The following is a 53,534-nucleotide window of genomic DNA, read 5'->3' as shown; positions in this document are numbered from 1 at the left end:
CCCGCAGGGGGGCGCGCTGGCACGTTTGCGATGGAATTCTCAGTCGACGTGTGCCCCCAGAATGAGGCGACGGAAACATCATGACTCTCGCGTTCAGCGAAACGAAGCCGTGGATTCGACGCTTTCGGCCGGCATCCGAAGCACGTACCCAGTTGGTGTGCCTGCCGCACGCGGGAGGGTCCGCGCCCTTCTTCCTTCCGATGACCAAGTCCCTCTCCCCCGAGACCGATGTGCTGGCCGTGCAGTATCCGGGCCGCCAGGACCGCCGGGACGAGAAAGGCATACCCAGCATTCCGCGGCTGGCGGACGCGGTGGCGCGTGAGCTCCTGGAGTGGGCCGACCGCCCGATGACCCTCTTCGGTCACAGCATGGGCGCCTCCGTGGCGTTCGAGGTCGCGCGGCGGCTGCGGGACGCGGACGTGGAGGTGCTCGGGCTGATCGTCTCCGGCCGGTGCGCGCCGCCGTGCCGGTGCATCGCCAGGCGCCGGCTCTTCACCGACGAGGACATTCTCCGCAACGTCCGCAAGCTGAGCGGCACGGACTCCGAGGTCCTCGGTGACGAGGACGTCGTACGGATGATCCTGCCGGCCCTGCGCAACGACTACTCGGCCGTGCTCTCGTACCGCAGCGAGCCCGGGGCGACGGTCCCGTACCCGATCGTGTCGCTGATGGGCGACTCCGACCCGCAGGTGCCGGTCATCGACGCGCGGCCGTGGGCGGACCACACGGAGTCGACGTTCGACATGCACGTGTTCCCGGGCGGCCACTTCTACCTCAACGACCAGCACGCCGACGTCGCCAGGACGGTCAGGCACCACATCAACCGGTGGTCCACCGCCGACGCGCTGCGGGACCGCGTCGCCTGAGTCGACGACACGGCCCCGGGGGGCCGGTTCAGCCGCCGGCGCGGATCCACTCGTCCAGGTGCGGCGCCTCGGCGCCGACGGTGGTCGAGTCACCGTGTCCGGTACGGACCACGGTCCCGGGCGGCAGCGTCAGCAGCCGCTCGCGGATCGACTCGATGATCGTCGGGAAGTGCGAGAAGGACCGGCCGGTGGCGCCGGGCCCGCCCCGGAAGAGCGTGTCGCCGGTGAAGACCGTGGACAGCTCGGGGGCGTGGAGGCAGACCGCGCCCGGCGCGTGGCCGGGTGTGTGGAGCACGGTGAGGGTGATGCCGGCGACGGACAGGCTCCGGCCGTCGGTCAGTTCGCCGTCCGGCAGCCGCTCCGGGTGGGTCTGCTTCCAGAGCGGCAGGTCGTCCGGGTGCAGCAGGATCGGCGCGCCGGTGGCGGCGGCGAGCGCCGGGGCCGCGTCGATGTGGTCGTTGTGGGCGTGGGTGCAGACGATCGCGCGCAACGTCCGGCCGCCGAGGGCGGTTTCGATGGCCCTGGCGTCGTGGGCCGCGTCGATGACGACGGCCTCGCTGTCGTCCCCGACGATCCAGACGTTGTTGTCGACGTCCCAGGTGCCGCCGTCGAGCGAGAAGGTGCCGGAGGTGACGAGGTTCTCGACGCGGACGCCGGACGCGGCCGTGTCGGCGGCGGGGTCGGCGGCGGCCATCAGAGGACCACGACCGAGCGCAGGACGTCGCCCTCGTGCATACGGGCGAAGGCCTTCTCGACGTCGTCGAGTCCGATGGTCTCGGTGACGAAGGCGGACAGGTCGATACGGCCCTGCTGGTGCAGGTCGATCAGCAGGGGGAAGTCGCGGGAGGGCAGACAGTCCCCGTACCAGGACGACTTGAGCGAGCCGCCGCGTCCGAAGACGTCGAGCAGCGGCAGTTCGAGCTCCATCTCCGGGGTGGGGACGCCGACCAGGACGACGGTGCCGGCCAGGTCACGTGCGTAGAAGGCCTGCTTGTACGTCTCCGGGCGGCCGACGGCCTCGATGACGACATCCGCCCCGAAGCCCCCGGTCAACTCCCGGATCGCCTCAACGGGGTCGGTGGAGCGGGAGTTGACGGTATGGGTCGCGCCCATCGACTTCGCCGTGGTCAGCTTCCGGTCGTCGATGTCGACGGCGATGATCCGGGCCGCGCCGGCGAGGCGGGAGCCGACGATCGCCGCGTCGCCGACACCGCCGCAGCCGATGACGGCGACGGAGTCGCCCCGGCCGACGTTGCCGGTGTTGATCGCGGCGCCGATGCCGGCCATGACACCGCAGCCGAGGAGTCCGGCGACGGCCGGTGCGACGGCCGGGTCGACCTTGGTGCACTGTCCCGCGGCTATCAGGGTCTTCTCCGCGAAGGCGCCGATGCCGAGCGCCGGGGAGAGCTCCGTGCCTCGCCCTGAGCCTCCGCCCGGGGAGGTACCCCCGAGGAGGGTCATCTTCTGAGTGGCGTTGTGGGTGTTGAAGCAGTACCAGGGCCTGCCGCGCAGACAGGCGCGGCAACTGCCGCAGACGGCGCGCCAGTTGAGAATGACGAAATCACCGGGGGCGACATCGGTGACACCGTCGCCGACCGACTCCACCACGCCCGCCGCCTCGTGGCCGAGGAGGAAGGGGAAGTCGTCGTTGATCCCGCCCTGCTTGTAGTGCAGATCGGTGTGGCAGACACCGCACGCCTGGATCTTCACCACGGCCTCGCCGGGGCCGGGATCGGGGATCACGATCGTCTCGATCCGCACCGGCTCGTTCTTGCCGGGTGCCACGACGCCTCGCACCTGCTGCGACATGTAAGGACCTGCCTCTCCATCGAGCCTGAAGAGCCAAGTCTGACATCGCGCCGCGCGGGCGGGGGCCCCGGTCAGGGAGCCAGGACGTCGAGTTCCTGGAGGGCTCCGACGGCGATCTGCCGGGTCAACTCCTCGGCGCGGGCGGCGTTCCGCTCCCGTACGGCCTCGGCGACCTGTACGTGCAGGGTCACGGCCGCCGGGTCCGGGTCGTGGAACATCACCTCGTGCCGGGTACGGCCCGTGAGGACCTCGGCGACCACGTCCCCGAGCCGCGCGAACATCTCGTTGCCGGACGCGTCGAGCACCACCCGGTGGAAGGCGATGTCGTGCCGCAGATAGCCCTCCAGTTGATGTCCGCGCGAGGTGGCGACCATGCCGAGGGCCTGCTCGGTGAGGGCGGCGCACTGTTCGGGGGTGGCGTGCGTGGCGGCGAGGCCTGCGGCGACCGGTTCGATCGCGGAGCGCAGCACGGTCAGTGAACGCAGTTGGCGCGGCCGGTCGTTGCCCGCGAGGCGCCAGCGGATGACGCGCGGGTCGTAGACGTTCCACTCGGCGGCGGGCCGCACGGTCACGCCGACGCGGCGCCGGGAGTGGACGAGGTGCATCGATTCGAGGACGCGGACCACTTCCCGTACCACGGTGCGCGAGACGTCGAAGCGCTGCGCGACCTCGTCGGTGCGCACGATGCCGCCCTCGGGGTACTCGCCCCCCGTGATGGCCAGACCGAGGGAGTCGAGCACATGGGTATGCAGGCCCCGGCCTTCTGTGGTCATGGCGGAAGCCTACGGGGCGGGCTCGGCGAATAAAAAATATGACAAGTGAGTGACGACGTCTTGAATACGTCGTACATATGAGTTTCAGTATCGCGGAGGCAGCGGAGCACGCGTAGACAGCGAGGCATCAGATGAACACCCCCCACGTCGTCGTGGTGATGGGCGTGGCAGGTACCGGCAAGACCACCGTCGGTCCCCTGCTTGCCGCCGCCCTGGGCGTCCCGTACGCCGAGGGCGACGACTTCCACCCGCCCGCGAACATCGCCAAGATGTCCGCGGGCACCCCGCTCGACGACGCCGACCGCCATCCCTGGCTCGACGCGATCGGGCGCTGGGCGCACGGCCGCGCCGGGCTCGGCGGGGTCGTCAGCAGTTCGGCGCTCAAGCGCGCGTACCGCGACCGGCTGCGGGCGGCGGCGCCCGGCGTCGTCTTCCTCCACCTCACCGGTGACCGAAGCCTGATCGAACGGCGGATGGCGGACCGCAAGGGGCACTTCATGCCCACCGCCCTGCTGGATTCACAGTTCGCCACGTTGCAGCCGCTGGGCGGCGACGAGGCGGGCGTCACCGTCGATGTGGCGGGCACCCCCGACGAGATCGCCGAGCGCGGCATCGCCGCGCTGGCCGGACTCGACCGTCCCCAGGGCCCCTAGGGGCCCGAACTCCCGAGACAGACAAGCCAGTCCACTCCCCGATACCTAAGGATCCCCCCGTGACCAGTCTCAGCGTCGAGACGCTGGCAGCGGACGCCGTAGAACCGATCACCTCGGCCGGCAACACGCAGCTGGGCATCGCCGTTCTCGCCGGCATTGCCGTCATCGTCCTGCTCATCACCCAGTTCAAGCTGCATGCCTTCCTCGCCCTGACCATCGGCACCCTGGCGCTCGGCGCGTTCGCCGGCGCGTCGCTGGGCGACACCATCACCAGCTTCTCCACCGGTCTCGGCTCGACCGTCGCGGGAGTCGGGGTGCTGATCGCGCTCGGCGCGATACTCGGCAAGCTGCTCGCGGACTCGGGCGGCGCCGACCAGATAGTCGACACGATCCTGCGCCGGGCGAGCGGACGTGCCATGCCCTGGGCGATGGTCCTCATCGCCTCCGTGATCGGGCTGCCGCTCTTCTTCGAGGTCGGCATCGTGCTGCTGATCCCGGTCGTGCTGCTGGTCGCCAAGCGGGGCAACTTCTCCCTGATGCGGATCGGTATCCCGGCGCTGGCCGGCCTCTCCGTGATGCACGGACTGATCCCGCCGCACCCCGGCCCGCTCGTCGCGATCGACGCCATCGGCGCCGACCTCGGTGTGACGCTCGCGCTGGGTCTGGTCGTCTCGGTCCCGACGGTGATCATCGCCGGTCCGCTGTTCTCCCGTTACGCCGCGCGGTGGGTGGACGTCCAGCCGCCCGAGCGGATGCTCCAGACGCTGGAGAAGCGCCCGTCCGAGGAGAGCGACAGGCGTCCGAGCTTCGGCGCCACCGTCGCGACCGTTCTGCTGCCGGTCGTGCTGATGCTGATCAAGGCACTGGTCGACATCGTCGTGGACGATCCGGAGAACCAGGTCCAGAAGGTCGCCGATGTCATCGGCTCCCCGCTGATCGCGCTGCTCGCGGCGGTGATCGTCGGCATCTTCACGCTGGGGCGGGCCGCCGGGTTCACCAAGGACCGGATCTCCTCGACCATCGAGAAGTCCTTCGGGCCGATCGCGGGTGTGCTGCTGATCGTCGCCGCGGGCGGCGGGTTCAAGCAGACCCTGATCGACGCGGGCGTCGGCCAGATGATCCTCGACTTCTCCGAGGACTGGTCGATCCCGGCGCTGCTGCTGGGCTGGCTGATCGCGGTCGCGATCCGGCTGGCGACGGGCTCGGCGACCGTCGCGACGATCTCGGCCTCCGGTCTCGCGGCGCCGCTCGCCGCCGACATGTCCACGTCCCACGCGGCGCTGCTGGTGCTGGCGATCGGGGCGGGCTCGCTCTTCTTCAGCCATGTCAACGACGCGGGATTCTGGCTGGTGAAGGAGTACTTCGGGATGGACGTCGGGCAGACGATCAAGACCTGGTCGGTGATGGAGACGATCATCTCCGTCGTCGGTCTCGGCGCCGTGATGCTGCTCTCGCTGATCCTTTAGCGGACGGCTCTCGTGGGCCGGTAGGGGCGGAGCGGGTAACGGAGGGCCGGGGTCACTCCTCCTCCTTCCACAGAGGGTGCTCCCGCTCCGCCCACGGCCGTTCCACCGATCCGGTCCGCATCCCGCGCCGCGCCTCCGGGTCGGCGAACGCCATCCCGATGTGCCCGAGGAGCACGAGCCCCACGGCCAGCGACAGCCAGTCGTGCACGAACGTGGCGCTCGTCCGCCAGACCAGCGGCGTCAGCCAGGTGAACCACATCATCAGGCCCGTCGCGAGCATGACCAGTACGGCTCCGGCGATCCAGCCCCCGTACACCTTCTGCCCCGCGTTGAACTTGCCCGCGGGCCGCGACTCCGGCCGGAAGTCGCGCCGTCGCACCGCCCGCAGCCACTCCTTGTCGTACGGCGCGAAGCGGTTGAGCCGGCGCAGGTCGGCGCGGAAGGCGGGGGAGGCGAGCCCCAGGAGGAACGGCGCGGGCAGCAGCAGCCCCGACCACTGGTGCAGGGTGACCACCAGATAGCGGCGCCCGACGAGTTCGGCGAGCTGTGGTACGTACAGACAGGCCGCCGTCACCACGCAGACCAGCATCAGGACGGCGGTCGCGCGGTGGACCATCCGCTCGGCGCGGCTGAACCGCCGCCGCAGGGGCGGACGGGCCGGGCCGACGGGGCGTTCAGACGGTCGGGGTGTCGGTACGGCCGTTGGACCGCCCGACCCAGGCGTCGACGTCATAGCCGCGCTCCTCCCAGTAACCCGGGCGGACGTCGGAGGTGACGGAGATCCCGGAGAGCCATTTCGCCGACTTGTAGAAGTACATGGGGGCCACGTAGAGCCGTACCGGACCGCCGTGCGCGTGCTCGACCGGCTCGTCCCGCATCCGCAGCGCCACCAGGACGTCGGGCCGCCTCGCCTGCTCCATGGTCAGGCTCTCGCTGTACGTACCGTCGAAGCAGGTGAAGCGGACCGCCCCGGCGTCCGGCCGCACCCCGGCGGCGTCGAGAATCCGCGACAGCCGTACGCCTTCGAACGGTGTCTCCGGCACGCGCCACCCGGTGACGCACTGGACGTCACGGACCACGCGGGTCTGCGGGAGCTTCCGCAGGGCGTCGAGCGTGTACGTGGTGGGACGGTCGACCAGCCCGTCCACCGTGAGCCGGTAGTTCCCGGGGCCCTTGCGCGGTACGGAGCTGGCCACCGAGTAGTAGCGGAACCCGCCGCCGTTGGGCAGCAGCCCGGTCAGCCCGGTCGGATCGGTGTCGGCCACCGAGCCGAGGAAGCTTTCGAGCCCCCGCTGGAGATAGGGCGCCGTGACGACGCCGGCCGCGCCGAGGCCGAGCATGGAGAGCACCAGGCGCCGCCCGACGGGCGTGCCCTCCGGGTCGCTGTGTGGAGTGGTCACCCCTTGATTCGAACACCATGGGGGCGCGGAAGCCAGGGGCGCCGGCTTTCCGTCATGGTTTCGTCAGACTCCGGCAGACTGACGCCATGGAGACACCTCAGGAGCACCGCGAACCACTCCCGCCCTTTCTGCTGGCCTTCCCCGGGCCGCTGCGCGATCAGCTGGTCGCGGCGGTGCTCTCCGGGGAGAAGGTCTCGACGACGGGCCTGCTGGCCGAGTACGAGGCGGAGAAGGAGGAGCTGCCGCCGGTCGGCGAGCGTTCGGCGCTGATCGACTCGGACGGCCGGGAGATCGCGGTGCTCGAACTCACGGAGGTACGGGTGCTGCCGCTGGGGCAGGTCGATCTCCAGCACGCGCTCGACGAGGGCGAGGGGTACGACTCCGTGGAGGCGTGGCGCGCGGGCCACGAGGCGTTCTGGCACGGCGACGAGATGCGGGAGGCGCTCGGCGACCCGTCGTTCACGGTGCACGACGGGACTCTGGTGGTGGCGGAACGTTTCCGGGTCGTCGAGCGCCTCCCCTAGCCCCCTTCGCCGAGGGCCGCTCGCTCAGGCCACGGCCTCCGCCGCCGCCCGCCCGGCCGCGCGTCCGGAGAAGACGCAGCCGCCGAGGAACGTCCCTTCCAGCGAGCGGTACCCGTGCATCCCGCCGCCGCCGAATCCGGCCGCCTCCCCCGCCGCGTACACCCCGGCCAGCGGTGTGCCGTCCTCCCGCAGGACCCGTGACGACAGATCGGTTTCGAGCCCGCCGAGCGACTTGCGGGTCAGGATGTGCAGCCGTACGGCGATCAGCGGGCCCGCCTCGGGGTCGAGAACGCGGTGCGGCGCCACGGTGCGGATCAGCTTGTCGCCGAGATAGGCGCGCGCACCTCGGACTGCGGTCAGCTGGAGGTCCTTGGTGAAGGGGTTCGCGACCTCGCGGTCCCGGGCGGTGATCTCGCGGCGCAGCTCGTCCTCGTCGATCAGCGGTTCCCCGGTGAGCGCGTTCATCCCCCGGACGAGCGAGGCGAGGTCCTTCTCCACGACGAAGTCGGCGCCGTTGTCCATGAACGCCCTGACCGGTCCGGGCACGTCCTGGCGCGCGCGCTTGATCACGTCGCGGACCGACCTGCCGGTCAGGTCGGGGTTCTGTTCGGAGCCGGAGAGCGCGAACTCCTTGCCGATGATGCGCCGGTTGAGGACGAACCAGGTGTAGTCGTGCCCGGTGTGCATGATGTGGTCCAGCGTGCCGAGCGTGTCGAAGCCGGGGAACAGCGGCACCGGCAGCCGCCGGCCGCGCGCGTCGAGCCAGAGCGACGAGGGACCGGGCAGGATCCGGATGCCGTGCGCGGCCCAGATCGGGTTCCAGTTCTCGATGCCCTCGGTGTAGTGCCACATCCGGTCCCGGTTGATGTGGTGGGCGCCTGCCCGCTCGGTGATGCCGAGCATCAGACCGTCGACATGGGCGGGTACGCCGGAGAGCATCGTGCTGGGCGGGGTGCCGAGGCGTTCGGGCCACTGCGCGCGTACGAGGTCGTGGTTGCCGCCGATGCCGCCGGACGTCACGATCACGGCCTGCGCGCGGAGTTCGAAGGTGCCTGTGGTGACGCGGCTGCTGGCCGTGCCGCGTTCCGCGTCGCTCGGCTCCAGCACCTCGCCGGTCACGGTGTCCAGGGTGCCGGCGTTCGCGGCGAGTCCGGTGACCCGGTGGCGGAAGCGGAAGGTCACCAGTCCCTTGGCGACGCCCTCGCGCACCCGCCGTTCGAAGGGCTCGACGACGCCGGGTCCTGTTCCCCAAGTGATGTGGAAGCGCGGCACCGAGTTGCCGTGGCCGCTCGCGCCGTAGCCGCCGCGCTCGGCCCACCCGACGACCGGGAAGAAGCGTATGCCCCGCTCACGGAGCCAGGAGCGTTTCTCACCGGCGGCGAAGTCGACGTACGCCTCGGCCCAGCTGCGCGGCCAGTGGTCCTCGGCCCGGTCGAAGCCGGCCGTGCCGAGCCAGTCCTGGAGCGCGAGGTCCCGGCTGTCCCTGACCCGCAGCCGCCGCTGCTCGGGCGAGTCCACGAGGAACATGCCGCCGAAGGACCAGTGCGCCTGCCCGCCTATGGACCGCTCCGGCTCCTGGTCGAGCAGGATGACCGAGCGCCCGGCGTCGACGAGTTCGGCGGTGGCGACCAGTCCGGCCAGTCCCGCGCCGATCACGATCACATCAGCGTCGTACGCCATGGGTTCCCACCTTCTCGGGGCGACTGAGGTGGTCCGATCTTCCGTACGGGCCGGTAACGAGTCAACCGGTGCGCGGGCCGGGCTCTCCCGTACGACGGCGGACCGGCCGTACCCCCGCCCCGGTCAGCGGCGCCGCCCGGCCGGACGGCGGGTGCTTGGATGGGGAGCATGAGCTCCGCTGACGAGATCATCGACATCGTCGACGAGAAGGACCGCGTCGTCCGCAGGGCCACGCGCGGCGAGGCGTACGCGCGGGGACTGCGGCACCGCTGTGTCTTCGTCCTCGCGCGCGACACCGAGGACCGGGTCTTCGTCCACCGCAGAACCGCGACCAAGCTCGTCCACCCCTCCCACCACGACATGTTCGTGGGCGGTGTGGTGGGCGCGGGCGAGAGCTACGACGACGCGGCGCTGCGCGAGGCCAAGGAGGAGCTGGGGGTCCCCGGACTGCCTCGCCCGCGCCCGCTGTTCTCGTTCCTGTACGAGGCGGACGACGGCCCGATGAGCTGGTGGTCGCGGGTCTACGAGGTCCGGTGCGTGCTGCCGGTCTCGCCGCAGGCGGAGGAGATCGACTGGCACGCGTTCCTCACGGAGGAGGAGTTGGAGCGCCGGCTGGCGGAGCGCGGCGGCCCCGGGGGGTGGGCCTGGGCGCCGGACGGCGTGGCCGCGTACGAACGGCTGCGCGCGGACAGGGCCTAGGGTGCGAGGTGTGAACGACTTCGTGCGGAGCCTGCGCCTGTGGTTCGCGCCCCGCCGGATCAGGGACGAGGGCACGACCCCGGACTACCGCTTCTCACTGGCCAACGAGCGCACCTTCCTCGCCTGGATCCGGACCTCTCTCGCCCTGGTGGGCGGCGGGTTCGCGGTCGATCAGTTCCTGCCGGACCTGCGCTGGGGTGTGCGGGTGGGGCTGGCGGTGGTGCTCTTCGCCATCGGGGCGCTCAGCGCCCTGCGGTCCATCAGCCAGTGGGTGCGCAGCGAGCGGGCGATGCGCCGGGGCGAGGATCTGCCGGTGACGGCGTTCCCGACGCTGCTGGGTCTGTCGGTCGCCGCCGTCGCCCTGGTCATGCTGGTCGTGGTGGCGGCGGACGGGACCCGCTGATGGGGGGCCCGGCCGCCGGGGCGACCCGCGATCCCGGACTCCAGCCGGAGCGGACCCGGCTGGCCTGGCGGCGTACGACGCTGACGTACACGGTCGTGGCGGTGCTCGCGGGCCGGCAGGTCCTCCGGGACGAGGTGACGGCCGCCGGGGTCGCGGCGGCGGTGGTGAGCGCGCTCGTCTGGCTGGTGTTCCTGTGGGTGGCGCACCGGCGGATCACGGTTCTGGACACGCCGGAGCCGCGCCCGCTGCCGACGGGCGCGGGGGCCGCCGCGGTGGTGTGTGTGGTCTGTCTGGCGGCGTTCGGCGTGAGCGTCCTGTAGGGGGCGGACCTCAGCGGTCGCCGGTGCGGTAGCGGGCCCGTGTCCCGGCGCGGGGGCGGGCGCCGGAGCCGGTGCGGGAGGTCGCCCTCGTACGCAGGGCCAGGGCGATCCGGCGCTGTTCGCGCCCGGCGAAGCCCGGCTCACGGGCCATCAGCCGGATCAGCTCCTCCCGTACGTCGGTGCCGCGGCCCGCCTCGGTGAAGTACCGGGCCTCGGCGAGCGCGCGGGCGACCCGGTCGTGCCGGGGCGCCGGCGTCGACGGCTCGTCGAACCAGTTCCGGTGCGGGAAGGACTCGTTGACCTTCGGCTGATGGTCTGCCAGATACGCCCACACCCGGCCGTCGAGGGACACGTCGCTCATATGACCGGCGGGCAGGGTCCGTACCCACGCGTTGCACGGGTCCTGCTGCCAGCGCCAGGTGTGGGGGCCGGGGCGGACACGGCGTGTCACCGCGACATAGCGCAGCTTGCGCCGGACCACCGCCCACGGCTCCCGGCTCTCCTCGATCCAGTCGGCGAGCCCTCGGTGGAGCGTGCCGTAGCTGCGCCCCTCGGCGACGACGTCGACCAGGGCGATGGGGCGCTTGCGGCGGGCCAGCGCGTACGGCTCCAGGCCCACGGAGGCGAGATGTTCACGGAAGCGGCGCCGGGCGGCGGGGCTCCAGGCGGCGTCGCCCATGCAGGAGATCGGCAGCCGCAGGAGTCTCCCGTCCCACGGCGAGTGCTCCAGCGCGCCGGTCAGCAGGTCGTACATCGAGTCGAGCGACCGGCCGAGGAAGCAGAGGTCGGCGCCGTCGGAGCGGGCGAGGACCTTGGCGGTGGCAGCGGTCAGCTCGGGGAGCACGGAGGGCTCGGGCGGGCTCTGGACCCGGTGGGCGCCGAGCGTGCCGAGTCGGTCGGGCCGGCCGCCGCCGAACGCGGACAGCGACCAGCGGTAGGGCTGGGGCGGCGGGGGTGCTTCGGCCTTCATGTCTCCCAGTTCAGCAGCGCGGGTCCCGTCCGGTCATTCGATTTTCGGGACGCGAACCGGACTCACCGGCCGGCGCTGACAGGGCTGATAGCGTCCCGTCCGGGTGGGCAAATCACCACCGAACCCAACAAAGGCGTACATCATGAAGGCTCTTCATCAGGAACACCCGACGCACGAGCACTCCCACGGACCGACCTGCGGCCATACCGAGGTGCGGCACGGCGACCATGTCGACTACGCGCACGACGGCCATCTGCACCGGCGGCACGCGGAGCACTGGGACGAGTGCGAGCCGGCCGCCCATGTCGTCCACGAGGGCCATCCCCACCAGCACGGCGAGGGCTGCGGCCATCCCGCCGTGGCGCACGGCGACCACCGGGACTATGTCCACGACGGCCATCGGCACGCGGCCCACGAGGGGCACTGGGACGACCACTGACAGCCCGGGCACACCGCCGGGGCGCCTCGCCGGGTCCGTGCGCCGGACCCGGCACGCCACTCCCGCCGCTCCGGCCACTCCCACCGATCCCGCCACTCCCTCCGATCCCCGCCGATCCCCGCCGATCCCGTCGGCCCGGGTCACGGACGGGGCGCGGTTCCCGTCGCGCACTGGACGGCATACCGACTGGTCGGCATCATGAACGGCGAGGCATCCGACCGCCCCCCGCCCGCCCATGGAGGTACGACCGATGAGCGCCAGTCCCCCACCAGGACTCGACCCGGGGCGGCTGCGCGGCCGTCTGGACCGCGAGCGCCCCGGTCTGGTGGGCGGGCCGCTGAGCGCCCGGCTGATCGAGGGCGGCCGGTCGAATCTGACGTATCTGGTCACCGACGGCTCCCACGAGTGGGTGGTCCGCAGGCCGCCGCTCGGCCATGTCCTCGCCACGGCGCACGACATGAGGCGCGAGTTCCGGGTGATCAGCGCGCTGTACCCGACGGCCGTACCGGTGCCGGAGCCCCTGCTGCTCTGCGAGGACCCGGAGGTGCTCGGGGCGCCGTTCTACCTGATGGAGTACGTGGAGGGGACCCCGTACCGTACGGCCGAACAGCTCGCCCCGCTCGGCCCCGGACGCACCCGCACCGCCCTCCTGGGTCTGGTCGACACCCTCGTCGAACTGCACGCGGTGGACCCCGGGGAGGTGGGGCTCGCCGACTTCGGCCGGCCCGAGGGCTTCCTCGACCGCCAACTGCGCCGCTGGGCCAAGCAGTTGGACGCCTCGCGCAACCGGGAGCTGCCCGGCATCGACGAGTTGCACGCCGCCCTGGGCCGCGCCCTGCCGGTCTCCCCCGCACCCACCGTCGTCCACGGGGACTACCGGCTCGACAACGTCCTTCTCGGTGACGACGACCGGATCAGGGCGGTGCTGGACTGGGAGATGTCCACCCTCGGCGATCCGCTGACCGACCTCGGTCTGCTGGTGATGTACAGCGCGCCGCTGGAGATCACGGGCTCCCCGATCAGTACGACCGCGGGCGCGCCCGGTCACCCGACGCCCGCCGAGCTGGTCGAGCGCTACGCCGCCGGTTCCGGCCGCGACACCTCGGCGATCGCCTGGTACACGGCCTTCGCCTGGTTCAAGCTCGCCGTGATCCTCGAAGGCATCCACTACCGCTACACGCTGGGCCAGACGCTGGGCGGCGGTTTCGACCGCATCGGGGACCTGGTCCCCGTCTTCATCGAGCACGGCCTCACCACCCTCCAGGAAGGCTGACCCGTCCATGGACTTCGCGTTCGACGCCCGTACCGAGGAACTCCGCGCCAGGTTGCTGACGTTCATGGACGAGCACGTGTACCCCGCCGAGGCGGTCGCCCAGGAACAGCGGGGCCGGCTCACCGACCCCTGGGACACCCCGGCGGTCGTGCCGGAGCTCAAGGCGGAGGCCCGGGCACAGGGTCTGTGGAATCTCTTCCTCCCGGACGCGGAGCACGGCGCGGGGCTGACCAACCTCCAGTACGCGCCGCTCGCCGAGATCACCGGCCGCAGCCCGCAGTTGGCCCCGACGGCGCTCAACTGCGCGGCGCCGGACACCGGGAACATGGAGGTGCTCGCCCAGTTCGGCAGCGACGAGCAGAAGAAGCGGTGGCTGGAGCCGCTGCTCGACGGTGAGATCCGCTCGGCGTTCGCGATGACGGAGCCGGAGGTCGCCTCGTCCGACGCGACGAACATCCGGACCAGGATCGAGCGCGACGGCGACGACTATGTGATCAACGGCCGTAAGTGGTACATCTCCGGGGCGATGAACCCGGACTGCCGGATCTTCATCGTGATGGGCAAGACCGACCCGGACGGCGCCGACACCCGCCGCCAGCAGTCGATGATCCTCGTCCCGCGCGACACCCCCGGTCTGACCGTGGTCCGCGCGATGAGTGTGTACGGCTACGAGGACCACTCCCACGGCGGCCACGCCGAGGTCCTCTTCGACAACGTCCGCGTCCCGGCGGCGAATCTGATCGGTGAGGAGGGCGGCGGCTTCGCCATCGCCCAGGCCCGCCTCGGCCCCGGCCGGATCCACCACTGCATGCGGCTGATCGGCATGGCGGAGCGGGCCATCGAGCTGATGTGCCGGCGGGCTGTCTCCCGTACGGCCTTCGGGAAGGCCATCGCGCAGCAGGGTGTGGTCCAGAACTGGATCGCCGACGCGCGGGTGACCGTGGAGCAGCTGCGGCTGCTGGTGCTGAAGACGGCCTGGCTGATGGACACGGTCGGCAACCGGGGCGCGCACACGGAGATCCAGGCGATCAAGATCGCGACGCCGCGCGCGGTGGTCGGCGTCATCGACAGCGCGGTGCAGCTGCACGGGGCGGGCGGGGTGAGCCAGGACTATCCGCTGGCGGAGCTGTGGGCCGCCGCGCGGACCCTGCGGCTGGCGGACGGGCCCGACGAGGTGCACCAACGGTCGCTGGCGCGGCGGGAGTTGAAGAAGTACCTGTAGCCGGCGGGAGTCAGGGGCGCAGCGCGCGCAGCAGCAGGTCGGCGAGGTGGTCGGCGACCTGCTGCGGGGTGAGCGGACCGTCCGGCCGGTACCAGGTGGAGAGATGGTGGACCGATCCGAAGTGGTAGTCCACCACCAGGTCGGCCGGTGTGGCGGAGGTGAACACCCCGCTGCGCTGGCCCTCCTCCACGAGCGCGCGGAAGCGCTCGTGGTAGCGCCGGCGCTCGGCCCGTACCTGCTTGTTCTTCTCCGGGCTCAGATGGTGCATCGAGCGGAAGAAGATCGCCGCGTCGTCCAGATTGTCGATGGTGGTCACGACCACGTCGGCCGCCGCCGCGCGCAGCCGCCGCTCGACCGGCTCGTCGGCGTCGGCGAAGGCGTCCAGCCGCTCCTGCTGGAGGCGGAGCACCCGGGCGTACACCTCCTGGAGGAGGTCCTCCTTGGAGCCGAAGTAGTGGTACAGCGCGCCCTTGGTGACGCCCGCCGCCTCGACGATCTCCTGGACCGACGTGCTGCCGTAGCCCTGCTCGGCGAAGAGCCGGGTGGCGGCGGCCAACAGCCGCTGGGGAACCGGGACACCGTTCCCGTCCGTCTTCCTGGCCACTGTCGCCACCTGCCTTTCCTCGGTCCCGAGCGGTGTCCGCCGCCATGGTGCCGGCCGCTCTCTCCTGGCGTGAACGCGGCCACCGCCCGAGGATCTTCCCACCCGTGGCCCCGGGCGGCGCGCCCAGGACCTCACTCAGGGCCCGGTTCCTTCCCATTTCTGCTGAATCTGGTTCATGCTGGCCAGCCAGCGGTCGGTGTCGCCGGAGCGGGAGCGGTAGTACTCGGCCACGTCGGCGTGCGGCAGCACCAGGAACCGCTCCTCGTCCATGGCCTCGAAGAGCGCGTCGGCGACCTCGTCGGGCTCGATCGCCGTCGGGGCGAGGACGAGCTCGCCGGCCGATCCGGCGGCGGTCAGCATGTCCGTACGGACTCCCTGCGGGCAGATCGCGTGGACCTTGAGCCCCCGGTGGCTGTAGGTCAGCGAGAGCCATTCCGCGTAGGCGAGGGCGCCGTGCTTGGTGACGCTGTAGGGGGCCGCGCCGATCATGGTGAGCAGTCCCGCGGCGGAGACCGTGGAGATGAACCGGCCCTCGCCGCGCTCCAGCCAGTCGGGCAGGAGGATCCGGGAGGCCCGTACATGCGCCATCACGTTGACGTCCCAGGCCGACGCCCAGACCTCCTCGTCGGCGAACGGGTCACCGGCCGTGCCGTAGCCCGCGTTGGCGCAGTAGATGTCGACGGTGCCGCCGAGCGCGTCGCGCGCCTGCTCGACCACGGCCGAGGCCTCGCCCGGTACGGGGATGCCGCCGATGCTCGCGGCGACGGCGTGGGCCTTGACGGCATCGAGGTCGTTGACGACGACCCGGGCGCCCCCGGCGGCGAATCTACCGGCGAGCGCGGCGCCGATACCACCGCCGGCTCCTGTGACCACCACTCGCGCGCCCCGCACCGTACTCATCGGACCTGCCTCTCGAATCCACTGTGGAACACACCGCTGGACCCAGGCAGACTAACCAGTCGGTATGTCGCAGGGAAGGGAACCTCCGGAACGGGCGTGCGCGCGGCCGAAACGGGCCGTCGGACCCGGCCGCCCCCTAGAGTCCGTGTTCATGACAGATGGTCCGATCACGGAGGTGGCCGAATGAGCCTGTCCAGACGAGGTCTGCTCGCCGCGGGGGGAGCGGTGGGCGCCGTGGGTGCCGCGGGGGTGGCCGGGACTCCGGCCGCGGCGGCCGACCGGGGCCGGGGCGGTGACGGCGGGCGGGTCCGTACGGGCTTCGACCGGCTCGCGGCCGACGGCTACCGGCTGCTCGACGGCCGGCGGGTCGGGGTCGTCACCAACCCGACCGGTGTGACGGGCGACGTCCGGCACATCGTCGATGTGATGCACCCGGACGAACGGGTCGACCTGACCGCCGTCTTCGGCCCCGAGCACGGTTTCCGGGGGACCGCCCAGGCCGGCGGCTCGGAGGGGAGGTACGACGACCCGGCGACCGGACTGCCGGTGTACGACACGTACCAGATCAGCGGGGACCGGCTCGCCGAGGTCTTCACCGAGTCCGGTGTCGACACGGTCGTCTTCGACATCCAGGACGCGGGCGCCCGCTTCTACACCTACATCTGGACGCTGTACGACTGCATGGAGGCGGCGGCTCTCGCGGGCAGGCGCTTCGTCGTGCTCGACCGCCCCAACCCCGTCAGCGGCCGGGCGGCGCTCGGCCCGGTCCTGCGGCCGGAGTTCGCGACGTTCGTCGGCCGCAAACCGATCTCGCAGGCACACGGCATGACCGTCGCCGAACTGGCCCTGCTCTTCAACGGCGAGTTCCTCGAACGTCCGGTGGAGCTGGAGATCGTCAGGATGTCCGGCTGGCGCCGCTCCGACTTCTACGACGGGACCGGGCTGCCCTGGGTGCCCCCGAGCCCCAACATGCCGACCCCGGAGACCGCCCTCGTCTACTCCGGCACCTGTCTCTTCGAGGGCACCAACCTCTCCGAGGGCCGCGGCACGACCCGCCCCTTCGAACTCCTGGGCGCCGAGGGGATCGACCGTACGTGGGCCGAGGCCGCCAACGCCGAGGGCCTTCGCGGGGTCCGCTTCCGGGAGGCCTACTTCGCGCCGACCTTCTCCAAGTTCCAGGGCAGGACGGTCGGCGGGGTCCAACTGCACGTCCACGACCGGGAGTCGTTCGACCCGGTGCGTACGGGCATCGCGCTGCTGGTGACGGCGAAGAGGTCGTGGAGCGGCTTCGCCTGGCGCCCGGACAACTGGATCGACAGGCTGACCGGCTCGACGTCCGTCCGCACGCTGATCGACGCGGGGGCGGACACCGACGAGGTGGTCGGCGCGTGGCGGGAGGAACTCGCGGAGTTCCGGGCGACCCGGAACCGGTACCTCCAGTACCGCTGAGCGGAGGGGCCTGTCCGAAGGGCGGGCCCCTCGCCGTCAATCGGACCACCTCCGGCGGCAGCCCTCAGGGTGAAAACGCGCCTGATGGCTGCCATCGCATTTTCGATGGCACCGGATCGGGCACCCGTACGTCTATTGGATGACGCCGATGCAGCAACCGACGGAGGTGGCAGGCGATGGCCGGATTCCGGAGTCTCGCGAGACAGGTGCGTGATCCGCGATGTGATCTGGCACTACGCCGGTATTCACTGCGTAAGTGCCTTGAACGATTCGCCCCTTACGGGCATCGAGCCACCTGGGACCACCTCTGCGAACGGCACGACATCGAGCCGGAGGACAGAGCTCCCGATCCGGCGCGGCTGGTGGCCGCGCTCGACGAACTCGAAGAGGCGCGGGCCGTCTGGCTGGCCTACGAGGTGCAGTTCGCCAAGCGCCGCAAGCGTGAGAAGCACGACGGGCTGAGAAGACCGGGCACGTTCGACGACTGGCACCGCCGGACCTGGGGCGGCAACGGGGTGGCGCGGTGCGACGACCCGGCCGTGCACCCGACGAAGCCGCTCGCCGAAGTGTTGCGCCGGCTGATCGCCGGACTGGAGTCGGGACCGGGCGGCGCGTGCCCGGTGTGCGCGGAGAAGGGGATCGTCTGGCGGCCGGATCTCTCGCAGGCTCCCTGGTCGGGACCGGTGTGCAAGGGCTGTGGCATTGTCGTGCCGCGGCCCGTTCTCACCTCCGAGGCCATGGAACGGGCCAAGCGCGTACGGCAGCGGGAGCTGGCCTCGGTGGCCTGACCCGCCGGACCGGGGGCGGCGGGTCCCGTCCGCGGCGGAACGAGCCGCGGCGGACGGTGTGCGGCACACGGTGTACGGAACGGATCGGTCAGGGCGCGCCGATCCGCCGGGGCGTACGGACCGCGACCGGGGCACGCGCAAGCGCGCGTAAGAGGGACACGGCGGCTACTCGGGCGCGCGCCTGCGCTCCGCCAGGAGCCGGGAGCCGGACATCCGGTCGCCGAACCGGTCGTCGGGGTTGGACAGGACGCAGGTCTCCAGCGAGAGACAGCCGCAGCCGATGCAGTCGGTCAGATGGTCGCGCAGCCGGCCGAGCTGTCTGATGCGCTCGTCGAGTTCCGAGCGCCACGCCCGCGAGAGCCGTGCCCAGTCCTCGTGGTTGGGCGTACGCCCCTCGGGAAGCTCCGCGAGGGCGTCCCCGATGGTGGCGAGCGGGATGCCCACCCGCTGGGCCGCGCGGACGAAGGCGACCCGGCGGAGCATGTCCCTGCTGTAGCGGCGTTGGTTGCCGCTGGTCCTGCGGCTGCTGATCAGCCCCTTCGCCTCGTAGAAGTGAAGGGCCGACGGAGCCGCGCCGCTGCGCGCCGACAGCTGCCCGACGGTGAGTTCGTGGATCTTCTCCGGAATCTGAGGCACCCGACCGAGCCTACGGGGGCGCCGTGTCACGCGTTGACAGGACCCGACGCCCCAACCATGCTGAGCAAGCGCTTGGACACCCGCGCGGACGGCATTGGAGACGGCGTCTCGGACGGCGCCCGAGAGGCAGGGATCGACAGACATGGCTGAGCCGAGGATCTTCACATCCGCAGCGGAACTGCGCGCCGCGGTCGGCGAGCAGTTGGGCCACAGCGACTGGCTGGAGGTCGACCAGGAGCGGATCGATCTCTTCGCCGCGGCCACCGGCGACCACCAGTGGATCCATGTGGACCCGGAGCAGGCGGCCAAGGGGCCGTTCGGCACGACCATCGCGCACGGCTATCTGACGCTGTCGCTCCTGCCGGTCCTCTTCCCGCAGATCCTGACCGTCGAGAACGTGACGATGGGCGTCAACTACGGCGCCAACAAGGTCCGTTTCCCCTCCCCGCTGCCGGCGGGCTCCCGGGTGCGCGCGACCGCCGTGCTGAAGGAGGTCGCCGAAGCCGGCGGGGGTGTGCAGGTCACCGCCCTCGTCACGGTCGAGCGCGAGGGCGCCGAGAAGCCGGTGTGTGTGGCGGAGTCGGTCTCCCGCTACTACTTCTGACCCTCGGTCCCGGCGGGCAGCGTCCCGGCGGGCGATGGACCCTCCCGTGCCACCACCATGCGCAGCACGAGGTCGGCGTAGAGGGCGCCGACCTCGTCGGGCGTCCGGCGGCCCCGCGCGTTGAACCAGCGCGCCACGTCGATGCAGAGCGACAGCACGGCCAGGGTGGTGCCGGGCACGTCCGGTACGTCGAACTCCCCGTCCCGTACGCCGTCCTGGAGGATCCGGCGCACGGTGGCGTCGCTGCGCCTGCGCAGTTCGACGATCTCGGCGCGGTGCTCCTCGGCCAGCGCGTCGAGTTCGTACTGGACCACGCGCGCCGTGGTGTGCCGGGTCGCGTGCCAGCCGACGAACGAGCGGACGGCGTCGGTGAGGCGCTCGGTCGCGGTGCCCTCGCGGTCGGCGGCGGCGGTCAGGACCTCCAGGGCCTTGTCGTGGCCGATCCGGCTGATCCGGTGGAGCAGCTCTTCCTTGGTCTTGAAGTGGATGTAGAGCGCCGCCGGGCTCATCCCGGCACGGCTCGCGATGTCGCGGGTGGTGGTGGCGTGGTAGCCGCGCTCGGCGAAGGCCTCCACAGCGGCGACCAGCAGCCTTCTGGCCGCCTCGGGGGTGACCTCACCCCACGGCACACCCTCGCCGTCGGCCGTCCGTTCCGCCGTACGCATCGCTCTCGCCCCTTCCGGTCGGCAGAACGCACACCCTACCCCCGAAGGTGAGCAAGCGCTTAGGCCCAGTCCGGCTGATCTTGGCGGGCGCACGCCCGGCACCCGGCCTCAGCCATACGATGTGCGCCATGGCCCGACCCCGCAAGCCGCTGCTCAGCAGAGACCGCATCGTCCGGGCCGCCGGCGCGCTCGTGGACGCCGAGGGGCTCGGGGCCCTCTCCACCCGACGGCTGGCGGCGGAGCTGGGGGTCAGCGGGCCGTCCCTCTACAACCACTTCCGTACCAAGGACGAGATCCTCGACGCGGTCGCGGACTCGGTCAGCGCCCAGGTCGACCTGTCGATGTTCGACAGGGACGACGTACGGGACTGGCGCACCGCGCTGCACGACTACGCCGTCTCCTACCGTGCCGCCCTCACCGCCCACCCGCACATCGTGCCCGTGCTCGCCCAGGGTCCGGGCCGCCGTCCGGCGGGCCTGCGGGTGGCCGACACGGTCTTCGGCGCGATGGTCCGGGCGGGGTGGCCGCCGGTCCAGGCGACGCATATCGGGGCGCTGATGCGGTACTTCATCACGGGATCGGCGCTCGGCTCGTTCGCGCGGGGCTTCGTGGACGACGAGACGGCGTACGACCCCGCCGACTATCCGCATCTCGGCCAGGCCCATCTGCTGGCCGAACGGCAGCAGCGGGTGGACGAGGGCGCCTTCGAGACGGGGCTCAGGGCGCTGATCGACGGGCTGGCCGCCCAGTTCGAGACAGTTCGGGCCACACCGAAGCGTTTCTGAGGCACCCTGGAGGTATGCCGCAGACCACCACCCCCTCGTCCTCCACCCCCACCACGGGCGACTCCTTCGGCCTCCCCGCCCCCTCGGCCTCCCCCGGCTCGCTCCTGGCGGGCTTCGCCGCACTGCTCGCCGACGAGACCCGCGCCGTCTTCTGCCTCTCCCTGCTCGACGGGCGCGCCTGGACGGCCGGGGAGCTGGCCCGCGAGGCCGGTGTCGCCGCGTCCACCGCCAGCGAGCACATCGGGAAGCTGATCGCCGCCCGGCTGGTCACCGAGGAGCGGCAGGGCCGCCATCGGTACGTACGGCTGGCCGACGCCACCACCGCCGAACTGGTCGAGTCCCTCGCCGCGCACGTCATGCCGGGCCGGGACAGCCCGCACATCGTGCGCGCGTCGAGGGCGAGCGGCGCCATGGCACGGGGACGCACGTGCTACGACCACTTCGCCGGCCGGCTCGGGGTGGCCCTCACCGAGGCCATGGCAGGGCGCGGGCTGCTGCTCATGGAGGCGGGCTTCGCCCTCACCGACGAGGGCACCCAGTGGTTCCGCGGGCGGAACATCGCGCTGGAGTCCGCCGGCCGGCGCCCGGTGGTCAGCTCGTGTCTGGACTGGACGGAGCGCCGGCGCCATCTGGCGGGGGTGGCGGGGGCGGGACTGTGCCGTCTCGCCCTCGAATCGAAGTGGTGCGTACGCATCGGTACGGAGCGGGCGGTACGGGTGACCCCGACCGGGGAGCGGGTCTTCGCCGAACTTCTGGGGATCGAGCCAGCAATACTTCGGTGACAGCCGAACTGTTAAGGGCTTAGCATCGCCCGTATGGCGAAATTCTCACCTCCGCGCGCCCAGGCGCGCCCGGCCGCCCCGACGGCCGTTCCCGGCACGGCGACTCCGGCGACCACCCCGGCGACCGGTCGCGCGCAGCCGCTGGCCCTGGCCGCCGCCGGGGTCACGGTCGTGCTCTGGGCCTCGGCGTTCGTCTCCATCCGCAGCGCGGGCGAGGCGTACGCGCCGGGCGCGCTGGCGCTCGGGCGGCTGCTGACCGGAGCGCTGGTGCTGGTCGCGATCCTCTTGATACGCCGGGAAGGGCTGCCCGCGCGGGCCGCCTGGCCCGGCATCGTGGTCTCCGGACTGCTCTGGTTCGGCGGCTACTCGGTCGTCCTCAACTGGGGCGAACAGCTCGTCGACGCGGGCACGGCGTCGCTCGTCGTGAACATCGCGCCGCTGCTCATGGCGCTGCTCGCCTTCCGTCTGCTGGGCGAGAACCTCGCGCCGCGGCTGCTCACCGGCATGGCGGTGTCCTTCGCCGGGGCCGTGGTGGTGGGTCTGTCGATGGCCGGCGGCGGCAGCACCTCCGTACTCGGCGTGCTGCTCTGCCTGGTGGCGGCGGTGGCGTACGCGGGGGGCGTGGTGGCGCAGAAGCCCACGCTGGCGTACGCGACACCGTTGCAGGTCACCACCTACGGCGCGCTGATCGGCGCCGTGGGCTGTCTCCCGTTCGGATGGCAGCTCGTGCAGAACGCCGCGCACGCGCCGCTCTCCGCGACGCTCAACATGGTCTATCTGGGGATCTTCCCGACCGCGCTGGCCTTCACGACCTGGGCGTACGCCCTGTCCCGTACGACCGCGTCACGGATGGGGGCCACGACCTACGCGGTACCGGCGATCGTCGTCCTGATGGCGTGGCTGCTGCTGGACGAGATCCCCGGGCCGCTCACGCTCGCCGGCGGTGTGCTCTGTCTGGCGGGTGTGGCGGTGGCGCGCTCCCGTCCGCGCCGGGTGAAGGGCCGACTGGCCCAGGAGAGCTGAGAGAGGGGGCTCCGGGCTCCGGGGGGCTTCGGGCACGGCGCGCGCCCTGGACGAGGTGCTCAGAAGACGATCAGGGCCCGGCCGCCGCGCCCGGCGAGCATGTTCTCGAACGCGGCGGGGATCCCGTCGAGACCTATCCGCTCGGTCACCAGCGAGCCGAGGTCCAGACGGCCGGCCCGGACGTGTTCGGCGATGGCCGGGAGATCGCGGACGGGGTCGCAGTTGCCGTACACGCACCCGGACAGGGTGCGGCCCCAGTGGAACAGCTCCAGCGCGTTGAACATGACCTGCTGGTCCTTGCCGCCGATGCCGACGACGGTGGTCCGGCCGCCCCTGCGGGTGGACTCCCACGCGGTGCGGATGGTGACCGCGCGGCCGGCGCACTCCACGGCGACGTCCGCGCCCCGCCCTCCGGTGAGCCGGCGGACCTCCTTGGCCGTGGTCGCGGAGGAGACGAGATAGTCGGTGGCTCCGGCCGCCCGTGCCAACTCCTCCTTCTCCGGGGAGACATCGACGGCGACGACGGTGGAGGCGCCGGCGATCCGGGCGGACTGGAGCACCGCAAGACCGACCCCGCCGACGCCGAGGACCACGACGCTCTCGCCCGCGCGCACCCGGGCGCTGTGGTGCACGGCGCCGTAACCGGTGAGGACGGCGCAGCCGAGCAGTGCCGCGTCGGTGAGCGGGATGCCGTCGGGGACGGGCAGGACGCAGTTCGCGGCGACGACCGTCTCCTCGGCGAACGTGGCGACGTTCAGGCCGGGATGGAGTTCGGTCCCGTCGGCCGTACGGGCGTGGACGGCGCCCGCGCCGGTCAGCGCCGAGGAGCAGAGCCAGACTTCGCCGATCCCGCAGTGGTGGCACTCTCCGCAGGACGGCGCCCAGTTGAGTACGGCACCGTCGCCCGGGGCGACATGGGTGACGCCCTCGCCGACGGAGACGACCGTGCCGGCGCCCTCGTGGCCGAGGACGGCGGGGACCGGCAGCCGCATCGTGCCGTCGCTGAGGGACAGGTCGGAGTGGCAGACCCCGGCGGCGGCGAGCCGGATCCTCACCCGGCCGGGGCCGGGTTCGGGCAGTTCGATGTCGGTGATCTCCAGCGGAGCTCCGACGGCGGGCAGGACTGCGGCGCGGACCACGATGGGTTTCTCTCCCGGGTCAGAACTGGAGGGACTTGGTCTGGAGGTACTCGGCGAGTCCGTGTCGGCCCAGTTCGCGGCCGACGCCCGACTGCTTGTACCCCCCGAAGGGGGCGAGGGGGTTGAACCGGCCGCCGTTGATGTCGACCTGGCCGGTGTCCATCCGCCGTGCGAAGGCGACGGCCTCGCTCTCCTCGCCCGCCCACACCGCGCCGGCGAGCCCGTAGACCGTGCCGTTGGCGATCCTCAGGGCGTCGTCCTCGTCCTCGTACCTGAGGATGGACAGGACGGGGCCGAAGATCTCCTCCTGCGCGATGGTCATCCGAGGGGTGACGTCGGCGAAGACGGTCGGGGCGACGAAGTAGCCGGTGTCGTGGGGCGGTTCGGTTCCGCCCGTGACCAGCCGGGCGCCCTCGGCGACACCCGCCTCGATGTAGCCGCGCACCCGGGCGTGCTGTGCCGCGCTGACGACGGGGCCCAGCCGGCACAGCTCGTCCCGGGGATCGCCCGGCCGGTAGGGGGCGACGGCAGCGGCGGCGGCCTCCACCGCCTCGTCGTAGCGGTCGGTGTGGACGAGCATCCGGGTCCAGGCGCTGCATGTCTGGCCGGAGTTGGTCATGACATTGGCGACCCCGGCCTTGACCGCCCTCGCGTGGTCGGCGCTCGGCAGGATGACGTTCGCGGACTTCCCGCCCAGCTCCAGCGCGACCCGTTTGACGGCCGCTCCGGCGGTGGCGCCGATCAGCCGACCGACGGCGGTGGAGCCGGTGAAGGAGACCAAGTCGACGTCCTCGTGCGCGGCGAGCGCCTGCCCGGCGACGGCGCCGACGCCGGTGACCACGTTGACGACACCGGCGGGCAGCCCCGCCTCGTGGACGGCCTCGGCGAAGAGCCGCGCGGTCAGCGGGGTGTCCTCGGCGGGCTTGACGACGATCGTGCAGCCGGCGGCGAGCGCGGGGGCGACCTTGGCGACGATCTGGTGCAGCGGGTAGTTCCAGGGGGTGATCGCGCCGACGACCCCCACCGGCTCCATCAGCACGGTGGAGTTGCCGATCCGCTCCTCGAAGGCGTAGGCGGCGGCGAGTTCGGCGTACGAGCCGGCGACGGCGACCGGCGACGAGGCGTGCACCGCCCTCGACAGGCGCAGCGGCGAGCCCAGTTCGGCGGTGACGGTCGCGGCGATCTCTTCCTTGCGGGTGGCCATCACGTCCCGCAGGGCCGCCAGGCGCGCGGCGCGTTCGGCGGGCGGGGTGGCCGCCCAGCCGGGGAAGGCGGCCCGCGCGGCGCGTACGGCGGCGTCGATGTCCTCGGCGGTGCCGGCCGGGACCTCCGCGATGATCCGCTCGGTCGCCGGGTTGACGACGGCGATGGTGTCGGGCCCGGCGGCGGGCCGCCATTCGCCGCCCGTGTACATGCCGCTCAGTGCCTTCATCGCTGTTCCTCCCGGGGCTCCCGCGTGCCGCTGCGGTTCGGCGTCGCCGCACCCCAAACTAGCGGTGTTAGTTTTCCGGCGCCAGGGACCCCGGGGGTCCCGCACGTCACATGCCGAGGCCGGGCGGGTCCACGGACACGGGGCAGCTCCGTCGGCCGTGATCGCGCGTCAGGACCGGTCCGTACGAGGAGAGCGCTCTTCCGTGATCGCGCGACGGCCCTCGTCGGCCGTGACCACCGCTTCCGGCGCCGGGGGCCGTCGATCTCAGCGGCGGTCGTGGCTCTCCTCGGCCGGTACGGGCGCTTCCTCAGGGGCGTTGGCCGGGGCGCGTGCCGGGGGCGCCGGCACGGGATCGCGCGGCGTGCTCCGTACGCCGAGGCCCGCCGCGCCCATCAGCAGCACTCCGAGCATCATGAACGGCGCGCCCGTACCCGCGACTCCGGCGACGAGCCCGGCGGACGCGGGGGCGGCGACCTGCCCGAGGCGGTTGCCGGTGAGCCTGAGGGCGAGGGCGGTGGAGCGCGCCTCGGCCGGCGCCGCCCGTACGACCGTGGTCATCGACAGCGGCTGCCCCACACCGAGACAGAAACCGAGCGCCACGAGCATCAGGGCCATCCCCCAGACCGGCACGGGCAGCGCGATCCCCGCGCAGAGCAGCCCGCCGAGCAGACAGGAGACAGTGAGCAGGACCGTACGCCCCAGCCGGTGGATCATCGGCGTCATCACCAGCCGGCAGGCGATCGCGGCGGCGGCGCGCAGGCTCAGCAGCACACCGATCGTGGTCGGGGAGATGCCCCGGTCCTCGCCGACGACCGGGAGGTACGCGGTGAGGATGTCCGTCGCCGAGAGCACGGCGAGGCTGACGAGGATTCCGCCGGGGACGCCACGGGTGCGCAGGATGCGCCGTACGGGCACCTTGCCGGAAGGCGACTTCCCGTCCTTGCCGGAGGGGGGCATTCCGTCCCTCCCGGTCCGTTCGGCGGGCGGGCCCGGTGCGACCGCGACCGGTGGCTCGATCCGTCGCAGACAGGTGAGGGAGACGGCCGCGACCCCCGCCGAGACGACGAGCGCGAGGGCACTCGTACGTCCCATCGCGCCGTCGTGGCCGGAGACCAGCAGACCGGCGGCGACCGGCCCGAAGAGCTGGCCGAGCGAGGCGCCGATGGTGAAGTGGCCGAAGTTGCGGTCCTGTTCGTCCGGGGCGCTGCGGCGCGCGACGATGGACTGCGCGCCGATGACGAAGCAGAGGTGGCCGAGGCCCATCACTCCGCTCCAGGCGGCGAGCGCGGCCAGCGAACCCGCCGTACCGCTCAGTCCGCATCCGACGGCGATGAGCGCGGCGCCGAAGGCGAGGAGCGGAACGCAGCGCCCCCGGTCGGTCCTGCGCCCCAGCGGTACGGCGGCGAACAGCGGCAGCAGCGCGAACACCCCCGCGATGACACCGACGGCGCGCTCGTCGGCGCCGAGTGCGAGGGCGCGGTAGGAGACGGCCGGCCGTGCCATCGACACCGCCGCCTGGGAGAAGGCGAAGGCGATGACGAGGCGGAGCAGCCAGCGACGGTCCCCCGCGGGCATCAGACGGTGCCGAGGGGTATCGCGGCCGTGAGCGCGACCGGTGGGGCCGGGACGGCGCGCACGACGCTCAACTTCCCCTGGTCGCCGCGCACCCGCGGACGCGTGCCCGCGGGATCGGCGCCCACCAGCCAGTCAGCCATGCGTTCGACCATACCTCCGCCGGTCCGGGACGCGGCGGCCGGTCAGACGGGGGCCAGCTCGACCGGGAAGCCGTTGAGCACCGACGTCCCCGAGAGCGGGTCGCGCCTGGTGCCGTCGAGCAGCTGGTTGACGTTGACGCCCGGCCGCGCGTGGGCCACCGCCATCCGGGTGCCGGGACGGTCGTGGCCCCAGCCGTGCGGCACGCTCACGACCCCGGCCCGGACCGTGTCGGTGATCTCCACCGGAATCGTGATCTCGCCCGCCTCGGTGGTGACGCGCGCCGGTGAGCCGTCGGTGAGGCCGAGCCGTTCGGCGTCGGTGGGATGAACCTGGACGGTGCAGCGGTTCGAACCGCCGTTGAGCGCGGGCACGTTGTGCATCCAGCTGTTGTTCGAGCGCAGATGGCGGCGCCCGACCAGCACCAGGGACGCCGGTGCCGCGGCGAGCGCGGCGCGCAGCCGGGGCAGGTCGGCGGCGATCGGCCCGGGGAGGAGTTCGACGCGCCCGCTGCGGGTCCTGAGGATGCCGGGGATCCGGGGCTTCAGCGGCCCGAGGTCGATGCCGTGCGGCCGTTCGGCGAGCCTGGCCAGGGTGAGACCCGCCGGGTCGGCGCCGAATCCGTCGCCGTACGGGCCGAGGCGCAGCATCAGGTCGAGCCGGCGCTCGGGGCCCCCGGGTCCGGTGAGTTCGGCGGCGAGTTCTTTCGGGTCGCGTCCGTGGACCGGTGAGAGCGGGTCCTCGACGGCCTTCGTGAGCGTACGGTCGATCACCTGGTCGTCGACGGCCGAGGGGTCGGCCCCGTGCATCCCGGCCACGGCGAGCACCAGCCGCGCGAGGATCTCGCACTCGTCCATGGAACCGGCTGCCAGGGGGACGGCGGGCGGGCTGTAGCGCGCCTGGTTGCGGACGGCGAAGCCGTTGAAGGCGAAGTCGAAGTGGGCGCCTCGCGAGGGCGGCGGCGGGGGCAGTACGACGTCCGCGTGGCGCGAGGTCTCGTTCAGGTACGGGTCGACGCTGACCATGAAGTCCAGGCTCTCCAGCGCCCGTTCGAGCCGGCTGCCGTCGGGCGCGGAGAGCACGGGGTTGGCCGCGAGGGCGATCACCGCGCGGATACGGCCGTCGCCGGGTGTCTCGATCTCCTCCGCGAGGACGGCGATGGGCAGCTCGCCCTTGGCCTCCGGGTGGCCGCCGACCCTGCTGGCCCAGCGGCCGAGCGCGAATCCCTTGCCGGGGGCCGGGGGGCGGGGCGCCCGGTCGGTGGCGGAGAGCGGGAAGAGGGCGCCGCCCGGCCGGTCGAGATTGCCGGTGAGGGCGTTGAGGACGTCGACGAGCCAGCTGGTGAGCGTGCCGTACTCGACGGTGCAGCTTCCGATGCGTCCGTAGACGGCGGCGGTGGGCGCGGCGGCGAGTTCACGGGCGAGGGTACGGATCTCCTCGGCGTCCAGGTCGCACGCGGCGGCGACGGCGTCGGGGGTGAAGTCCCCTACCGCCGCGCGCAGTTCGTCGAGTCCTTCGAGATGGGCGGTGAGTGGGCCGGGGTCGGTGAGCCCCTCGTCGAAGAGGACCTGGACGAGGGCGGCGAGCAGCAGCGCGTCGGTGCCGGGCCGGATCGCCAGGTGCCGGTCGGCGAGACGCGCGGTGCGGGTACGGCGCGGGTCGACCACGGTGAGGGTGCCGCCGCGCTCGCGCAGGGCCTTGAGCCTGCCGGGGAAGTCGGGGGCGGTGCAGAGGCTCCCGTTGGAGTCCAGGGGGTTGGCGCCCAGGAGCAGCAGATGGCCGGTGTTGTCCAGGTCGGGCACGGGGATCGCGAGGGCGTCGCCGAAGAGCAGGCCGGACGACACATGTTTGGGCATCTGGTCGAGGGTGGAGGCGGTGAAGAGGTTACGGGTGCGCAGCAGGGACAGCAGGACGGGCGGATAGAGGGCGCCGGCCATGGTGTGGACGTTGGGGTTGCCGAGAACGACGCCGACGGCCCCCGGGCCATCCGCCTCGATCAGCGGGCGCAGCCGGGCGGCGACCAGGTCGAACGCCTCGTCCCAACTCGCCTCCCTCAGCTCGCCGTTGTCACGGATCAACGGGGTGCTCAGCCGGTCGGGGTCGGTGTCCAGCTCTCCGAAGGCTGCGCCCTTGGGGCAGATGAAGCCCTTGCTGAACACGTCGTCGCGGTCGCCGCGCGCTCCGGTGACCGTGGTGCCCTCGATGGTGAGGGTCAGTCCGCAGGTGGCCTCGCAGAGGGGGCAGACGCGCAGGGCGGTGCGGGCGGGGCCGGTGGGCGGCATGGGTCCTCCAGGGGCGGCGGCGATGACGCGCGGAGCGCTCCCGAGCATACCGACCGGTACGGATGAGGGAAGGGGGCGACCTGATCGGTGCCCGGGCGACCGCGCACCGCGCCGGTCGGCATCCGGCGGCACGCCGCCTCGCGACCCCGGACCCGGGACCCGGGACCGTCAACCCACGGTGCGTGCCAGATACGCGCGGACCAGCTCCCGCGTCTCGGCGATGATGTCCGGATCGCCCGACACCTCCGTACGGAAGGCGAGTTGGAACAGCGCGTCCGCCGCCTCGACGGCGACCAGGACCGTCCGGTGCAGCGCGGCGTCCGGTTCCCGGCGCAGTTGCGCGGCGAGCAGTGCGGTGAGGCGGTCGGCGACGCGGTGGTTGGCGTCGGCGGTCCGCGCGGGCGCCCCGCCGGGCGGACCGGACGGGACCCTGGTGCCGAAGTCCACCAGCCCGAAGCCCGGGACCGTGCGCTTCATGGCGAGGTACTCGTCGAGGACCGCGTCCACCGCGGCCTCCCGGTCGGCGGCCGGGATCTCGGTCAGCCGGCGCTCGACGCGGGCGGCGTAGCTGTCCAGATTGCGTCGGGCGAGCGCGTCCGTCATGGCGCGCTTGTTGCCGAAGAAGCGGTACACCGAGCCGATGGGCACGCCCGCGCGGGTGGCGACGGCGCGGGTGGACAACTCCTCGTAGCCGGTCTCGTCGAGCAGTTCGGCGCAGGCGTCGAGGATCCGGGCGAGCCTCGCCGCGCTGCGCTGCTGGACGGGGACCCGGCGGAGGCCGTCGTGGGTGCCGGCGCTGACTCCGTACACGGGCTGGACCACCCTTCGGCGAGAGGTGCGGTGACAGGTGCGTGATGACAGACATGCAATGACAGGGGTGCGGTGACAGACGTGCGGTGACGCGTGCGGGGTGGCGGTCCACGGCGGCCGGTCCCCGGTGACGAACAGGCCGTGGCTGCGCCCCGTCGAGTCTCCCTCGCGTCGGGCCGCTCTTCGAGACGGCGCGACCGTACCTCTGTTCGCCGTTCCTCATCGCCATCTGCCGTCGGCAGACCGTCTCTTTCGGACAACACGGCCTGCCCCGTTGACGCGACGACGGCCGGAATCCTACGGTGCGGCATAGGATTCGACGACCTGCGGCACAGGGACACGGGAGCGACGATGAGCGGCATCGAGCAGGCCAGGAAAACGGCCGAGAGCCTGGCGTACGCCGGCGGCTTCGGCAACGAGCACAGCTCGGAGGCCGTGGCGGGCGCCCTGCCCGTGGGACGCAACTCGCCGCAGAGAGCCCCGCTCGGCCTGTACGCCGAGCAGTTGAGCGGTACCGCCTTCACCGAGCCCCGCGCGCACAACCGCCGCTCCTGGCTCTACCGGATCCGCCCGTCGGCCGCGCACCCGCCGTTCACCAGGACGGACAACGGCTCGCTGCGCGGGGCGCCCTTCACCGAGTCCGTGCCCGACCCCAACCGGCTGCGCTGGAACCCCCTGCCGCCTCCGGCGTCCGGTACGGACTTCCTCGCCGGTCTCTGGACACTCGGCGGCAACGGCGACGCGGCCCAGCGCACGGGCATGGCGGTTCACCTCTACCACGCCGACTCCCCCATGACGGACCGGGTGTTCAGCGACTCCGACGGCGAGCTGCTGATCGTCCCCGAGCACGGCGGACTGCTGCTCGTCACGGAGTTCGGCCTGCTGGCGGCCCGCCCCGGCGAGGTGGCGCTGATCCCGCGCGGGGTGCGCTTCCGGGTCGAGCTGCTGGACGAGACGGCGCGCGGATACGTGTGCGAGAACTACGGGCGCCCCTTCGTCCTCCCCGATCTCGGCCCGATCGGCGCCAACGGCCTGGCGAACGCGCGGGACTTCCTCGCCCCCGTCGCCGCCTACGAGGACGTCGAGCGGCCGACCGAGGTGGTCAACAAGTTCTGCGGGAACCTGTGGACGGCGACGTACGACCACTCCCCGCTCGATGTCGTGGCCTGGCACGGCAATCATCTGCCGTACGTCTACGACCTGCGCCGTTTCAATGTGATCGGCAGCATCAGCTACGACCACCCCGATCCGTCGATCTTCACGGTGCTGACCTCGCCGTCCGACACACCGGGGCTCGCGGGCGTCGACTTCGTGGTCTTCGCGCCCCGCTGGCTGGTCGGTGAGAACACCTTCCGGCCGCCGTACTTCCACCGCAATGTGATGAGCGAGTACATGGGCCTGATCGAGGGCGCGTACGACGCCAAGAGGGCCGGTGAGGGGGGCTTCGTGCCCGGCGGCGGATCGCTGCACAACATGATGTCCGCGCACGGGCCCGACCGGGAGACGTTCGACCGGGCCAGCGCCGCCGAGCTGAGGCCGCAGCGGATCGACGACGGTCTCGCCTTCATGTTCGAGACGCGCTGGCCGGTGACCGCCACCGCCCAGGCGGCGACGGCCGGACACCTTCAGACCGGTTACGACGACGTGTGGCAGGGTCTGGAACGCCATTTCAGGCCCACGCCCGGATCGGCGCCCGCCGACAGACCCTGACCCGGCCCGGTTCCGTCCCGTCCGCCCCGGACCGGACGGAACCCGGCCGACCCCGCCCGACTCGGAGCCCGCCGTGACCGCCTTCGCCCCCGATTCGCTGGTCCTCAACCGCAAGCTGCCCCTCTGGTACCAGGTCTCGCAGTCGCTGCGCGCCTCCATACTCGGCCGGCGCCCCCACGATCCGCTGCGTCTTCCCACGGAGGAGCAGTTGGCGGGGCACTACGGCGTCAGCGTGCTGACGATGCGTCAGGCCCTGAAGGAGCTGGAGCAGGAGGGCCTGATCAGCAGGCACCGGCGGCGCGGCACGTTCATCGAGCCGGGGGCGCGGCGCGGTGCGCCCCGTCGGCTGCTGGGTTCCGTCGACGCGGTCGTGGCGCAGCAGTCGGGCGAGCGGACGACGGTGATCGGCCACGGCCGGGAGCCGGTGTCGGGCGAGTTGGCCGAGTACTTCCCCGGTGTCGAGGAGGTGGCCCTCTACCGGAGGCTGCGCCGCGACGGCGAGAGCGGTGAGCCGACGAACTGGGCCGAGAACGCGCTCCGTACGGAGATCGCGGAACGGCTCGATCCCGGCGATCTGGAGCGCTGGCCGATGACCAAGGTGCTGCGCGACGTGCTGGGGGTGCGGATCGGCCGGATCACGGACACGGTGGAGGCGACGCTCGCCGACCCGTTCACGGCCGATCTGCTCCATGTGCCGCTGCTCAGCCCGATCCTGCACTACACGGGGGTCACGTACGACGCGGACGGCCGGGTCGTCGACGTGGCCAGGATTCGCTACCGGGGCGATCGGTTCTCCTTCTCGGTGACCATGGAGACGGACTGACACGGCACCGGGCCCGCCGGGGCGCGTCACCCTCCCGCCGGTGGCACGGCCCGCCGTCGGACCCGGTCGGTACGCTTTCGCCGACGGCACGTACCGGACCGGGGAGGGGTGTGCCCGTATGACGGCCCCGCTGCTGAGCGACCTCATGCCGTGGTCGGCGGCGCCGCTGCGGCTCGGCCGTGGCTGGATCCTGGCGCCCGACGCCGCGTCGCTCACCGCACGCTGGGACACCCTGATACGGGCCACGGGCGCCGAGCGGGAGGCACTGTTCCGGCCGACCCGGTCCCGTACGCCCCGGAGCGCGGTGGCCGCGCTGCCGGGACAGGTCACCGGCACGGGGAGGTTCGCGCGGGAGTCCGGGCGGTGCCCGGAGCCGTTGCGGGTGGGACACGGGCCGTTCGACGAGCGTTATCTGATTCCCGACCACCGGTTGATCGACGCGGCCAGACCGGAGCTGTGGCGGGTCGCCGACGAGCACCAGCTCTTCGCCGTGGAGCAGGGGTTCGTGCCCGGCGCCGAGGGCCCGCCCCTGCTGGTGGGCGCCCTGCTGCCGGACGGCCGCTCCCCCGCGGGGCGGCCCGGCCGGATCCGCCCGCTCTACCGGCGGCCGGGCGGCGTCGAACCGAATGTCACGCCCGGACTTCTGGCCGCGCTGTCCGGGCGATGGGGGCACGAGGTTACCGCGCGCGAGTTGCTGGACTGGGCGGTCGCGGCGGCGCGGCCCTCGTCGCGCGGCTGTGTGGTGCCGCTGACCGCCGACCGGGACCTCTGGACCGCCGGTGTGGAGCTCGGCGCCGTGCTGACCGGCGTCCAACTGCGCGGCGCCCGGGGCGGCGAGCGCCACCGGCTGCCCGGCGGCCGGCGGCCGTACGTACGCGCGGCGATCCCCGCCCGGCCGACGACGATCGGTTACGACTCCGAGGACGAGACGCTCCACCTGGGTGACGGCCGGATCTCCCCCGTGCCGGCCGAGGCGTGGGACTTCCAGGTCGGCGGCGTACGGATGATCGAGGTCTGGTTCGAGCGCCGCGCGGAGCGGGCGGAGCCCGGCACGCTGGAGGCGATCGGCCCGCCCGCCTGGCCCAAGGAGTGGACCTCGGAGCTGCTGGAGCTGATCACGGTGCTCGCGCTGCTGGCCGGACTGCGGCCCCGGCAGCGGGAGTTGGGCGAGGCGCTGGACGGGGGTCCGCTGATCGGCACGGAGGAGCTGCGGGCCGCCGGGGTGCTGCCGGTGCCGGAGGCGGCCCGTCGGCCCGCCTCCGTGCTCGACCACCACGAGGAGGGCCCGGACGGCCAGTTCGCGCTGATCTGAGGGGCGCCGACCGGGAGCCGGGGCCCTCACTCGTGCGCGAACGCGTCCAGCACCCGGCTCAGCGCCCGGTCGAAGACGCCCTCCAGGTCGATCGGGCCCGAGTCCTCCATGAAGGCGGCGGCCAGCCGGGGGTACTTCCCGGAGGCGATCCGCCCGCCCAGATAGGCCATGCGGATCTCGTGCTCCCGCTCCGCCGACCACGGCAGTGTCCGGGTGCGCTCGGCGGTCTGGATCTCGTTGGCGACGTACGTGGTGACGATGCCGTTCACCATGGCGATCAGCTCCATCTTCCGGCCGTAGGGCAGGTCGAGCGGGTCCAGGCACCAGAGGCTGAATTCGAGGTACTCGATCGCGTTCGGGCCGAAGCCGTAGGTCGCCGACATGAGGCGTGACATCCACGGATGGCGCCGCATGATCTCGCGCGCCCGGTGGGCCAGGGCCGTCAGATCGGCCCGCCAGTCGCCGGTGGGCCGCTCGGGCAGGTCGTGCTCCTCCGCGACCAGGTCGGCCATCAGCTCGTACAGGTCTTCCTTGCGCGGCACATAGTTGTAGAGCGACATCGTGCCGCAGCCCAGCTCGGCCGCCACGCGGCGCATGGAGACGGCGTCCATGCCGTCGGCGTCCGCGATCCGTACGGCGACGGCGGCGATCTCCGCGCGGGTGTACGCGGGCCTCGGGCCGCGGGCCGCGCGCTCGGGACGCGACCAGATCACTTCGGGTTCAGCAGGTCGCCCCGCCATCGGTCATCACCTCGCCCGCCATTCTCACCCAGGCCCAGTTACGTACAGCGTACGTAGTGGGCTACGCTGAGCCGTATGGATACTACGTACGCTGTACTTAGTGAAGGTCTGGAGAAGCGGTTCGGCGAGGTCCACGCCCTGCGCGGGCTGGATCTCGCCGTCGCCCGGGGCACGGTCTGCGGGGTCCTGGGACCGAACGGCGCGGGCAAGACCACCGCCGTACGCGTCCTCACCACGCTCAGCGCACCCGACGGCGGATCCGCCCGCGTCGCCGGGCACGACATCGTGACGGAGCCGGCCGCGGTACGCCGGGCGATCGGCGTCGCCGGCCAGTACGCCTCCGTCGACAGCGAGTTGACGGGGCGGGAGAATCTCCGGCTCTTCGCGAAGCTGCTCGGGCTGAGGGGAGCGGCCGGCCGGGCCCGCGCCGACGAGCTGCTGGAACGGTTCGGGCTCACGGGGGCGGCCGACCGCGCCGCCCGCACCTACTCCGGCGGTATGCGCCGCCGTCTCGACCTCGCCTCCAGCCTGCTCACCAGGCCCGAGGTGCTCTTCCTCGACGAGCCGACGACCGGTCTCGACCCGGGGAGCCGGGGCCGGATCTGGACGGCGGTACGCGAGCTGGCCGACGAGGGCACGACCGTGCTGCTGACCACGCAGTATCTGGAGGAGGCCGACCGGCTGGCCGACGACATCGTGCTGATCGACCACGGCCGGGCCGCGCACCGGGGCACCCCCGCCGGGCTGAAGTCGCTCATCGGGTCGTACGCGGAGGTGGTCCTCGCCGAGGAGAGCGAGCAGCCGGTGTACTTCACGGCGGCGGGCGTGCTCGACTGGCTGACCGGCGCCGAGCCGACGATCGACCGGGAGCGCCGGACGGTGGGGGCCGTGGCGACCGACGCCGCGCTCACCCTCCCCCGGATCGTCCGCGAACTGGACGCGGCCGGGGTGCCGGTGGTCGACGCGAGCCTGCGCCCGCCGACGCTCGACGAGGTGTTCCTGCGTCTGACCGGCGGCGGGACGACCGCGGCCGGCCGTGCGACCGGACGTCCCGCGAGACCCGTGTCCCCGACGACCGCCGAGGAGAGCGCCGCATGAGCACCGTCGCCCACGACAGCACGGCCGTACTCGGCCGCCATCTCCGGCGGATCAGACACTCCCCCGGCGTCGTGGTCCTCACCCAGACCATGCCCATCACGATGCTGCTCTTCTTCGGCTTCGTCTTCGGCAGCGCGCTCGCGGCACCGGGCCAGGAGTACCGGGCGTTCCTGGTGCCGGGGCTGCTGGCGGCCACGGCCGCGGGCGGGATCATGACCGGGATGTTCCAGTCAGCGCAGGACGTCCAGCGCGGGGTGACCGACCGCTTCCGCACGATGCCGATGAGCCGGATCGCCGTGCCGCTCGGCCAGACCGGGGCGGATCTGCTCACCACGGCCGTCGGGATGGTGCCGCTCGTCCTGGTCGGTCTCGCGGTGGGCTGGCGGGTCGAGGGCGGCGTGCCGGGAGCGCTGGGGGCCTTCGGGCTGCTGCTGCTCTTCCGCTTCGCGACCAACTGGGTCGGCGCGTATCTCGGGCTGCTCATCCGCAACGAGGAGATCGCCGGTCAACTGGGCAGCGTGACCTTCGTCCTGCCGCTGCTCTCGAACGCGTACATCCCCACCGAGGGCCTGCCCGGCTGGCTCCGTGCCGTCGCGGAGTGGAACCCGATCAGCGCGGTGGCGGCGGCCGTACGCGATCTGTGCGGCAACGCGGCTCCGAGCGCCGACGCGGCCTGGCCGTCGGCCAATCCGGTCCTCGGCGCGCTGCTGTGGGGTCTGGTGCTGCTGGCGGTGTTCGTACCGCTGACCGTCCGCGCCTACACGCGGAGCGGCGAGTAGCCCGCCGCTCCCCCGCCGCCGCGCCCGCCGTCCCCCGTCGTCGCTGTCGCCGGTTCACCTTGCCGGGTGGTGACGCGGCGTCTGCGGGAGGGGAGACGGTCCCGGCACTCGGCGAGCACACCGACGCGCCGCCGCGAGCCCTGGGAGTGAGGGGCGAGCGGAGAGCGGCGCCGCGTCGGGACGGTGTGAGCGCCCGAGTGTGGTCCGGAGGCCGACGGACGGGGGACCCTGGGTCAGTGGCGGCTGCCGAAGAGGGACCGTCGCAGCCGCCTGAGCGGAGCGAACAGGGAGACACGTGCGCTCTTGCTCCTACCGGTCCGCGCCTCGTCGCGCGAGGTCAACTCCCGCATGAGGCTGGTCGCCTCGTCCGACTCGCGCTGCGGGACGGCGGGGCCGCCGAGCACCGAGAGATGGCGGTCGAGCCGTGAACTGGTCGCGCTGCTCCCACATGTGATGGCAGGGACTCGCGCCCTGCTGTGCACTATCTGATCCATGTCACTCCCCACCCGTACGAGGGCACCCGGCTCGGGCAGGTTAACCCTATCGCCCTCATGGGACACACGTGTATCCCGCCTCAAGGATTGACAACACCTGTCGGGGGATGGCAGTTCGCCCACTGAATCCATTGTATTCCAGGGCGAGTTGGACAGCCGACCGCCGGATCATTCGATGGGATCGAACGTCGATTCCCGCCCGTCCGCCCAGGTGGGCGGACGGGCGGGCTTCTCACCGGCGGTCAGTTCGTACGATTCGCGATTGGGTCAGACGGCCGAAGAGAAGGCCGGCAGATAACCACCCGACTGGCCCTGGGCGGTGGGGTGGTACGACTCGCCGATCGGGAAGCTGACGCTGTGCAGCCAGGTCGCCGACGAGCAGATCTCGTGACCGGTGAAGGGACCGGTGACATCCGCGAAGCTGTAGCCGTGGTCGGCGGCACGCTTGGCGAGCAGGTCGTTCAGGTGGTCGGCGGCGCCGTTGATCGCGCCGCGCTCGGTCTCCGTCATGCCCACCAGGCAGGAGCCGTTGAGCTTGTAGAAGCGCGGGTAGCCGATCACGACGACCTTGGCGGCGGGGGCCTTGGCGCTGATCGCGTTGTACACCGAGTCGAGCTGGGCGGGCAGCGTGTTCGTGACGTAGCTGCGGGCCTGGTTCACCCGTGCCACACAGCTGGCCTCGGACTGGAGGACGCAGGTGGTCATGACGTCGGCGAAGCCGGCGTCGTTGCCGCCGACCGTGATGCTGACCAGGTCGGTCCCGGAGTTGACGGGGCCGAGCTGACTGCCGGTCACATCACCCGTACGAGCGCCGGAACAGGCGGTGAAGGCGAACGAAGAGGGTGCGTTCGCCGCGGCCCAGAGGCGCGGGTAGGCCTTGCTGCTGCGCTTGCAGTCACCACTGGCGCTGTCGTACGAACCGGACCCGAGGCCGGAGGAGTAGGAGTCACCGAGGGCGACGTAGTCGAGTGCCGCGTTCTCGGCCGCCTGGGCCTGGCCCGCGCCGGTGAAGGCGAGGACCGCGCCGAGCAGAAGCGTGGACGAGAGTGCGGCGAATCTGGACAGCTTCATGGAACCTCCATTGAGCAGGATCTCTGCCTCAACGTTCGTACCAGTAACGGGACTTGACCGTAAGTGCTCATGCCAAGTCGATCTGGTGAGAAATAACTGATGGACGCGCGTATACCGAGCGAACCGACGCGAAGGGGATCAACGGCCGGGCGCCCGAGTAAAGCCGAACAAGGAGGTTCCGGGAACGACAGTCGAAGTATGGCCAAATCGCAAATAGGCACGGTGAAGTCTCAGCCCTTGCCATACAGTCGTAAGTATCAATACCTTCGGACATCCACCCGCATCGGACCGTCATGGAGAGCGACTTCAGGGAGGGGCTCGGACGTCGCGACGGCTCCCGGCGTGGGGCGCGGTAGGGGGGTGCCGCGCGGTGCTCGCTTCTCGACTCACCCGACAGGCAAGGAGATCCACGCTGTCAAGCACAGGGTGAGAACCCCCCTTTCGAACCGGCACATCATCCGGACCGCCCGGGGGCGGGCGGTCCACCGGTGGAGAGGGAAAAGATCTCGTGAGCTCATTCCTGCGCCCGGCGACCCCGGGCGAAGACCCGTTAGGCGTGCCGTTTTCCGGTGACGTCCTTGACAACCAGCGGCTCGACGACCAACTGCTGGGCGAACAACTGCTCGACAGTGACCTGCTGGACGGTGAACTGCTCGACGGTCAGGTGCTCGACGGCCGGTACCGGCCGGTCTCCTCGTATCTCGCGATCACGCCGCCGGTGAGCGTGGTGATCCCCGCGATGAACGAGGCGGCGAATCTCCCGTACGTCTTCAAGACACTGCCCGACTGGATCCACGAGGTCGTCCTCGTGGACGGGAACTCGACCGACGGCACCATCCGCGTCGCACGCGAGCTGTGGCCGGACGTCAAGGTGGTCGAACAGCGCGGCAAGGGCAAGGGTGACGCCCTGATCAGCGGCTTCGCCGCCTGCACGGGCGACATCATCGTGATGATCGACGCGGACGGCTCGGCCGACGGCCAGGAGATCGTCAGCTATGTGTCGGCCCTCGTCTCGGGCGCCGACTTCGCCAAGGGGTCGCGGTTCGCCAACGGCGGCGGCACGGACGACATGACACTGATCCGCAAGCTCGGCAACGCCGCGCTCTGCTCGGTCGTCAACGCCAAGTTCGGCGCCCGCTACACCGACCTCTGCTACGGCTACAACGCCTTCTGGCGGCACTGCCTGGACCGGATCACGCTCGACTGCACCGGTTTCGAGGTCGAGACCCTGATGAACATCCGGGTCGTCAAGGCCGGTCTGAAGGTGCAGGAGATCCCGAGCCACGAGTACGACCGGATCCATGGCGTCAGCAATCTCCGGGCCGTACGCGACGGACTGCGGGTGCTGAAGGTGATCCTCCGGGAGAAGGGCGTCCCGAGGAGCGCGCGGCGCCGGCCGCGTGCCGTACGGCCGGCCCTCCCGCTCACCGTCCGCACGGGCCTCTCGGGGCCCATGGTCAGACAGGGAGAGGTGTCTTGATCGACCGTCAGCTCCACCGCTCCTTCTCCGTGGTCGTCTGCGCGTACACGGAGGAGCGCTGGGAGGACATCCTGGCCGCGGTCGCCTCCGTACGGAGCCAGTCGATGCCGGCGACGGAGACACTGCTCGTGGTCGACCACAACGAGACGCTGCTGGAGCGGCTGCGGGCGCGATACGCCGGACCGCCCGCGGCGGACGGCGGGGAGGTGCGGGTGCTCGCCAACGCGGGTCCGCGCGGGCTCTCCGCCGGACGCAACACCGGGATCGCCGCCGCGCGGGGCGAGTTCGTGGCCTTCCTGGACGACGACGCGGTCGCCGAGCGCGACTGGCTGCGGTACCTCGCGGCGGGTTACGGCGATCCGCGGGTGATGGCGGTCGGCGGCAGGACACTGCCCGCCTGGGCGTCCGGGAGCCGGCCGGTCTGGTTCCCGGAGGAGTTCGACTGGGTCGTCGGCTGCACCTACCGGGGGCTGCCGCCCGGCAAGGTGCGGGTCCGCAACATCCTGGGCGGCAACGCCTCCTTCCGCCGTACCGCGTTCGACTCGGCGGGCGGCTTCGCGACCGGCATCGGGCGGGACGGCGACAAGCGTCCGCTGGGCTGCGAGGAGACGGAGCTGTGCATCAGGCTCAGCAAGGCGCTGCCTGGCGCGGTGCTGCTGATCGACGACCGCGCGGTGATCCACCACAAGGTCCCCGAGGCGCGTTCGAGGTTCGGCTACTTCCGTGACCGCGCCTACGCCGAGGGGCTCTCCAAGGCGCTGGTCGCCCGAAGTGTCGGTGCGGGCAAGGGGCTTGAGTCCGAACGGCGCTATGCCACGCGGGTGCTGCCCGCGGGGGTGGCGCGCGGGCTGCGGGACGCCGTGGGCGGCCGGGAGCGCGGCGGCGCGGGGCGGGCCGGGGCGATCGTGGCCGGGGTGCTGACGACGGCGGCCGGCTATGTGGTGGGCAGCGCCCGCGCGCGCCGGGGCGCGGTCACGTTCTCGTCGGGCCCCATCACACCGGCGGCGCCCGCCTCGGAGCCGGCCTCGTCGACTCCCGCGCCGGCGCGGGAGAGTCCGCGAGGAGCCGTCGTATGAGCATGGGCATGGGGGACGGCGCGCCGCCGTTCCCGGGGCCGGGGCCAGGGCCGGAGGAGCGGGTACCGATCCTGATGTACCACGCGGTCGCGCACCGGCCGGCCCCGTCGGTGCGCGCCCTGTCCGTGTCGCCCGACGCGTTCGCCGAGCAGCTCGCGCTGCTCGGCGAGCGGGGGTTCACCCCGCTGACGACGGCCGCGCTGGCCGCCGTCTGGCGGGGTGAGGGGCGGCTGCCCGCGCGGCCGGTGCTGATCACGTTCGACGACGGGTACGAGGGCGTGCACCGGTACGCGCTGCCCGCCCTGGCCCGGCACGGCTTCGCGGCCACCCTGTTCGTCTCCACGGGGTGGCTGCGCGGCCCGTACGACGAGGGCGACGCCCTCGACACGATGCTCGACTGGGACCAGGTGCGCCAACTGGCCGCCGCCGGGGTGGAGATCGGCGGCCACAGCCACACGCATCCGCAGCTGGACCAGCTCGACGACGCGCGGCTGGGCTACGAGGCGGCGCGCTGTCGGGAGATCGTCGACGCCGAACTGGGCGTGGCGCCCGTCTCGTTCGCGTATCCGTACGGCTACTCGACCCGGCGGGTACGGCGCGCCGTACGGGCGGCGGGGTTCACGCAGTCGCTGGCCGTGGGCAACGGGCTGGCCCGCCGGGGGCAGGGCCCGTACGCCCTGGAACGGGTCACGGTGCGGCGCTCCACGACGATCGGGGAGTTCGAGCGGCTGGTCGGCGGCCGGTCCGTCGGCCGTGCCTTCGCCGGTGACCGGGCGCTGACGAAGGCGTACGCGCTGGTTCGCGGGGCCCGCCGGGCCGCGCGGGCGGTGGGCGGAGGCTGACGGGACGGAGCGGGCGCCGCCGGGCAAAACACCGTGCGTCGGCGGCGCCCGTGCCGGATCATGGGCGGCATGTCTGCCAAGCCTCAGGACGCCCTGCCGATCCGGCTGAACGTCGACGACAGCGACTCACCGTCGGATGTCGTCGACGCGCTCTTTCTCGGCCGTTTCGCGACCGGGGAGCAGCCGCATTCGCACAGTTCGTCGATCGACCGCGTCAAGTCCGGTGTCTCCCTGCTGCCGCCGGGCGCCACCGTGCTGCGCTCGGCCCGCGACGACGACCGCAGCGCGACCCTCGCGGAGGGCGACGGCTGGACACTGCTCGTCTCCCGCTGGAACCGGGGCGCGGACGTCACGGTGACGGCGACCAGCTCCGAACTGGCCGAGAAAGTCCACCGCCAGGCGACGGACGGCGCGCAGGACGAGCCGGAGCCGGTGCCCGAGAACGTGACGATGGGGTTCTGGTACGTGTCGCCGCGCCGGGGCCCGCACCGGACGACCCGGCAGATCGCGGCGGGCACCTGGGACGAGGTCCGGGGGAACTACACGGCGCCGGTGGCCGACGCGATGGACCGGCTGATGAAGGTGACGCCGGACGACATCGCGGGCCGGCTGCTCCTGCTGCACGGGCCGCCCGGCACCGGGAAGACCTCGGCGCTGCGGACGCTGGCCAGGTCCTGGCGCGACTGGTGCCAGGTCGACTGCGTCCTGGACCCCGAGCGGCTCTTCAACGACGTGGGCTATCTGATGGACATCGCGATCGGCGAGGACGAGGGCTCGTCGAAGGGCCGCTGGCGGCTGCTGCTCCTGGAGGACTGCGACGAGCTGATCCGCGGGGAGGCCAAGCACACGGCGGGCCAGGCGCTCTCCCGGCTGCTGAACCTCACGGACGGGCTGCTCGGACAGGGCCGGAACGTCCTGGTGGGAGTCACGACCAACGAGGACCTGGAACGGCTCCACCCGGCGGTCGTCAGGCCCGGCCGCTGTCTGGCCCGTATCGAGGTCGGCTCGCTGACCCGCAAGGAGGCGGAGAGCTGGCTGAGCCGGGAGGAGGGCGACTGGGAGGGAGCGGTGGGCCGGGAGGGCGCGACGCTGGCGGAGCTGTTCGCGCTGCGCAGGGGCGGCGGCCCGACCTCGGTCCCGGGTCAGTCGAAGGGCGCGGACGCGGGGCTGTACCTGTAGCCGCCCCATTTCCCGAATGTGCGTTCTGGGCGATTTCTCCCCTTCGGAGCTAAAGTGACGCCATGACCTCGGTCGAGTTCCCCGACTCGCTCGCCGACGTACTGGCAGGCGTACAGCGCATGATCCGGCGGCGGCTGAGCGTCGGTCTGACGGCCCCACCGCTCCGGGGCGCGCAGGTCGAGCTGTTGCGGCTGGTCGCGGCGCGCCCGGGAATCCGGGTCTCGGAAGCGGCGAAGGAGCTGTATCTCGCCGGGAACTCGGTCTCCACCCTCGCCAATGAGCTGACCAGGGCCGGATATCTGCGCCGCGAAACCGATCCCGGGGACCACCGCGCCGTCCTGCTGGCGCCGACCCCGGCTGCCGTCTCGCGTCTGGCCGACTGGGAGGCCCGGCACTCCGCGCTGGTACGTGAGCAGGTGGCCCGGCTGACCGAGGGGGAACGGGCCGCCCTCGCCGCCGCGCTGCCCGCGCTGCGCAGACTCGCGCTGAATCTGCGCGAGGAGGTGAGGGCGGTATGAGCGGCGGAGCCGTTCCCGCCGGGGGAGCCGTTCCCGCCGGCGGTGCCGGCCGGGCCGGCGGCACACCGGACTCCGGCGGGACCCGGGACGCCGAGGCCGTGAGCTGCCACGGCCTTGAGTACTCCTTCGGAGAGACCAGGGCCGTCGACGACCTCGACCTGTCCGTCCGTGTCGGCGAGATCTTCGGACTGCTCGGCCCCAACGGCGCGGGCAAGACGACCGCGATCCGCTGTATCACGACGCTGCTGCCGGTCCCCTCGGACATGGTGAGGGTGTTCGGGCACGACGCGGCGAAGGACAGGATGGCGGTACGCCGTCTGCTCGGTTACGTGCCGCAGCAACTGTCCGCCGACGCCGCCATGACCGGGCGCGAGAACGTGACGTTGTTCGCCCGCGTCTTCGACGTACCGCGTCATGAGCGGGCCGCGCGGGTCGCGCAGGCCCTGGACGTCGTCGACCTCACCGACGCGGCCGACCGGATGGCACAGACGTACTCCGGCGGCATGATCCGCCGTCTGGAACTCGCGCAGGCGCTGGTCAGCGCGCCCCGGCTGCTGATGCTGGACGAGCCGACGATCGGTCTCGACCCGATCGCGAGGAGCAGCGTCTGGGACCACATCAACGCGGTGCGGCGGGCCACCGGGATGACGGTGCTGGTGACCACGCACTACATGGACGAGGCCGAGCAGTACTGCGACCGGGTCGGGCTGATGCACCGCGGCCGTATCCATGCCCTCGGCACACCGGACGAACTGCGCCGGGCGCTGCGCGAGCGCCGCCGCGCCGAGGCCCGTGAGGCGGGCAAGGCGCGCGGGGCGGGTGAGACGGGCGAAGCGGGCAAGGCCCGGAAGGCGGACGCGTCCGGCGCGGCGACCCGGGGCGACGCCCTCCCCACGCTGGAGGACGTCTTCCGCGATGTCGTCGGCCAGGACCTGGAGGAGGAAGGAGGCACCTACCGCGATGTCAGGAGCACCCGCCGAACGGCGTCCCGACTCGGCTGAGGCCGTCGACCCCTCCCGGTTCGCTCTGCTGCTGGTGCCCCCACAGCCCCGGACGGGCCTGCGCGTCCTGCCGTCCAGAGTCATCGCCATGTGTGTGGTCGAGCTCCAGAAGCTCCGCCACGACCGCACCGAGCTCTACACCCGGGCCGTCCAGCCCGCCCTCTGGCTGCTGATCTTCGGCGAGACGTTCACCCATCTCCGGGCCATCCCGACCGGCGGTATCCCCTACATCGACTTTCTCGCGCCCGGCATCATCGCCCAGTCCGCGATGTTCATCGCGATCTTCTACGGCATCATGATCATCTGGGAGCGGGACGCGGGGATCCTGACCAAACTCCTCGTCACCCCGACCCCCCGGGCCGCGCTGATCAGCGGCAAGGCGTTCGCCTCCGGGGTCAAAGCGCTCATCCAGGCGCTCGTGGTGATCCTCATCGCCGCCGTCCTCGGCGTGAGTCTGACCTGGAACCCGCTGAAACTGCTCGGGGTCGCGGTCGTGGTGATCCTCGGCTCGGCCTTCTTCTCCTGCCTGTCGATCACGATCGCGGGCATCGTCCTCACCCGGGACAGGCTGATGGGCATCGGGCAGGCCATCACCATGCCGCTCTTCTTCGCCTCGAACGCGCTCTATCCGGTGGCGATCATGCCGGGCTGGCTCCAGGTGGTCAGCAAGATCAACCCGCTCAGCTACCAGGTGGACGCGCTGCGCGGACTGCTGCTCGGTACGTCGTCCCATCTGCTGCTCGACTTCGGGGTCCTGCTCTTCGCCGCCGTGCTGGGGATCACGGCGGCGTCCTCGCTGCTGGGGCGGCTGGCCAGATGACGGGCCGCGCCCGCCTGGAGGCCCGGTCTCAGCGCGAGTACTCCGCCCGCACCGCGTCCTCGGCCAGCGACAGCGCCTCCGCGCGCGCCAGACCGAGCCGTCTGGCCTGCCGCGCGTACTCCTGCGCCATGGCCGCCGCCTTGCGGTCCGCCGCCTCGCCCGCCGCCGCGATGAACGTGCCGTTGCGCCCACGCGTCTCGATCACCCCGTCGGACTCCAGCGCCCGGTAGGCCTTGGCCACGGTGTTCGCCGCGAGACCCAGCTCCTCGGCGAAGCCCCGTACCGTCGGAAGCTTGTGCCCCACCGGCAGCGCACCCGACCGGGCCTGTTCGGAGATCTGCGTGCGCAGTTGCTCGTACGGGGCGGTGGGGTCGTCGGCGTCGATGGCGATGGCGATCTTCAAGGTCACAGGGCCGATTGTCCCCCATCCGGCCTGGTCCGGGACGGAAAACCAGGGGCGTTCCGCCGGTAGGGCCCCGTAGCGTGCCGCTCCATGAGTCTGATCGTTCGTGATTTCCGCCCGGAGGACGCCGCGGCCGTCGTCCGTGTCCGGCGTGCCACTGTCCCGTACGCCGTGACGACCGAGGACGCCCTGCACTTCGCCGTGCGGAGCGCCCATCCGGCGTCGAAGTACCGCATGCTCGTCGCCGAGGACGGCGGGGAGGTGATCGGCACCTCGCATGTCGCGCTCGCCCACGACAGCGACGTGCCGGGGCAGTCCCGGGTCAACCCCCATGTGCATCCCGACCACCAGGGCAAGGGCGCCGGGTCCGCGATCCTGCGGGCGGCCGAGGAGCATCTGGCGGCCGAGGGCGCGACCGCTGTCCTCACCTGGGTGAACGACGAGCCCGCGTCCCTCGCCTTCGCCGCCCACCGGGGCTACTCGCCGCTGCGTACCGCGCACTTCCAGCGGCTGGACCTGGCGGGCGCCACGCTGCCCGAGCCGCCGGAGTTCCCCGCCGGCTACACGCCGGCGACCGGGGCGGACTTCGCCGACGACCCTCGGTCGGTGTTCGAGGCCGACGCCGAGGCCTCGTCGGACGAACCGGGCGACATCAGCACGAACCTCGACGACTACGAGGACTGGCTGAACCACACCTGGCGCCACCCCTGTCTGGACCACCGCCTCAGCACCCTCGTGGTCGCCGACGGCAGGATCGTGGCCTTCACCCTGGTCCACACCGACGGTGACACCACCTACTTGTCGGCGATGACCGGCACGCTGCGCGACCACCGGGGCCGGGGTCTGGCCGGGGCGGCCAAGGTCGACTCCCTGCGCCGCGCCCGCGCCGCCGGTTACACGGACGCGTTCACCAACAACGACGCCGGGAACGAGCCGATGCTGGCGGTCAACGCCCGGCTCGGCTACCGGGTCTCCGCCTCGGAGGTACGGCATGTCCGCCGGCTCGTCTGACACCGGCGGGACCCCGGAGGTCCAGGTCGAGGTGCGGCTGGTCAAGGCGGGCCGTACGAAGATCCGCTACCCCGCGTCCCTCCTCGCCGACGACGGTTCCCATCTGGTGGTGCGCGCGCCGTGGGCGGCCGAGGGTGTACGGGACTTCGGCTTCGTACGCTTCGAGCCCGGCGACGTCTTCACCGAGCACTACTGGCGTGACCGGTGGTACGCGGTGAAGGAGGTCCGCACGGGCGACGGCGTCCTCAAGGGCTGGTACTGCGACGTGACCCGGCCGGCGGTCGTACGCGGTCGTGGCCCGGGTGAACTCCGCTACCAGCTGCTGGTCGAGGATCTGGACCTGGACCTCTGGGCGTCGGGCGACGGCGGGACGGTCCTGCGCCTGGACGAGGACGAGTTCGAGGAGAGCGGTCTCGCCGAGCGGGACCCCGTCGCGGCGGACGCGGCCCGCCGGGCGCTGGACGAGCTCGAACTCCTCGTACGCGGCGGCGCGTTCAGGGACCTTCTCGCTCGCCCCCTCCCCTCGTAGCCCCCGCGTCGGTCTTGGCCAGGAGCAGCGCGCGCGGTGTGCCCGCCGGGTCGTGGGCGATCGAGTCGGCGTCCTCGTGCCAGTGGATGACGAAGCGCTCCCCCGCGCGGTACGCCTCCAGGCCCGCGCGGCAGTAGGCGACCATGTCGTCGGGGAGCGCGGCGAGCGGGTGCCAGGAGAGGCCCGAGCACTTCTCCGGCTCCCGGTTGTACGGCTCCCAGGCCGTGCGCCCCGCGTCGTAGCGGACCTCGAAGAACCAGCCCGTGCGCGGGCGGCCGCCGGGCCCCCGGTGGTGCATGACCAGGGCCGTGCGCAGCTCCTCCGGGTCCAGCTGGGCGCCGATCTCCTCGGCCGCCTCGCGGATCATCGCCGTACGGACGTCCTCACCGTCCTCGACGTGTCCCGAGGGGCTGTTGAGCAGACCGTCGCCGTAGCCCGTGCCGGACCGGCGGGCGAGCAGCACCTCGTCGCCCCTGCGCAGGATCAGATGGACGTCGACCACTTCGGTGTGGCGGCGCCGCTGGGCGGCGTGGGCTATCAGCGCGTACCGTTCGTCGTCGACGGCGCGGCCCCAGAGCGCGGCGTCGGCCGAGAGGTGTTCGTGCTGGACGCGCTCGACGAGCGGGGCGACCGACATCGTGACACGTGTCGCCGGGAGTCCGGCGCCGGACCAGACGCCCTCGATCAGGACGAGGCGCCCGCCGGGGCGCAGCAGCGACAGCCAGTGGTTCAGGGCCCGGTCCGGATCGGGCAGCAGCCACAGCACATGGCGGGCCATGATCACGTCGAACGTCCGCTCCCCCACGGGCGGTCTGGCGGCGTCGCCCACCAGCACCTCGGTGTCCGTGCCCGACAGCTTGGCCCTGGCGAGTCCGACCATGCGCGGCGAGAGGTCGACGGCGGTGACGCGGTGGCCCAACTCGGTGGCCAGGAGCGCGAGACTGCCGGTGCCGCAGCCGAGGTCGAGCACCCTGGACGGCTCGGTCGGCAGCCAGCCGGCGAGCTTGGCGGCCCACGCCTTGCGCACGGCCGGATCGAGCAGCCCGTGGTCGGGCTCCTCGTCGAAGGAGTCTGCTGCGTCGTCCCAGTCGATCGGGGTCATGAGTCGATGGTCCCATCCACCACCGACAGTTCGGACCGGCGGGCGCTCGGTCACGGGCCGCGCGGCCGGTTCTGTTCGGGAAGGCCGGAGGGACCGTCGGTCCCTCCGGCCTTCCCGGACAGCTGTGCCGGAACCACGGGTTCCGGGGAAACCCGTGGCCCGGCGGTCGCCTCAGACGGAGGCCTTGGTCTCCTTCCGGCGGCCGGCCAGCACCTTGCGCACCAGCGGCCAGCAGACGATCAGTACGACGACGGCGTAGACGGCCACGGAGAACGGCGTGTCCACCAGTCCGCCGACGCTTCCGTCGCTGATCTGGAGGGCCCTGCGCAGCTGTTGCTCGGCGGCCGGGCCGAGGATGACGCCGATCACGGCCGGCAGCACCGGCAGTCCGTAGCGCCGCATCCCGAACCCGATCAGACCGATGATCAGCAGGATCACCAGGTCGAGCGCCTCCCCGCCGACCGCGTAGGCGCCGACGGCGGCGAAGAAGAGGATGCCCGCGTACAAGTAGGGGCGCGGGATACGGAGCAGCTTCACCCACACCGGCGCGAGCGGCAGGTTCAGGGCCAGCAGCAGCACCATGCCGACGAACAGCGAGGCGATCAGCCCCCAGACCAGCTCCGACTCCCGCTCGAACAGCAGCGGTCCCGGCTGGATGCCGTACTGCTGGAAGGCGGCCAGCATCACGGCGGCGACCGCTGTCGTGGGGAGTCCGAGGGTCAGCATCGACACGAGCGTTCCGGCGGCCGACGCGGACGCGGCCGACTCGGGTCCCGCGACGCCCTCGATGGCGCCCTTGCCGAACTCCTTCTTGTGCTTGGACAGCCGCTTCTCGGTGACGTACGAGAGGAACGTCGGGATCTCCGCGCCGCCCGCCGGGATCGCGCCGAACGGGAAGCCGATGACCGGCCCGCGCAGCCAGGGCTTCCAGGTGCGCCGTATGTCGTCCTTGCCCAGCCAGGGGCGGCCGACCGGGACCGGTTCGCCGCCGGAGCGGCGCAGATGGGCGGCGACCCACAGGGCCTCGCCGATCGCGAAGAGACCGACGGCGACGATCACGACGTCCACGCCGTCGGCGAGTTGGAGCGAGCCGAAGGTCAGACGCTGCTGGCCGGTCATCTGGTCCAGGCCGACCAGGCCGATGGTGAGGCCGATGAGCAGTGAGGCGAGCCCGCGGATCCGGGAGGAGCCGAGGACGGAGGTGACGGCGATGAACGCCAGCACCATGATCGCGAAGTAGTCGGGGGCGCCGATGTCGACGGCGATCGAGGCGACGGTGGGCGCGAGGAGGACCAGCAGGATCGTGCCGATCATGCCGCCGACGAAGTGACCGCCCGCCGCCGCGGCGAGCGCCTGCGCGCCGCGCCCCGCCTTGGCCATCGGATTGCCCTCGATGGCGGCGACGACCGCCGCGCTCTCACCGGGGGTGTTGAGCAGGATCGAGGTGGTGGAGCCGCCGAACATGGCGCCGTAGTAGATGCCGGCGAACATGATGAACGCGCCGGTCGGCTCCAGGCCGTAGGTGACGGGAAGCAGCAGGGCGACCGCCATGGCCGGGCCGATGCCGGGCAGGACACCGATCGCGGTGCCCAGCAGTACGCCGATCGCCGCCCAGAGCAGATTGATCGGCGTCAGCGCGGTGCCGAAGCCGTCCATCAGGGAGTTGAGGGAGTCCATGGGCTAGATCACTCCCATCAGCGGGCCACCGGGGAGGGGGACGCCGAGCAGGTTGTTGAAGATGAAGTAGGTGACGACGGAGAGGCACGCCGCGATGAGCGGGTCGCGCTGGAGGTGGCGGCTGCCGAGCGCGTACGCCGAGCCCCAGAAGAGCAGCGCCCCGGATATCGGGAAGCCGAGGGGGCCGATGAGTACGGCGTTGCCGAGGAAGACCCCGGCGAGCAGCAGCACGGTCCGCCAGTCGCTCGGTTCGCTCAGGTCGATGTCCTCGCCGCCCTCGGCCTCGCCCCGGCCGCCGCGCAGCACGTCGAGGCTGAGGAGGACGGCGACGGCGAGCAGACCGATTCCGACGGCGATCGGCACGGTCTTGGGGCCGACCGGGCCGCGCTGGGTGATGTCGACGTCCATGGTGAGGGCGTCGGTGAGGACGAGGACCCCGAGGATGAGCAGCATGAGGCCGACGCCGAGCTCGGAGTGCTCGCGCAGCCAGGAGGAGCCGCGGGACGCGGAGCTCTCGTCCTTGGGAGGGGTGTTCTCCTCCGCGGGAGGGGTGTTCGGGTGGGTGGTCACAGTCCGAGCTCCTTCAGGACGGATTCCACGCGCTTGTCCTCGGCGGCGAGGAAGTCGCCGAATTTCTCGCCGGTGAGGAAGGCGTCGTCCCAGTTGTTCTTCTTGAGCGAGTCCTGCCACTCGGGTGAGGCGTGCAGCTTCTCGAAGAAGGCGATGAGCTTGTCGCGTTCGGCGTCGGAGAGTCCGGGGGGCGCGACGACGCCGCGCCAGTTGGTGAAGTCGGTGTCCAGGCCCGCCTCGCGCAGGGTGGGCGCGTCCATGCCGGGGGTCCGCTCGGGGCCGGTGACGGCCAGCAGCCTCAGCTCACCGGCCTCGATCTGGTCGCGGTACTCACCGAGACCGGAGACGCCGAAGGCGACCTTGTCGCCGAGGATGGAGGCGAGGAGTTCGCCGCCGCCGTCGAAGGGGACGTAGTTGACGGTCTTCGGCGCGATCCCGGCGGCCCGCGCCATCAGCATGGGCGCGAGGTGGTCGGGGCCGCCGGGTGAGGAGCCGCCGCCGACCGGGAGTTTGGCCGGATCCTTCTTCCACGCGGTGAGCAGATCGTCGATCGTCCGGTACGGGGAGTCCTTGCTGACGACGACGATGTCGGTCTCCTCGCTGATGCGGGCGATCGGCGTCGTGTCGGCGAGGGTCTCGTCGGACTTGTTGGTGCGTACGGCGCCGACGACGCCGAGGCCCATGGAGACGGCGAGCTTTCCGTTGCCGTGTTCGCTCACGGCGCGGGCGAGTCCGACGGTGCCGCCGGCGCCCGGCAGGTTGAAGACCTCGATGTTGTGGTTGAGCTCGGCGTCCTCGGCGTTCTTGGCCATGGTGCGGGCGGTGATGTCGTAACCGCCGCCCGGGGTGTTGGGGACCATGAAGCGCAGGCCGGGTATCTGCGTACCGGTGTCGCCGCCACTGCCCACGGAAAGCAGCGGCGGACCCACCAGCACCAGCAGCGCGGACCCGAGGAGGGCGAGGGGAGTGCGGAAACGCACGGATGCCGCCTTTCAGGGATGCAAGTGGCAGGGCAGTGAGGTGGCCCACATGTTGCCTTCGCGTTAAGAAGCTGTCTCTCTTCCGGAATCAACGGACGTTGTGGTCGTTGCGGTCGCGGCCTAGCGTGACGGCGTGACAAAGGTGCTGGTGGTGGACGACGACTTCATGGTCGCGAAGCTGCACGGCCGCTATGTGTCCGCGATGGACGGGTTTGAGGTCGTCGGGGTGGCGCACAACGGCGCCGAAGCGCTGCGCGCGGCCGAGCACCTCCGGCCCGACCTGGTGCTTCTCGACATCTATCTGCCCGACATGGACGGGATCGCCGTACTGCGCGAGCTGCGGGCGGCCGAGGAGCGGGACGCGACCCGTACGAGCGTGGACGTCCTGTTCATCACGGCGGCGCGGGACGCGGGTGTGATCCGCGCGGCGCTGCGGGCGGGGGCGCTGCACTATCTGATCAAGCCGTTCAGCCGGTCGGCGCTCCAGGAGCAGCTGCGACACGTGGCGTCGCTGCGGACCCGGCTGGACCGGCTGGGCGAGGCGCGCCAGGAGGACGTGGACCAGATCTTCGGTACGCGCCCGCCGGGTTCCCGGGAGCTGCCGAAGGGGCTGGCCGCGCACACGGCGGAGCTGGTCGAGCGGACGCTGCGCCGGCACGAGGAGGGACTGTCGGCGACCCAGTGCGCGGACGAGGGCGCTCTGTCGCGGGTGAGCGCGCGGCGCTATCTGGAGTACTTCGCCGACACGGGCCGTGCGGAGGTGACGCTCCGGTACGGGGGGACGGGGCGTCCGGAGCGGTGCTACCGCTGGGTCGGCTGACGGGCGGGGCGCCCGGCACCCGGGCCCCCGGCGCGACATCGGCACCGTTTGCAACGCGAAATCGCAGTGGTCTCTTAGCGTCGGCATAGGTTCGTCTTAAGCGGACCATAAGGATCCCCTCCGCCCTGTCCCAGCAGGCCTTTCCGGGGTTTCGAGCGGCTAACTTGCTGAGTGCCGGAGCGGGACGACGAGAGGTGGCGCCGTGTGCAACGGAGGTCACGCCGCCGGGATTCCGTCCCGCTCCGCTCCCCCAGCTCGTGCCGCTCTGAAGGAGAACGAATCCATGACCGCTCGTCGTAGGACCGCCGGGGTCGTCGTCCTGGGCGTCGCGCCGCTCGCGCTCGTCGCACTGGCCGCCGCGCCGGCCGGGGCCCACGGGTCGATGACGGACCCGGTCAGCCGTGTGTCGGCCTGTTTCGCCGAGGGGCCGGAGAATCCGCGGTCGGCGGCGTGCAAGGCGGCGGTGGCGGCCAGCGGGACGCAGGCGTTCTACGACTGGAACGAGGTCAACATCGCCGACGCCGCGGGCAACCACAAGTCGATCATCCCGGACGGCAAGCTCTGCTCGGCGGGCCGCGACAAGTACAAGGGACTCGACCTGCCGCGCGGCGACTGGCCGTCGTCACCGTTCACCGCGGGAAACCGCACCTTCAACTACAAGGCGACCGCGCCGCACAAGGGCTCCTTCGAGCTCTACATCACCAAGGACGGTTACGACCCGGCTCAGCCGCTGAAGTGGTCCGACCTGGAGGACAAGCCGTTCGCCAAGGTCACGGACCCGAAGCTGGAGAACGGCGCCTATGTCTTCGACGGCATCGTCCCCGCCAAGTCGGGCCGCCATCTGATCTATTCGATCTGGCAGCGTTCGGACAGCCCGGAGGCCTTCTACACCTGCTCCGACGTGGTCTTCGGCGCGGACAACGGCGGTTCGGCCGCCGCCCCCGAGGCGTCCGCCCCCTCCGACGCCGACGTCGAGGAAGGCGCGGCCAAGTCGACCGTCGACCACAACGGGCACGGCGGCGACAGCCCGGAGGAGACCGGGGCCGGCGCCGAGGTGAAGAACACCGCGAAGGACGCCGGCGGCTACGAGGACGCCGCCGAGCCGGAGGCCGCCGCCCCCGAGGCCGACGCCCCGGAGGCGAATGCCCCTGAGGTCAACGGCGCCGACGCCGCCGAGCCGCAGCCGGCGGGCGGTTCGGAGAATCTCGCGGAGACCGGTGGGGACAGCACCACGCCGTACATCGCGGTGGGCGGCGCGGCGATCCTCGCCGCAGGCGCGGCCGTGATGTTCGCGACCGTCCGCCGCAGGGCCGAGCCCGCCGGGGGCCGGCACAGCCGCTGACGGCACAGAAGATGACACCGCGGGGCTCCGGGCCGATCGGCCCGGAGC

At 72.0% G+C, this 53,534-nt stretch carries 57 protein-coding genes; 32 read left to right on the top strand and 25 right to left on the bottom strand.

Annotated elements, in window-relative coordinates:
• Positions 1-80: 80 nt before the first annotated feature.
• Entirely contained in the window at positions 81-866 is a 786-nt protein-coding gene (locus ACFWU9_RS27085; RefSeq protein ID WP_384322852.1) for a thioesterase II family protein, read from the top strand.
• Between the two features lie 28 nt (positions 867-894).
• Here ACFWU9_RS27085 and ACFWU9_RS27080 read toward each other — a convergent pair whose 3' ends face one another.
• From ACFWU9_RS27080 to ACFWU9_RS27070, 3 genes are all read right to left on the bottom strand, one after another.
• On the bottom strand, positions 895-1,560 hold the full coding sequence (locus ACFWU9_RS27080) for an MBL fold metallo-hydrolase (RefSeq protein ID WP_384322850.1): 666 nt from the start codon (positions 1,558-1,560) through the stop codon (positions 895-897).
• Entirely contained in the window at positions 1,560-2,675 is a 1,116-nt protein-coding gene (locus ACFWU9_RS27075; RefSeq protein WP_384322847.1) for an S-(hydroxymethyl)mycothiol dehydrogenase, read from the bottom strand. Before ACFWU9_RS27075 ends, ACFWU9_RS27080 begins: the two co-directional genes overlap by 1 nt.
• A 71-nt stretch (positions 2,676-2,746) precedes the next feature.
• On the bottom strand, positions 2,747-3,448 hold the full coding sequence (locus ACFWU9_RS27070; protein ID WP_384322845.1) for a FadR/GntR family transcriptional regulator: 702 nt from the start codon (positions 3,446-3,448) through the stop codon (positions 2,747-2,749).
• A gap of 131 nt (positions 3,449-3,579) precedes the next feature.
• Between ACFWU9_RS27070 and ACFWU9_RS27065 the strand changes: the two genes are divergently transcribed.
• Positions 3,580-4,101, top strand: coding sequence for a gluconokinase (locus ACFWU9_RS27065; protein WP_384322843.1), 522 nt, complete (start codon positions 3,580-3,582; stop codon positions 4,099-4,101).
• A 59-nt stretch (positions 4,102-4,160) separates the two neighbouring features.
• Positions 4,161-5,567 (top strand): GntP family permease, encoded by a 1,407-nt coding sequence (locus ACFWU9_RS27060; protein WP_384322841.1) that lies wholly within the window; start codon positions 4,161-4,163, stop codon positions 5,565-5,567.
• Between the two features lie 52 nt (positions 5,568-5,619).
• Here the strand turns inward: ACFWU9_RS27060 and ACFWU9_RS27055 are convergent, their stop codons facing one another.
• Both ACFWU9_RS27055 and ACFWU9_RS27050 read right to left on the bottom strand, forming a co-directional pair.
• Positions 5,620-6,300 (bottom strand): cytochrome b/b6 domain-containing protein, encoded by a 681-nt coding sequence (locus tag ACFWU9_RS27055; RefSeq protein WP_384322839.1) that lies wholly within the window; start codon positions 6,298-6,300, stop codon positions 5,620-5,622.
• Complete coding sequence (locus tag ACFWU9_RS27050; RefSeq protein ID WP_384322883.1) at positions 6,242-6,907, bottom strand: molybdopterin-dependent oxidoreductase; 666 nt, start codon at positions 6,905-6,907, stop codon at positions 6,242-6,244. The genes ACFWU9_RS27055 and ACFWU9_RS27050 overlap by 59 nt, the downstream gene beginning before the upstream one ends.
• 146 nt (positions 6,908-7,053) lie before the next feature.
• On the opposite strand from ACFWU9_RS27050, the gene ACFWU9_RS27045 reads away from it, so the two are divergent.
• Positions 7,054-7,491 carry an ASCH domain-containing protein gene (locus ACFWU9_RS27045; RefSeq protein WP_384322836.1) on the top strand — a complete coding sequence of 146 codons (438 nt, stop codon included), beginning with the start codon at positions 7,054-7,056 and terminating at the stop codon, positions 7,489-7,491.
• A 24-nt stretch (positions 7,492-7,515) separates the two neighbouring features.
• Here the strand turns inward: ACFWU9_RS27045 and ACFWU9_RS27040 are convergent, their stop codons facing one another.
• The gene (locus ACFWU9_RS27040) at positions 7,516-9,171 is read right to left on the bottom strand and encodes an FAD-binding dehydrogenase (RefSeq protein ID WP_384322834.1); all 1,656 of its coding nucleotides are present in this window, start codon (positions 9,169-9,171) and stop codon (positions 7,516-7,518) included.
• A 168-nt stretch (positions 9,172-9,339) separates the two neighbouring features.
• Between ACFWU9_RS27040 and ACFWU9_RS27035 the strand changes: the two genes are divergently transcribed.
• Genes ACFWU9_RS27035 through ACFWU9_RS27025 form a run of 3 tightly spaced genes read left to right on the top strand, consistent with a single transcriptional unit; the run spans position 9,340 to position 10,593 of the window.
• Entirely contained in the window at positions 9,340-9,870 is a 531-nt protein-coding gene (locus ACFWU9_RS27035; protein WP_384322832.1) for an NUDIX hydrolase, read from the top strand.
• Positions 9,871-9,880: 10 nt separating this feature from the next.
• Positions 9,881-10,273 (top strand): YidH family protein, encoded by a 393-nt coding sequence (locus ACFWU9_RS27030; RefSeq protein WP_384322830.1) that lies wholly within the window; start codon positions 9,881-9,883, stop codon positions 10,271-10,273.
• Positions 10,273-10,593 (top strand): DUF202 domain-containing protein, encoded by a 321-nt coding sequence (locus tag ACFWU9_RS27025; protein ID WP_384322828.1) that lies wholly within the window; start codon positions 10,273-10,275, stop codon positions 10,591-10,593. Before ACFWU9_RS27030 ends, ACFWU9_RS27025 begins: the two co-directional genes overlap by 1 nt.
• A 10-nt stretch (positions 10,594-10,603) precedes the next feature.
• Here the strand turns inward: ACFWU9_RS27025 and ACFWU9_RS27020 are convergent, their stop codons facing one another.
• A complete protein-coding gene (locus tag ACFWU9_RS27020; protein ID WP_384322826.1) occupies positions 10,604-11,563 on the bottom strand; it encodes a hypothetical protein in 960 nt (319 codons plus the stop codon).
• A gap of 142 nt (positions 11,564-11,705) precedes the next feature.
• Between ACFWU9_RS27020 and ACFWU9_RS27015 the strand changes: the two genes are divergently transcribed.
• The 3 genes from ACFWU9_RS27015 to ACFWU9_RS27005 all read left to right on the top strand — a co-directional run bounded on the left by ACFWU9_RS27015 (position 11,706) and on the right by ACFWU9_RS27005 (position 14,497).
• Positions 11,706-12,002: a hypothetical protein gene (locus ACFWU9_RS27015; protein ID WP_384322824.1), complete on the top strand. Its 297-nt coding sequence runs from the start codon at positions 11,706-11,708 to the stop codon at positions 12,000-12,002.
• Positions 12,003-12,252: 250 nt separating this feature from the next.
• Positions 12,253-13,275, top strand: coding sequence for a phosphotransferase family protein (locus ACFWU9_RS27010; protein WP_384322822.1), 1,023 nt, complete (start codon positions 12,253-12,255; stop codon positions 13,273-13,275).
• 7 nt (positions 13,276-13,282) lie between these two features.
• Positions 13,283-14,497 carry an acyl-CoA dehydrogenase family protein gene (locus tag ACFWU9_RS27005; protein WP_384322821.1) on the top strand — a complete coding sequence of 405 codons (1,215 nt, stop codon included), beginning with the start codon at positions 13,283-13,285 and terminating at the stop codon, positions 14,495-14,497.
• Positions 14,498-14,507: 10 nt separating this feature from the next.
• Here the strand turns inward: ACFWU9_RS27005 and ACFWU9_RS27000 are convergent, their stop codons facing one another.
• Together ACFWU9_RS27000 and ACFWU9_RS26995 are read right to left on the bottom strand one after the other, a co-directional pair.
• Positions 14,508-15,101 carry a TetR/AcrR family transcriptional regulator gene (locus ACFWU9_RS27000; protein WP_384322881.1) on the bottom strand — a complete coding sequence of 198 codons (594 nt, stop codon included), beginning with the start codon at positions 15,099-15,101 and terminating at the stop codon, positions 14,508-14,510.
• 135 nt (positions 15,102-15,236) lie between these two features.
• The gene (locus ACFWU9_RS26995; protein WP_384322819.1) at positions 15,237-16,001 is read right to left on the bottom strand and encodes an SDR family oxidoreductase; all 765 of its coding nucleotides are present in this window, start codon (positions 15,999-16,001) and stop codon (positions 15,237-15,239) included.
• A gap of 183 nt (positions 16,002-16,184) precedes the next feature.
• Between ACFWU9_RS26995 and ACFWU9_RS26990 the strand changes: the two genes are divergently transcribed.
• Together ACFWU9_RS26990 and ACFWU9_RS26985 are read left to right on the top strand one after the other, a co-directional pair.
• Complete coding sequence (locus ACFWU9_RS26990) at positions 16,185-17,450, top strand: exo-beta-N-acetylmuramidase NamZ domain-containing protein (protein ID WP_384322817.1); 1,266 nt, start codon at positions 16,185-16,187, stop codon at positions 17,448-17,450.
• A 176-nt stretch (positions 17,451-17,626) separates the two neighbouring features.
• Positions 17,627-18,238, top strand: a complete 612-nt coding sequence (locus ACFWU9_RS26985) for a hypothetical protein (protein WP_384322814.1) — start codon at positions 17,627-17,629, stop codon at positions 18,236-18,238.
• A 165-nt stretch (positions 18,239-18,403) separates the two neighbouring features.
• Here ACFWU9_RS26985 and soxR read toward each other — a convergent pair whose 3' ends face one another.
• The gene (gene soxR, locus ACFWU9_RS26980) at positions 18,404-18,874 is read right to left on the bottom strand and encodes a redox-sensitive transcriptional activator SoxR (RefSeq protein WP_384322812.1); all 471 of its coding nucleotides are present in this window, start codon (positions 18,872-18,874) and stop codon (positions 18,404-18,406) included.
• 142 nt (positions 18,875-19,016) lie between these two features.
• On the opposite strand from soxR, the gene ACFWU9_RS26975 reads away from it, so the two are divergent.
• Entirely contained in the window at positions 19,017-19,478 is a 462-nt protein-coding gene (locus ACFWU9_RS26975; RefSeq protein ID WP_384322810.1) for a MaoC family dehydratase, read from the top strand.
• Here the strand turns inward: ACFWU9_RS26975 and ACFWU9_RS26970 are convergent.
• Positions 19,469-20,143 (bottom strand): TetR/AcrR family transcriptional regulator, encoded by a 675-nt coding sequence (locus tag ACFWU9_RS26970; RefSeq protein WP_384322808.1) that lies wholly within the window; start codon positions 20,141-20,143, stop codon positions 19,469-19,471. The genes ACFWU9_RS26975 and ACFWU9_RS26970 overlap by 10 nt on opposite strands.
• A 128-nt stretch (positions 20,144-20,271) precedes the next feature.
• Here ACFWU9_RS26970 and ACFWU9_RS26965 point away from each other — a divergent pair, with 128 nt between their 5' ends.
• Genes ACFWU9_RS26965 through ACFWU9_RS26955 form a run of 3 tightly spaced genes read left to right on the top strand, consistent with a single transcriptional unit; the run spans position 20,272 to position 22,733 of the window.
• Complete coding sequence (locus ACFWU9_RS26965) at positions 20,272-20,928, top strand: TetR/AcrR family transcriptional regulator (RefSeq protein WP_384322806.1); 657 nt, start codon at positions 20,272-20,274, stop codon at positions 20,926-20,928.
• Positions 20,929-20,942: 14 nt separating this feature from the next.
• Positions 20,943-21,710: an ArsR/SmtB family transcription factor gene (locus ACFWU9_RS26960; RefSeq protein WP_384322804.1), complete on the top strand. Its 768-nt coding sequence runs from the start codon at positions 20,943-20,945 to the stop codon at positions 21,708-21,710.
• A gap of 33 nt (positions 21,711-21,743) precedes the next feature.
• Positions 21,744-22,733, top strand: a complete 990-nt coding sequence (locus ACFWU9_RS26955) for a DMT family transporter (protein ID WP_384322802.1) — start codon at positions 21,744-21,746, stop codon at positions 22,731-22,733.
• Between the two features lie 59 nt (positions 22,734-22,792).
• On the opposite strand, the gene ACFWU9_RS26950 is transcribed toward ACFWU9_RS26955, so the two are convergent.
• From ACFWU9_RS26950 to ACFWU9_RS26925, 6 genes are all read right to left on the bottom strand, one after another.
• Entirely contained in the window at positions 22,793-23,872 is a 1,080-nt protein-coding gene (locus tag ACFWU9_RS26950) for a Zn-dependent alcohol dehydrogenase (protein WP_384322800.1), read from the bottom strand.
• Positions 23,873-23,891: 19 nt separating this feature from the next.
• On the bottom strand, positions 23,892-25,304 hold the full coding sequence (locus tag ACFWU9_RS26945; RefSeq protein WP_384322798.1) for an aldehyde dehydrogenase family protein: 1,413 nt from the start codon (positions 25,302-25,304) through the stop codon (positions 23,892-23,894).
• A 264-nt stretch (positions 25,305-25,568) separates the two neighbouring features.
• Positions 25,569-26,879, bottom strand: coding sequence for an MFS transporter (locus ACFWU9_RS26940; RefSeq protein WP_384322796.1), 1,311 nt, complete (start codon positions 26,877-26,879; stop codon positions 25,569-25,571).
• Entirely contained in the window at positions 26,879-27,019 is a 141-nt protein-coding gene (locus ACFWU9_RS26935) for a hypothetical protein (protein ID WP_384322794.1), read from the bottom strand. The genes ACFWU9_RS26940 and ACFWU9_RS26935 overlap by 1 nt, the downstream gene beginning before the upstream one ends.
• A 42-nt stretch (positions 27,020-27,061) precedes the next feature.
• Positions 27,062-29,299, bottom strand: coding sequence for a molybdopterin oxidoreductase family protein (locus ACFWU9_RS26930; protein ID WP_384322792.1), 2,238 nt, complete (start codon positions 29,297-29,299; stop codon positions 27,062-27,064).
• A gap of 168 nt (positions 29,300-29,467) precedes the next feature.
• On the bottom strand, positions 29,468-30,109 hold the full coding sequence (locus ACFWU9_RS26925) for a TetR family transcriptional regulator (RefSeq protein WP_384322790.1): 642 nt from the start codon (positions 30,107-30,109) through the stop codon (positions 29,468-29,470).
• Positions 30,110-30,460: 351 nt separating this feature from the next.
• Here ACFWU9_RS26925 and hmgA point away from each other — a divergent pair, with 351 nt between their 5' ends.
• The 3 genes from hmgA to ACFWU9_RS26910 all read left to right on the top strand — a co-directional run bounded on the left by hmgA (position 30,461) and on the right by ACFWU9_RS26910 (position 33,954).
• Positions 30,461-31,819, top strand: coding sequence for a homogentisate 1,2-dioxygenase (gene hmgA / locus ACFWU9_RS26920; protein ID WP_384322788.1), 1,359 nt, complete (start codon positions 30,461-30,463; stop codon positions 31,817-31,819).
• A 73-nt stretch (positions 31,820-31,892) separates the two neighbouring features.
• Positions 31,893-32,642 carry a GntR family transcriptional regulator gene (locus tag ACFWU9_RS26915; protein ID WP_384322786.1) on the top strand — a complete coding sequence of 250 codons (750 nt, stop codon included), beginning with the start codon at positions 31,893-31,895 and terminating at the stop codon, positions 32,640-32,642.
• 118 nt (positions 32,643-32,760) lie between these two features.
• Complete coding sequence (locus ACFWU9_RS26910; RefSeq protein WP_384322784.1) at positions 32,761-33,954, top strand: type ISP restriction/modification enzyme; 1,194 nt, start codon at positions 32,761-32,763, stop codon at positions 33,952-33,954.
• Positions 33,955-33,980: 26 nt separating this feature from the next.
• Here the strand turns inward: ACFWU9_RS26910 and ACFWU9_RS26905 are convergent, their stop codons facing one another.
• The gene (locus ACFWU9_RS26905; protein ID WP_384322782.1) at positions 33,981-34,694 is read right to left on the bottom strand and encodes a TetR/AcrR family transcriptional regulator; all 714 of its coding nucleotides are present in this window, start codon (positions 34,692-34,694) and stop codon (positions 33,981-33,983) included.
• A 75-nt stretch (positions 34,695-34,769) separates the two neighbouring features.
• On the opposite strand from ACFWU9_RS26905, the gene ACFWU9_RS26900 reads away from it, so the two are divergent.
• Together ACFWU9_RS26900 and ACFWU9_RS26895 are read left to right on the top strand one after the other, a co-directional pair.
• Positions 34,770-35,792 (top strand): ATP-binding cassette domain-containing protein, encoded by a 1,023-nt coding sequence (locus tag ACFWU9_RS26900; RefSeq protein WP_384322780.1) that lies wholly within the window; start codon positions 34,770-34,772, stop codon positions 35,790-35,792.
• Positions 35,789-36,571: an ABC transporter permease gene (locus ACFWU9_RS26895; RefSeq protein WP_384322778.1), complete on the top strand. Its 783-nt coding sequence runs from the start codon at positions 35,789-35,791 to the stop codon at positions 36,569-36,571. Before ACFWU9_RS26900 ends, ACFWU9_RS26895 begins: the two co-directional genes overlap by 4 nt.
• Before the next feature lie 233 nt (positions 36,572-36,804).
• Here ACFWU9_RS26895 and ACFWU9_RS26890 read toward each other — a convergent pair whose 3' ends face one another.
• On the bottom strand, positions 36,805-37,065 hold the full coding sequence (locus tag ACFWU9_RS26890) for a hypothetical protein (RefSeq protein WP_384322776.1): 261 nt from the start codon (positions 37,063-37,065) through the stop codon (positions 36,805-36,807).
• Between the two features lie 267 nt (positions 37,066-37,332).
• Positions 37,333-38,136, bottom strand: a complete 804-nt coding sequence (locus ACFWU9_RS26885; protein WP_384322774.1) for an SGNH/GDSL hydrolase family protein — start codon at positions 38,134-38,136, stop codon at positions 37,333-37,335.
• A gap of 634 nt (positions 38,137-38,770) precedes the next feature.
• Between ACFWU9_RS26885 and ACFWU9_RS26880 the strand changes: the two genes are divergently transcribed.
• The 7 genes from ACFWU9_RS26880 (at position 38,771) to ACFWU9_RS26850 (ending at position 45,052) form a co-directional block, all read left to right on the top strand.
• Positions 38,771-39,616 carry a glycosyltransferase family 2 protein gene (locus ACFWU9_RS26880; RefSeq protein ID WP_384322879.1) on the top strand — a complete coding sequence of 282 codons (846 nt, stop codon included), beginning with the start codon at positions 38,771-38,773 and terminating at the stop codon, positions 39,614-39,616.
• Positions 39,613-40,692, top strand: a complete 1,080-nt coding sequence (locus ACFWU9_RS26875) for a glycosyltransferase family 2 protein (RefSeq protein WP_384322772.1) — start codon at positions 39,613-39,615, stop codon at positions 40,690-40,692. Before ACFWU9_RS26880 ends, ACFWU9_RS26875 begins: the two co-directional genes overlap by 4 nt.
• 2 nt (positions 40,693-40,694) lie before the next feature.
• Positions 40,695-41,534 carry a polysaccharide deacetylase family protein gene (locus ACFWU9_RS26870; RefSeq protein ID WP_384322877.1) on the top strand — a complete coding sequence of 280 codons (840 nt, stop codon included), beginning with the start codon at positions 40,695-40,697 and terminating at the stop codon, positions 41,532-41,534.
• Positions 41,535-41,603: 69 nt separating this feature from the next.
• Positions 41,604-42,713 (top strand): DUF5925 domain-containing protein, encoded by a 1,110-nt coding sequence (locus ACFWU9_RS26865; RefSeq protein WP_384322770.1) that lies wholly within the window; start codon positions 41,604-41,606, stop codon positions 42,711-42,713.
• Between the two features lie 62 nt (positions 42,714-42,775).
• Entirely contained in the window at positions 42,776-43,231 is a 456-nt protein-coding gene (locus tag ACFWU9_RS26860) for a MarR family winged helix-turn-helix transcriptional regulator (RefSeq protein WP_384322768.1), read from the top strand.
• Positions 43,228-44,232 (top strand): ATP-binding cassette domain-containing protein, encoded by a 1,005-nt coding sequence (locus ACFWU9_RS26855; RefSeq protein ID WP_384322766.1) that lies wholly within the window; start codon positions 43,228-43,230, stop codon positions 44,230-44,232. Before ACFWU9_RS26860 ends, ACFWU9_RS26855 begins: the two co-directional genes overlap by 4 nt.
• Positions 44,192-45,052: an ABC transporter permease gene (locus ACFWU9_RS26850; RefSeq protein WP_384322764.1), complete on the top strand. Its 861-nt coding sequence runs from the start codon at positions 44,192-44,194 to the stop codon at positions 45,050-45,052. Before ACFWU9_RS26855 ends, ACFWU9_RS26850 begins: the two co-directional genes overlap by 41 nt.
• A gap of 28 nt (positions 45,053-45,080) precedes the next feature.
• Here ACFWU9_RS26850 and ACFWU9_RS26845 read toward each other — a convergent pair whose 3' ends face one another.
• Positions 45,081-45,455 (bottom strand): GntR family transcriptional regulator, encoded by a 375-nt coding sequence (locus ACFWU9_RS26845; RefSeq protein WP_384322875.1) that lies wholly within the window; start codon positions 45,453-45,455, stop codon positions 45,081-45,083.
• 90 nt (positions 45,456-45,545) lie between these two features.
• On the opposite strand from ACFWU9_RS26845, the gene ACFWU9_RS26840 reads away from it, so the two are divergent.
• Together ACFWU9_RS26840 and ACFWU9_RS26835 are read left to right on the top strand one after the other, a co-directional pair.
• Entirely contained in the window at positions 45,546-46,466 is a 921-nt protein-coding gene (locus tag ACFWU9_RS26840) for a GNAT family N-acetyltransferase (RefSeq protein WP_384322762.1), read from the top strand.
• A complete protein-coding gene (locus tag ACFWU9_RS26835) occupies positions 46,447-46,995 on the top strand; it encodes a DUF402 domain-containing protein (protein WP_384322760.1) in 549 nt (182 codons plus the stop codon). Before ACFWU9_RS26840 ends, ACFWU9_RS26835 begins: the two co-directional genes overlap by 20 nt.
• On the opposite strand, the gene ACFWU9_RS26830 is transcribed toward ACFWU9_RS26835, so the two are convergent.
• The 4 genes from ACFWU9_RS26830 to ACFWU9_RS26815 all read right to left on the bottom strand — a co-directional run bounded on the left by ACFWU9_RS26830 (position 46,961) and on the right by ACFWU9_RS26815 (position 51,324).
• Positions 46,961-48,097 carry a methyltransferase domain-containing protein gene (locus ACFWU9_RS26830; RefSeq protein WP_384322758.1) on the bottom strand — a complete coding sequence of 379 codons (1,137 nt, stop codon included), beginning with the start codon at positions 48,095-48,097 and terminating at the stop codon, positions 46,961-46,963. The two genes, ACFWU9_RS26835 and ACFWU9_RS26830, sit on opposite strands and share 35 nt — an antisense overlap.
• Positions 48,098-48,268: 171 nt before the next feature.
• Positions 48,269-49,774 carry a tripartite tricarboxylate transporter permease gene (locus tag ACFWU9_RS26825; RefSeq protein ID WP_384322756.1) on the bottom strand — a complete coding sequence of 502 codons (1,506 nt, stop codon included), beginning with the start codon at positions 49,772-49,774 and terminating at the stop codon, positions 48,269-48,271.
• Positions 49,775-49,777: 3 nt separating this feature from the next.
• Positions 49,778-50,344 (bottom strand): tripartite tricarboxylate transporter TctB family protein, encoded by a 567-nt coding sequence (locus tag ACFWU9_RS26820; RefSeq protein WP_384322754.1) that lies wholly within the window; start codon positions 50,342-50,344, stop codon positions 49,778-49,780.
• Positions 50,341-51,324, bottom strand: a complete 984-nt coding sequence (locus ACFWU9_RS26815) for a Bug family tripartite tricarboxylate transporter substrate binding protein (RefSeq protein ID WP_384322752.1) — start codon at positions 51,322-51,324, stop codon at positions 50,341-50,343. The genes ACFWU9_RS26820 and ACFWU9_RS26815 overlap by 4 nt, the downstream gene beginning before the upstream one ends.
• A 166-nt stretch (positions 51,325-51,490) precedes the next feature.
• Here ACFWU9_RS26815 and ACFWU9_RS26810 point away from each other — a divergent pair, with 166 nt between their 5' ends.
• A complete protein-coding gene (locus ACFWU9_RS26810) occupies positions 51,491-52,144 on the top strand; it encodes a response regulator (RefSeq protein WP_384322873.1) in 654 nt (217 codons plus the stop codon).
• 283 nt (positions 52,145-52,427) lie between these two features.
• The gene (locus tag ACFWU9_RS26805; RefSeq protein WP_384322750.1) at positions 52,428-53,486 is read left to right on the top strand and encodes a lytic polysaccharide monooxygenase; all 1,059 of its coding nucleotides are present in this window, start codon (positions 52,428-52,430) and stop codon (positions 53,484-53,486) included.
• Positions 53,487-53,534: the final 48 nt, after the last annotated feature.

This window comes from Streptomyces sp. NPDC058653 (assembly GCF_042716895.1).
Taxonomy (GTDB): domain Bacteria; phylum Actinomycetota; class Actinomycetes; order Streptomycetales; family Streptomycetaceae; genus Streptomyces.
This window is presented reverse-complemented; position numbering and strand designations above follow the sequence as displayed.

Bases quoted from the DNA above. Each gene is read 5' to 3' on its own strand.
- ACFWU9_RS26960 (WP_384322804.1), top strand. From the start codon at position 20,943: ATGCCGCAGACCACCACCCCCTCGTCCTCCACCCCCACCACGGGCGAC.
- ACFWU9_RS27040 (WP_384322834.1), bottom strand. From the start codon at position 9,171: ATGGCGTACGACGCTGATGTGATCGTGATCGGCGCGGGACTGGCCGGA.
- ACFWU9_RS26885 (WP_384322774.1), bottom strand. From the start codon at position 38,136: ATGAAGCTGTCCAGATTCGCCGCACTCTCGTCCACGCTTCTGCTCGGC.
- ACFWU9_RS26810 (WP_384322873.1), top strand. From the start codon at position 51,491: ATGGTCGCGAAGCTGCACGGCCGCTATGTGTCCGCGATGGACGGGTTT.
- ACFWU9_RS26990 (WP_384322817.1), top strand. From the start codon at position 16,185: ATGAGCCTGTCCAGACGAGGTCTGCTCGCCGCGGGGGGAGCGGTGGGC.
- ACFWU9_RS27035 (WP_384322832.1), top strand. From the start codon at position 9,340: ATGAGCTCCGCTGACGAGATCATCGACATCGTCGACGAGAAGGACCGC.
- ACFWU9_RS27055 (WP_384322839.1), bottom strand. From the start codon at position 6,300: ATGACGTCGACGCCTGGGTCGGGCGGTCCAACGGCCGTACCGACACCC.
- ACFWU9_RS26895 (WP_384322778.1), top strand. From the start codon at position 35,789: ATGAGCACCGTCGCCCACGACAGCACGGCCGTACTCGGCCGCCATCTC.
- ACFWU9_RS26870 (WP_384322877.1), top strand. From the start codon at position 40,695: ATGGGCATGGGGGACGGCGCGCCGCCGTTCCCGGGGCCGGGGCCAGGG.
- ACFWU9_RS27080 (WP_384322850.1), bottom strand. From the start codon at position 1,560: ATGGCCGCCGCCGACCCCGCCGCCGACACGGCCGCGTCCGGCGTCCGC.
- ACFWU9_RS26805 (WP_384322750.1), top strand. From the start codon at position 52,428: ATGACCGCTCGTCGTAGGACCGCCGGGGTCGTCGTCCTGGGCGTCGCG.
- ACFWU9_RS26905 (WP_384322782.1), bottom strand. From the start codon at position 34,694: ATGGCGGGGCGACCTGCTGAACCCGAAGTGATCTGGTCGCGTCCCGAG.
- ACFWU9_RS26830 (WP_384322758.1), bottom strand. From the start codon at position 48,097: ATGACCCCGATCGACTGGGACGACGCAGCAGACTCCTTCGACGAGGAG.
- ACFWU9_RS26965 (WP_384322806.1), top strand. From the start codon at position 20,272: ATGGCCCGACCCCGCAAGCCGCTGCTCAGCAGAGACCGCATCGTCCGG.
- ACFWU9_RS26955 (WP_384322802.1), top strand. From the start codon at position 21,744: ATGGCGAAATTCTCACCTCCGCGCGCCCAGGCGCGCCCGGCCGCCCCG.
- ACFWU9_RS26985 (WP_384322814.1), top strand. From the start codon at position 17,627: ATGGCCGGATTCCGGAGTCTCGCGAGACAGGTGCGTGATCCGCGATGT.
- ACFWU9_RS26935 (WP_384322794.1), bottom strand. From the start codon at position 27,019: ATGGCTGACTGGCTGGTGGGCGCCGATCCCGCGGGCACGCGTCCGCGG.
- hmgA (WP_384322788.1), top strand. From the start codon at position 30,461: ATGAGCGGCATCGAGCAGGCCAGGAAAACGGCCGAGAGCCTGGCGTAC.
- ACFWU9_RS26855 (WP_384322766.1), top strand. From the start codon at position 43,228: ATGAGCGGCGGAGCCGTTCCCGCCGGGGGAGCCGTTCCCGCCGGCGGT.
- ACFWU9_RS26975 (WP_384322810.1), top strand. From the start codon at position 19,017: ATGGCTGAGCCGAGGATCTTCACATCCGCAGCGGAACTGCGCGCCGCG.
- ACFWU9_RS27015 (WP_384322824.1), top strand. From the start codon at position 11,706: ATGAAGGCTCTTCATCAGGAACACCCGACGCACGAGCACTCCCACGGA.
- ACFWU9_RS27025 (WP_384322828.1), top strand. From the start codon at position 10,273: ATGGGGGGCCCGGCCGCCGGGGCGACCCGCGATCCCGGACTCCAGCCG.
- ACFWU9_RS27020 (WP_384322826.1), bottom strand. From the start codon at position 11,563: ATGAAGGCCGAAGCACCCCCGCCGCCCCAGCCCTACCGCTGGTCGCTG.
- ACFWU9_RS27050 (WP_384322883.1), bottom strand. From the start codon at position 6,907: ATGCTCGGCCTCGGCGCGGCCGGCGTCGTCACGGCGCCCTATCTCCAG.
- ACFWU9_RS26860 (WP_384322768.1), top strand. From the start codon at position 42,776: ATGACCTCGGTCGAGTTCCCCGACTCGCTCGCCGACGTACTGGCAGGC.
- ACFWU9_RS26825 (WP_384322756.1), bottom strand. From the start codon at position 49,774: ATGGACTCCCTCAACTCCCTGATGGACGGCTTCGGCACCGCGCTGACG.
- ACFWU9_RS27005 (WP_384322821.1), top strand. From the start codon at position 13,283: ATGGACTTCGCGTTCGACGCCCGTACCGAGGAACTCCGCGCCAGGTTG.
- ACFWU9_RS26995 (WP_384322819.1), bottom strand. From the start codon at position 16,001: ATGAGTACGGTGCGGGGCGCGCGAGTGGTGGTCACAGGAGCCGGCGGT.
- ACFWU9_RS27045 (WP_384322836.1), top strand. From the start codon at position 7,054: ATGGAGACACCTCAGGAGCACCGCGAACCACTCCCGCCCTTTCTGCTG.
- ACFWU9_RS27070 (WP_384322845.1), bottom strand. From the start codon at position 3,448: ATGACCACAGAAGGCCGGGGCCTGCATACCCATGTGCTCGACTCCCTC.
- ACFWU9_RS26865 (WP_384322770.1), top strand. From the start codon at position 41,604: ATGTCTGCCAAGCCTCAGGACGCCCTGCCGATCCGGCTGAACGTCGAC.
- ACFWU9_RS26930 (WP_384322792.1), bottom strand. From the start codon at position 29,299: ATGCCGCCCACCGGCCCCGCCCGCACCGCCCTGCGCGTCTGCCCCCTC.
- ACFWU9_RS26850 (WP_384322764.1), top strand. From the start codon at position 44,192: ATGTCAGGAGCACCCGCCGAACGGCGTCCCGACTCGGCTGAGGCCGTC.
- ACFWU9_RS26890 (WP_384322776.1), bottom strand. From the start codon at position 37,065: ATGGATCAGATAGTGCACAGCAGGGCGCGAGTCCCTGCCATCACATGT.
- ACFWU9_RS26840 (WP_384322762.1), top strand. From the start codon at position 45,546: ATGAGTCTGATCGTTCGTGATTTCCGCCCGGAGGACGCCGCGGCCGTC.
- ACFWU9_RS27010 (WP_384322822.1), top strand. From the start codon at position 12,253: ATGAGCGCCAGTCCCCCACCAGGACTCGACCCGGGGCGGCTGCGCGGC.
- ACFWU9_RS26945 (WP_384322798.1), bottom strand. From the start codon at position 25,304: ATGAAGGCACTGAGCGGCATGTACACGGGCGGCGAATGGCGGCCCGCC.
- ACFWU9_RS26910 (WP_384322784.1), top strand. From the start codon at position 32,761: ATGACGGCCCCGCTGCTGAGCGACCTCATGCCGTGGTCGGCGGCGCCG.
- ACFWU9_RS27065 (WP_384322843.1), top strand. From the start codon at position 3,580: ATGAACACCCCCCACGTCGTCGTGGTGATGGGCGTGGCAGGTACCGGC.
- ACFWU9_RS26970 (WP_384322808.1), bottom strand. From the start codon at position 20,143: ATGCGTACGGCGGAACGGACGGCCGACGGCGAGGGTGTGCCGTGGGGT.
- ACFWU9_RS27075 (WP_384322847.1), bottom strand. From the start codon at position 2,675: ATGTCGCAGCAGGTGCGAGGCGTCGTGGCACCCGGCAAGAACGAGCCG.
- ACFWU9_RS26835 (WP_384322760.1), top strand. From the start codon at position 46,447: ATGTCCGCCGGCTCGTCTGACACCGGCGGGACCCCGGAGGTCCAGGTC.
- ACFWU9_RS26940 (WP_384322796.1), bottom strand. From the start codon at position 26,879: ATGCCCGCGGGGGACCGTCGCTGGCTGCTCCGCCTCGTCATCGCCTTC.
- ACFWU9_RS27085 (WP_384322852.1), top strand. From the start codon at position 81: ATGACTCTCGCGTTCAGCGAAACGAAGCCGTGGATTCGACGCTTTCGG.
- ACFWU9_RS26900 (WP_384322780.1), top strand. From the start codon at position 34,770: ATGGATACTACGTACGCTGTACTTAGTGAAGGTCTGGAGAAGCGGTTC.